Source organism: Plantibacter sp. Leaf314, from assembly GCF_001423185.1.
GTDB lineage: Bacteria > Actinomycetota > Actinomycetes > Actinomycetales > Microbacteriaceae > Plantibacter.
Window position 1 is genome coordinate 285,328 of the sequence record NZ_LMOB01000001.1, and the last position, 57,671, is coordinate 342,998.

The following is a 57,671-nucleotide window of genomic DNA, read 5'->3' on the forward strand; positions in this document are numbered from 1 at the left end:
TCTCGACGTAGCGGTCGTCGTCCGTCGCGGGACCACCGTCGATGCCGTACTTCGGGCCACGGTCGAAGAAGATCTCGGAGCAGGGTCCTGCGGGACCGGGCTGGCCGGTCGACCAGTAATTGGTGTCCTTGTCGAGACGCTGGATCCGGTGCTCCGGCAGGCCCGCGACCCGCTTCCACAGGTCGATCGCCTCGTCGTCGTCCTTGTAGACGGTGACCCAGAGGTCCTTCTCGTCGAAGGCGAGGCCGCCGCTCGACTCACTGCCGGTCAGGAGCTCCCAGGCGTAGGTGATCGCCCCCTCCTTGAAGTAGTCGCCGAAGGAGAAGTTGCCGTTCATCTGGAAGAAGGTGCCGTGACGAGGGGTCTTGCCGACCTCTTCGATGTCGTTGGTCCTGATGCACTTCTGGACACTCGTCGCACGATCGAACGGCGCTGGGACGACCCCGGTGAGGTACGGCACGAACGGCACCATGCCCGCGACCGTGAAGAGCAACGACGGGTCGTCGCTGACGAGCGAGGCGGAGGGGACGACGGTGTGCCCCCGATCGCCGAAGAAGGTGAGCCAGCGGGAGCGGATGTCAGCGGTGTCCATGGTGTCCGTACGTCAGGGGGTGTGCGTGTCGATGTTCGTGCAGCAGCGGCGGTGCCCGGGTGGGCGGACCGTCACGGCTTGGTGAGGCCTTCGGCAGCGTCCTCGACGCGGGAGACGACGGTCTCCGCCGAGTCGCGCAACTGCGCCTCGCGCTCCTTGTAGGCGTCGCCGACGGTGTCGGTGAACTCCCTGATGCGGGAGTCGAGCTCGGAGAAGAACCGCTTGCCGGACTGTGTCTTGTTGATCTCGTGGGCGACGACGAAGCCGGCGCCGATACCGACGATCAGCCAGAACACGTTCTTCATGGGGACTCCTCATCTGCGGTGCGATCACCCGGGTGTGCTCGGGCGTGCCAAGCAACCATCGTAGTCGAGCCCTGGAACCGGATGGCGTCGGTGAACGACGAAGAGGCACCGGCCGGAGCCGATGCCTCTTCGTGGTTCGCCCGGGACCGGGCCGCAGTCCTAGCGGGCTGCGTAGTACTCGACGACGAGCTGGACCTCGCAGGTCACGGGGATCTCGGCGCGCTTGGGGCGACGCTCGAGCCGTGCCTGGAGCTTGTCGAGCTCGACCGAGAGGTACGAGGGCACCTTCGGAAGGACGTCGACGTGGCCGCCGGCTGCAGCGACCTGGAAGGGCTCGGTGCCCTCGGAGCGCGGCTTGACGTGGATGAGCTGACCCGGCTTCACACGGAACGACGGGCGGTCGACGAGCTGGCCGTCGACCATGATGTGACGGTGCACGACCATCTGGCGGGCCTGAGCCGTGGTGCGGGCGAAGCCGGCGCGGAGGACGAGCGCGTCGAGACGCGTCTCGAGGATCTCGACGAGGTTCTCACCGGTCAGGCCCTGGGTGCGACGCGCTTCCTGGAAGGCGATCTTGAGCTGGGCCTCGCGAATGCCGTACTGGGCGCGCAGACGCTGCTTCTCGCGCAGACGGACCGCGTAGTCGCTGTCGGCCTTGCGCTTGGTGCGGCCGTGCTCACCGGGAGCGTAGGGACGCTTCTCGAGGTACTTGGCAGCCTTCGGGGTGAGGGCGATGCCGAGGGCCCGCGAGAGGCGGGTCTTGCTGCGGGTACGTGACTTGGTAGACACGGTTTCCTTTCAATGAAGTCTCAAACGATGAATGACCGACGCGAGAACGCGCCGGTGATCCGGAATCACACCGGACAAAGTCAGAGGGGTCCGCCGGGGCTGTTCGGCTACAGAACACGCCCGTCGAACACGGTGATCGAGCAGCCGCGCAGTCACACCGGTTCTAGGCGGATCAATACTAGCACGAGGTGACCTCGGCAGCCGGACGCCGACGCGGGTGGTTCACTCGCCTCGGACGATCTTGCGGAGCTTGTCCAACCGCGCCGAGATGTCGCGCTCGTGACCGTGGTCGGTGGGCTCGTAGTAGCGCACCTCGGTGAGCTCGTCGGGGAGGTACTGCTGGGCGACGACACCGATCGGGTGGTCGTGCGGGTAGCGGTAGCCCTTGCCGTGTCCGAGACGCTTGGCGCCCGCGTAGTGGGCGTCGCGCATGGGCTTGGGTACGCGCCCGAACGCTCCGGCGCGGACGTCGGCGATAGCCCGGTCGATCGCGACGTAGGCCGCGTTCGACTTCGCCGCCGTGGCCAGGTACACCACGGCTTCGGCGAGCGGGATCCTGCCCTCCGGCATGCCGATGAACTGGACGGCGTCGGCCGCCGCGACCGCGATCGGCAGCGCCTGCGGGTCGGCGATGCCGATGTCCTCGGCCGCCGAGATGATGATCCGGCGCGCGATGAAGCGCGGGTCCTCCCCGGCCTCGATCATGCGTGCCAGGTAGTGCAGCGCGGCATCGACGTCGGAACCCCTGATGCTCTTGATGAACGCGCTGATGACGTCGTAGTGCTCGTCGCCGTTCCGGTCGTATCGCAGCAGGGCGCGGTCGACCGCCTGGGACACGAGTTCGTCGGTGATGACGGGACCGCGCGGTGCCGCGTCACCTGCATCACCCGCGTCCGACGTTCCCTCGTCCTCGTCATCCTCGTCGCCGACGTCCAGGCGGCCGACGTCGTCGAGATCGAGCTCGTCCGGGTCGACTGCCGCACCGAGGTCGGAGTCGGCCGCGATGGCCGCCGCTTCCAACGCGGTGAGCGCTCGGCGGGCGTCGCCGGAGGAGAGTTGGATGATCGCGGCCCGCGCCTCGGGGGTGACCGTGAAGCGACCGGCGAGGCCACGTGGATCGGTGACGGCGCGGTCGATGAGGATGCCCAGGTCGTCGTCGCTGAGCTGCTCGAGCGTGAGCAGGAGCGACCGGGAGAGCAACGGGGAGATGACGGAGAACGACGGGTTCTCGGTCGTGGCGGCCACGAGGATGACCCAGCCGTTCTCCACCCCAGGCAGCAGGGCGTCCTGTTGCGCCTTGGTGAAGCGGTGGATCTCGTCGAGGAACAGGACGGTCGAGCTGCCGTAGAGGTCGCGGCTCGACATCGCCTCCTCCATGACCTGACGGACGTCCTTCACCCCTGCTGTGACCGCCGAGAGCTCGACGAAGCGTCGGCCCGAGCTGTGGGCGATCGCCTGCGCCAGGGTCGTCTTACCGGTGCCCGGCGGGCCCCAGAGGATGACCGACACGGCCGCCTGCGTCCCCTCCCGGTCGCTCGCGAGTCGGACGAGCGGTGAACCCGGGCGCAACAGGTGCTGTTGACCGGCGACCTCCTCGAGGCTGCGAGGGCGCATGCGCACGGCGAGTGGGACCGGTGCGCCGGCGATGCCGGGTCCTCGACTGAACATTCCTCCAGGCTAGCCGCAGCCTCGGACACGGTTCCACGCAGCGTCGTTTGGTCCGCGTGGAGCCGTCCCCGTAAGGTTCTCCTGGGCAGCCCGCCGCAGGCGGGACGCCCAGACGACAGCGCGATGCCGCCGCTCACCGCGACGGCACCTGGAGGGAACGACGTGGCAACGAGCAAGGGTCCGGACAAAGAGGCACGCGCAGCACGCGCACGGCTGCGTGCCTACAACGCCCGTCGTACCGTGCATGAGCACCGCTCGAAGCGGCGGGTGCGGGACAACGTCATCGCGGCCGCGGCGCTCGTCCTCGTCCTGGCCGGCGCCACCGCCGCACAGGTCTTCTTCTTCGCCGGCGGCCCGGGGGCCCCGGTGGCGACGCCGACCGCCACCGCCGAGGCAGGAGCGTGCGGCGTGACCGGCGCGACCGACGGCGCGAACACGGGAACGGTGCCCGCGACCACGGTCGCCGAGGATCGGGACTGGACCGGCGAGATGACGATCAACGACGTCGTCATGAACCTTACCCTCGACGGCGCGTGCGCACCGCAGGGCGTGTCGTCCTTCATCTCCCTCGCGCAGTCCGGCTTCTACGACGGCGTGACGTGCCACCGTCTCACGACGAGCGGGATCTACGTCCTCCAGTGCGGCGACCCGGACGGCACCGGCACCGGGGGCCCCGGGTACAGCTACGGCCCGGTCGAGAACGCCCCGACGGACGACGTCTACCCGGCCGGCACCATCGCGATGGCCCGTCAGGGCGGGAACGGCTACAGCAACGGCTCGCAGTTCTTCCTCGTCTACCAGGACTCGACCATCCCGTCGGACGCCGCGGGCGGGTACACCGTCCTCGGGCAGATCACGAGCGGCCTGGACCAGCTCGTCTCCGGCGTCGTGTCCGGTGGCGTCGCTGACGGCAGCGGCGACGGCAAGCCCGCGGTGCCGGCCACGATCACCTCGGTGACGGTGCAGTAGCCGGTGCAGTAACCTGCACCAGACGGAACCGACCGGCGCAAGCGGTCTCCCCGAGCTCGGCTCGGGGTAATAGGCTTGTGGATCGATCACGATCGCCATCAACGGCGGTCAACACACAGCAAGGGTGATGCGCGTGACCAGTCCAGAGATCGAACCGTGGGGCCGTGTCGACGACGACGGTACCGTCTACGTCCGTGAGGCGGACGGCGAGCGAGTGGTCGGCCAGTATCCCGACGGTTCCAAGGAGGAGGCGCTCGCCTACTTCGAACGGAAGTTCACCGATCTCGCCGGGCAGGTGACGCTGCTCGAACAGCGCGCCAAGCGCGGTGCCCCGGCAGCCGACGTCGCCAAGGCGGTCAAGTCGATCACCAAGCAGGTGGAATCGGCCAACGCGGTCGGGAACCTGCAGGCGCTCCTGACCCGCCTCGCGGCACTCGACGGCACGGTGACCGAGCTGACCGAGGCCCAGAGCCAGGAGAGCAAGGCGGCCCTCGACGAGGCGGTCCGAGCCCGCCTCACCATCGTCGAGGAGGCCGAACAGCTCGCGCAGCAGGATCCCGCGCGCGTGCAGTGGAAGCAGACCTCCAGCCGACTCGACGAACTGTTCGCCGAGTGGCAGCGCCAGCAGCACGACGGACCACGGCTCCCCAAGAACGACGCGAACGACCTGTGGAAGCGGTTCAGGACCGCCCGCGCGGCGATCGAGCAGCACCGACGTGCGTTCTACACCGAGCTCGACTCGGTGCACAAGGAGGCCCGCTCGATCAAGCAGAAGCTGGTCGAGCGCGCCGAGGAACTCATCGCGAAGGGCGCCGACGGCATCCCGGCCTACCGCAGCCTGCTCGACGAGTGGAAGCAGTCCCCCCGTGCCGGGAAGCGTCAGGACGACGCGCTCTGGGCCAAGTTCAAGGCCGCCGGCGATGCGATCTACGGTGCCAAGGCCGAGATCGACGCACGCGACAACGAGGAGTTCCAGGGCAACCTCGATCTGAAGCTCGCGCTGCTCACCGAGGCCGAACCGATCCTGTCGAACACGAACCGCGATTCTGCCCGCAAGGCGCTCACCGACATCCAGCGTCGTTGGGACGAGATCGGCAAGGTCCCCCGCGAGCAGGTGCGGGTCGTCGAAGATCGACTCCGCAAGGTCGAGTCGCATGTGAAGCAGCTCGAGGACGAGCACTGGAAGCGGAACAACCCGGAGACGAAGGCCCGCACCGAAGGGCTCGCGAGCCAGCTCGCCGATGCCATCGCCAAGCTCGAGGACGAGGTGGAGGCTGCTCGTGCCTCCGGCGACGCCGACCGGCTCACGGCGGCCATCGAAGCCCTCGACGCACGGAAGGCGTGGCTCGGCGCGATCCGCTGAGCGAATCCACTCCACGCCCCGCCCTCCGGTCGCGTTCTCCACAGATCCATCGGACGATCCTCCTGCAGCAGCCCCGCTGCAGGAGGATCGTCGTATGTCCACGGCACCTCCCACGCGCTCCCCCGGCCGAACCCAGACCAGCTCGACGAGCGGGGTGCATTCCGGGCGCCTGGCGGTCTATCTGCAGCCGCCCGAGCTCTCGGTCGCCGAGTTCGCCGCCGCCCGCCTGGACGGCGAGGTCTTCGCCTTCGAAGACGGCTACTGCAGTGTCGACGAACCCGACACGGTCCGCTTGCGCGCCGCGGTCCTGACACGGTTGTCGGGTCTGGACGGCGCGACCATCGCCGAGACGAGTGCCGCCTGGCTCCACGGCGCAGCCCTGGTCGCACCCCGCATCCACACGGGGTTCGTGACGCCGGACCGTCGGAGTCGGCGAGTGGCACGGGTGCAGCTCCGTCAGGTGTCCTTGCGGCCAGGCGACAGTGAGCCGTGCGGCCCGCTGCGGGTCACGACGCCCACCCGCACGGTTGCCGACCTGGCGCGGCGGACCGGTGCGGACGCCGAGCCGGCGTTGGCCACGATCCGCAACTACTTCCTACTCGGCCTGACCAGCCCCGAGGAGGTCGTCGCCTGGGTCCGCTCGGTCCCGCGGGTCCTCGGTGGCTCGCGGATCCTCCGGGTCGTGTCGGGCGCCACCGAGGTCATGCTCCCCGGTCTCGAACCGACCGCCGGGGAACTCGCCTCGTGGTCGCTCCCGCTCAGCCGCCGTTGACGCGGTAGACGTCGTAGACGGTGTCGATGCGCCGGACGGCGTTGAGGACGCGATCGAGGTGGGTGGTGTCGCCCATCTCGAACACGAAACGACTGATCGCCAGACGATCGCTCGAGGTGTTGACCGTCGCGGAGAGGATGTTGACGTGGTACTCGGACAGCACCCGGGTCACATCCGAGAGCAGGCCGGCGCGGTCCAAGGCCTCGACCTGGATCTGCACGAGGAACACGCTCTTCGACGACGGCGCCCACTCGACGTCGATCATGCGCTCCGGCTCCTGCAGGAGGCTCTGCACGTTGTGGCAATCGCCCCGATGGACGGAGACGCCGGACCCTCGGGTGACGAACCCGACGATCTCATCCCCCGGCACCGGCGTACAGCACTTGGCGAGTTTGACGAGGATGTCGGGGGCACCCAGCACCAGGACACCGGAGTCGCTGTTCTGCAGCCGCTCGCGTCGGCTCCCACGGACCGGCACGGTGTATTCCGCGTGCTCGCTGTCTGCATCCTTCTGCAGCAGCGCGACGACCTTCTCGAGCACCGACTGCGTCGAGACGTGGCCCTCGCCGACGGCGGCGTAGAGCGCGGTGACGTCCTCGTAGCGCAACTGCGCCGCGACCTCCGCGAAGGAGTCCTGGTTCATCAGCTTCTGCAGGGGCAGGTTCTGCTTCCGCATGGCACGCGCGATGGCGTCGCGGCCCTGTTCGATCGCCTCGTCCCGGCGTTCCTTGGTGAACCACTGACGGATCTTGTTGCGCGCCCTGGGGCTCTTGACGAAGTTCAGCCAGTCCTGGCTCGGACCGGAGTCGGGGTTCTTCGAGGTGAACACCTCGACGACGTCACCGGTGTTCAACGAGCTCTCGAGCGGCACGAGTCGACCGTTCACCCGGGCACCCATCGTGCGGTGGCCGACCTCCGTGTGGACCGCGTACGCGAAGTCGACCGGCGTGGCGCCGGCGGGGAGCCCGACGACTCGACCCTTCGGGGTGAAGACGTAGACCTCTTTCGCGCCGATCTCGAAGCGCAGCGAGTCGAGGAACTCCCCCGGGTCGGCGGTCTCGGCCTGCCAGTCCGAGATGTGCGCGAGCCAGGCCATCGAGTTGTCGGGTTCAGCGGAGGTCGCGGTCTTCCCGCTGTTCATCCGCTCCTTGTACTTCCAATGCGCTGCGACACCGAACTCGGCACGCTGGTGCATCTCGTTCGTCCGGATCTGGATCTCCACCGGCTTGCCGCCGGGACCGACGACGGTCGTGTGCAGCGACTGGTACAGGTTGAACTTCGGCGTCGCGATGTAGTCCTTGAACCGACCGGGGACGGGCGTCCACCGCGCGTGGATCGAGCCGAGGACCGCGTAACAGTCGCGCAGCGAGTTGACGAGCACCCTGATGCCGACGAGGTCGTAGATGTCGTCGAACTCGCGGCCGCGGACCACCATCTTCTGGTAGATCGAGTAGTACTGCTTGGGACGGCCGGCCACCTTGCCACGGATCTTCTGCGCCTTGAGGTCTTCGTTCACGGCGTCGATGACGTGCTGCACGTACTCCTCGCGCTGCGGCGTCCGCTGCTTCACGAGGGACTCGATCTCGGCGTACAGCTTGGGGTACAGCACGGCGAACGAGAGGTCCTCGAGCTCCCACTTGATCGCCTGGATACCGAGCCGGTGGGCGAGCGGCGCATAGATCTCGAGCGTCTCGGTGGCCTTCTTCGCCGCCTTCTCCGCGGGGACGAAACCCCAGGTGCGGGCATTGTGCAGACGGTCCGCGAGCTTGATGATCAGGACCCGGATGTCCTTCGACATCGCGACGATCATCTTCCGGACCGTCTCAGCCTGCGCGCTGTCGCCGTACTTGACCTTGTCGAGCTTCGTCACTCCGTCGACGAGCATCGCGACCTCGTCGCCGAAGTCCGCGTGCAACTGGTCGAGCGAGTACTCGGTGTCTTCGACCGTGTCGTGCAGCAGTGCGGCGACGATGGTCTTCGGGCCGATACCGAGGTCTGCGAGGATCTGCGACACGGCGACCGGGTGGGTGATGTAGGGCTCACCGCTCTGGCGTTTCTGACCCGAGTGGGCCCGCTCCGCCACCGTGTACGCGCGCTCGATGAGCGCGAGGTCCGCCTTCGGGTGGTGCTGGCGCACCGTCCGCATGAGCGTGTCGACTGCTCCTGCAGGCTGCGCCTTCGAGAAGATCCGAGGGACGAGACGGCGCAGGGAGGCCGTCGAGGATGTCGTGGTGTCCGCCATCTCAGGCCTCCCTGCGTCCGTGCACGCGGTTGTTCGTCGCTGTCAGGTCAACGCGCCAGCGGCGCGTCGGCTTCCGTCTGTTCGCCGTCGGCGGCTTCCGATCCCTGGGCCCGCTCGCGCGCCTGCAGCACGCGCTTGTCGTGCTTGGCGATGCGGGGCTCGTTGTGTCGGAAGTTCGCGTAGAGCGGCGCCGCGACGAAGATCGTCGAGTACGTGCCGACGAGGATGCCGACGAGCAGGGCGAGGGAGATGTCGCGGAGGGTGTCCGCTCCGAGCACGAACGCACCGAAGAAGAGGATCGCGGCGACCGGGAGAGCAGCGACGACGCCCGTGTTGATCGAGCGGACGAGGGTCTGGTTCACCGCGAGGTTCACGGACTCCCCGAACGTCCGCGCGGCACCATCGGCGTCGAGCGTCGTGTTCTCGCGGATCTTGTCGAACACCACCACGGTGTCGTAGAGCGAGAAGCCGAGGATGGTGAGGAAGCCGATCATGGCCGCCGGGGTGATCTCCCACCCGGTCGCCGCGTACACGCCCGCCGTGATCACGAGGTCGTGCATGAGGGACAGCAGGGCGGCGGCCGACATCTTCCAGGTGCGGAAGTACAGCGCCATGAGGATCGCTGCGAGCACCAGGAACACGATCAGGCCGACGATCGCCTGCTTGGAGACGTCCTGACCCCAGGACGGCCCGATGAACGAGCTGGTGATGTCGGACTGCTCGACCCCGTAGGCGTCGGCCAGTGCTGCCGCCACCTGCTGGGTCACCTTGTCGTTCTCGAGCTGGTCGGTCTGGACGCGGACGGCGTCTCCACCCACGACGGTCACGTGGGTCGTCGCGCCGGAGACGACGGAGGAGACCGCGTCTTCGGCGAGGGTCTGGTCCGTGCTCTCGACGTCGGCGATCTGGAACTGCGAACCACCGCGGAACTCGATGCCGAAGTTGAAGCCGCCCTTGACGACGGGGATCAGGATGGAGGCGACGACCGCGATGATGGCGATCGTGTACCAGATCTTGCGCTTACCGACGAAGTCGTAGGAGCGCTTGCCCGTGTAGAGCTCGTTTCCGAACCGTGCGAACGCACCCATCAGGAGTCCTTCCCATCGGTCGGCAGATCGTCTGATCTGGTCTCTGCACCGCCGCCCACGAGGGCGGCCTGCTTCCGCTCCGCGATCGTCTGCCGCTTCGCCGCCTCACGGCTGCTGGAGGAGGCCTTGACGCCGGGGACGCCCGTCGGCTTGCGGAACTCGGCACGGCCGCGGTAGATCGCCCCGAGCGCGGACGGGTCGAGGCCCGTGAACGGCTTGCCGCTGTTGAACAGCTTCGTCTGCCCGAGGAGCTGCATCATCGGGTGCGTGAAGAGCAGCACGACGATGACGTCGATGATGGTCGTCACGCCGAGGGTCAACGCGAACCCACGGACGTTGCCGATGGCGAGGACGTAGAGCACGACGGCCGATAGGAGGTTGACGCCCTTCGCCGCATAGATGGTGCGCTTCGCACGCTTCCATCCGGCCTCGACGGCGGACTCCAGCCCGCGTCCGTCGCGAAGCTCGTCCTTGATGCGCTCGAAGTAGACGATGAACGAGTCGGCCGTGAACCCGATGGCCACGATCAACCCCGCTATGCCGGCGAGCGACAGTCGGAAGCCCTGTCGCCAGGACATCAGCAGGATCACGATGTACGTCAGGACCGCGGCGGCGACGAGCGAGGCGATCGTGACGGTACCCAGCAACCGGTATTGGAACAGGGTGTAGATCACGACGAGGATGAGTCCGATGAGCCCGGCGATCAATCCGCTCTCGAGCTGCGTGGACCCGAGGGTCGCCGAGATGGTGTCCTGGCTCTGGACCACGAAGCTGATGGGCAACGCGCCGAACTTGAGCTGGTCGGCGAGGGTCTTCGCGGACTCCTCGGTGAACGACCCGCTGATCTCCGGCTTGCCGTCGGAGATGACCGCGAGGGACTGCGGTGCGGAGATGACGTTGCCGTCGAGCACGATCGCGAACTGGTTCTGTGGGCTCTGCAGCGCGGTGAGTCGACCGGTGACGTCGGCGAAGAGCTTCGTGCCCTGCTCGTTGAAGACGGGGTAGACGGCCCACTCGCCGGTGCTGGCACCGTTCTGCGTGGTCTTGATGCCGGCGCTCGCGTCCGAGAGGTCCTGACCGGACACCTCGACGGGACCGAGGACGTACTTGAACGTGCCGTCGACGTCGCAGGTGACGAGCGGTTCCGCTGCCGGCGCTGCCGTGGCGTCGAGCGAATCGGCCTCGGCGGCGCAGTCATACGCCTGGAACTGTGCGTACAGCGCCGGCGTGACCTGGGAGAGGTCGCTCGCGTCGGTGGGCGCGGCCGTCGGGGTGCTCTGGAGACCGGGGTCGGGTGTGGGGTACGGCGTCGACGCGCCGTCCTCACCGATGAAGGTGTTCGACGGCTGACCGGGGGTCAGCTGCTGCGACGTCAGGACCGGACGGAACTCGAGCTTCGCCGAGGACTGGATGCGCTGCAGCGTCGCCTCGTCGGGCGTGCCGGGGATGGCGACGACGACGTTCTGGCCCTGCGTGGTGATCTCGGCTTCGGAGACACCGGACGCGTCCACACGCTGCCGGATGATGGCCACCGCCTGGTTGAGCTGCTCGTTCGAGACCGTCTGGCCGGACTCGAGCTTCGGCGCCAGGATGATCTGCGTGCCACCCTCGAGGTCCAGGGCCAGCTTGGGCGCCCAGGAACTGTTCCCCCAGAGGACTCCGGCCGCGTTGATCGCGAACAAACCGATGAGGATTACGCCAAGCCACGTGAGCGAACGCCACGCCTTCTTGACCGGAGTCGACTTTGCCAAACTCGGAACTCAGCTTTCTCTGCGAGCAGACGCACGACGGCGCCTGCCCGGGAAGGGATTGGGACTAGTCGTCGCTCTTCTGGGGCTTCGAGGAGTCCTCGACGCGCTGACCGTACTCGGCCTTGGTCTCGATGCCTGCGGCGTCGTCCGGGATCGACTCGACGACGGGAGCGTCCTCGACGGTCTCGGAGACGGCCGGGGGCACGACGGCACCGGCGTAGCGCGGGTCGATCGTGACGATGACCCCGGGAGCGATCTCGACGTCGGCCTTCCGGGCGTCGCGGTCCATGGAGATGAGCGTGCCGTACACGCCGAAGCCGGTGAGCACCTCTGCACCCGGGAGGAGCTTCTGCTCCGTCTCCGCGGCCTGCTTCTTCCGCTTGTTGTTGCTCACCATCATGAACACGATCATGACGCCGGCGAGGCCGAACAGGACGAGGGTCATTGCATCCACGATGGGAACCTTCCAGAGGAGATTGAGGGCGGGAGACGTTGGGAACGCACCGCCAAAGGGAAATTATAGGCCATCGAGGGTGGCGCCGGGCTGGGAAGGTGTTCTGCCAAAGTGGCGCCAGGCCGACGGCGTCGCCACACGGCCCCGCGGTGTCCGCGTGATGAGGCCGATCCGGACGAGGAACGGCTCCACGACGGACTCGATCGTCTCGGGTTCCTCACCCACGGAGACCGCCAGGGTGCTGAGGCCGACCGGGCCCCCGGCGAAACGATCCAACATGCCCTCCATCACCGAGCGGTCGAGACGGTCGAGGCCGAGGGCGTCGACGTCGTAGAGCTCGAGGGCTGCCCGGACCGTGTCGAGGTCGGCACGGCCGCCATGCACGAGCGCGTAGTCGCGGACCCGACGCAACAGCCGGTTCGCTATCCGAGGGGTTCCCCGACACCGACCGGCGATCTCTTCGACCGCGCGGGCATCGATGTCGAGACCGAGCATGTCCGCCGTCCGGTGGAGCACCTGCTGGAGTTCCGGCTCGTCGTAGAACTCGAGGTGCGCGGTGAACCCGAAGCGGTCACGCAGCGGGTTCGGCAGGAGTCCGGACCTCGTGGTGGCGCCGACGAGCGTGAACGGAGCGAGCTCCAGCGGGATGCTCGTCGCACCGGCACCCTTGCCGACCATGATGTCGATGCGGAAGTCCTCCATCGCGAGGTAGAGCATCTCCTCCGCCGGCCGGGCCATGCGGTGGATCTCGTCGATGAACAGGACCTCGCCCGGCGTCAGGGAGGACAGGACGGCGGCAAGGTCTCCGGCGTGCTGGATCGCCGGGCCGCTCGTCAGTCGGAGCGGCTTGCCCGTCTCGTGCGCGACGATCATGGCGAGCGTCGTCTTGCCGAGACCGGGCGGACCCGCGAGGAGGATGTGGTCCGGCGTGCGGTTCTGCATCCCGGCGGCGGTGATGAGCAGCTGCAGTTGCCCGCGGGCCTTGGACTGCCCGACGAACTCGGAGAGCGATCGCGGACGCAGTGCGCCTTCGAACGCCAGTTCCGCGTCGGACTCGGATGCCGGGTTGGTGAGGTCTTCGGGGGTGTCCGTCACGAGGTGCGGCCTCCGGCATGCGCCGGACCGAGTCTCCCGAGGGCCAGACGGATGAGGGACGGGACCGCGGAGAGATCGGCGGCGCTCGCCTCGGCAGAGGCCTCGACGACCGCCTGGGTCGCGGTCTTCTCAGGCCACCCCAGGCCGATGAGGGCCGTCACGACCTGATCGGCGACCGCGGCGGCGTTGACCGTGGTGGCCGGAGCCTCCGGGGCCGTGCGGGTGACGCGCAGCTTGCCGGCGAGCGAGAGGGTGATGAGTTTGGCGGTCTTCGGGCCGATGCCGGAGACCTTCCGGAACGGCGCGTCGTCATCGGCGGCGATGGCGGTCGCGATCTGCTCCGGAGTGAGGGCCTCGAGCACACCGAGCGCCGACTTCGGGCCGACGCCGGTGACGCTGACGAGGAGTTCGAAGACCGACAACTCCTCGGCGGACCGGAAGCCGAACAGGGACAGCGAGTCCTCGCGGACGATGAGGGTGGTGGAGAGCAGGGCCTCGGAGCCGACGCGCAACGACAGCGCGTGCGCCGGGGTCACCTGGACCGCGAAGCCGACCCCGCCGACCTCGACCACCACGAGGTTGCCGACCGCGCTCAGAACGGTGCCACGGAGGGAGGAGATCATGCTTCCAGCCTAGGGCTCTGGGCGGCGCGGGCTCGGACCGCCGCCTCGCGTGGACCCCCGCCCCGCTCCGCAGCAGCCCAGGCGAGCTGCGCCGGGGTGAGCGCGGCGCTCCCCCGCGGTGATGCACCGGCCGGCGTCGCGGCGGTCGATACGACCGGTCTCCAGGCGTGGCAGATGGCGAGTGCCAGGGCGTCGGCGGCGTCGGCCGGTTTGGGCAGCTCGTCGAGACCCAGGATCCGCGCGACCATCGTCTGCACCTGGAGTTTGTCGGCGCGTCCGTACCCGGTCACGGCGGCTTTGACCTCGCTCGGGGTGTGCAGTCCGACGGGAATCCCGTTCGCGGCCGCAGCGTGCAGCGCCAGGCCGCTCGCCTGGGCCGTGCCCATGACGGTCCGGACGTTGTGCTGCGCGAACACCCGTTCGACGGCCATGGCGGTCGGCGACGTGCGTTCGATCGCCTCGGCGATGCCCTGAGCGATCAGCAGCAGCCGTTGTTCGAGAGGCGCGTGCGCGTCGGTGCGGATGGCGCCGTACTCCACCATCGTGGCCTTCCGTCCCGGCATGACGTCCACGACGCCCACCCCGCATCGGGTCAGGCCGGGATCGATGCCGAGGACACGCAGAGTCATGCTCCGACCCTAAGCGAGCCTCGGGCGGGTATCGGCTCCTCGAGACGGAGTGTCGTACATCCGTTCGAACGCGGGCGCCCGGCCGGGACAGGTGCTACTCGTCGTCGGACTCCAACTCGGCCTGCACCTCGGGGGTCAGGTCGAAGTTGCTGTAGATGTTCTGGACGTCGTCGTTGTCCTCGAGCGCATCGATCAGCTTGAAGACCTTCCGGGCGGTGTCGGCGTCGATCTCGACCTTGAGGCTCGGGACGAAGGCGACATCGGCCGAGTCGTAGTCGATGCCCGCCTCCTGCAACGCCGTGCGGGTCGCGACCATGTCGCTCGGCTCGGTGACGACCTCGAAGGTCTCGGCCTCGGCGTTGACCTCCTCGGCACCGGCGTCGAGCACCGCGGCGAGGACGTCGTCCTCGGTGGTGCCCTCGGCCTGGACGACGATGAGTCCCTTGCGCTGGAAGTTGTAGGCGACGGAGCCCGGGTCGGCCATGGTGCCGCCGTTGCGGGACATCAGTGTCCGGACGTCGGCTGCGGCTCGGTTCTTGTTGTCGGTGAGGCACTCGACGAGGAGGGCGACGCCGTTCGGACCGTACCCCTCGTACATGATCGTGGTGTAATCGATGACCTCGCCGGTGAGGCCGGCGCCACGCTTGACGGCGCGGTCGATGTTGTCGTTCGGGACCGAGGTCTTCTTCGCCTTCTGGATGGCGTCCTGCAGCGTCGGGTTGCCCGCGAGGTCTGCACCGCCCATCTTGGCGGCGACCTCGATGTTCTTGATGAGCTTGGCGAAGGACTTCGCGCGACGGCCGTCGATGACCGCCTTCTTGTGCTTGGTCGTGGCCCACTTGGAGTGTCCGGACATGTGCTCCCTAACTGCGTGAAAAGAACCTGACCAGTCTAGGCCAGCGGCCCGGAACTCGCGATCACGGTGCGCGTCGCGGCGGTGCCGCACCCGAGCCTCAAACGGCCGAACGGACCGTGTCGAGGAAGTAGGCGTGGAAGCGGGTGTCCCCGGTCACCTCCGGGTGGAAGGAGGTGCCGAGCAGTCGCCCCTGCTGGACGGCGACCATCCGGCCGTCCGGTAACGAGGCGAGTGGCGTCACGCCGGGACCCGCCTCCTCCACGACCGGCGCGCGGATGAAGACCGCGTGCACCGGGGGTTCGCCGAGGACCGGGATGCGCAGCTCCGTCTCGAAGGAGTCGAGCTGCGAGCCGAAGGCGTTGCGGCGGACGGACACGTCGAGTCCGCCGAGACCGTGCTGCCCGGCGATGCCGTCGAGGATGCGATCCGCCAGCAGGATCAGGCCGGCGCAGGTGCCGTACACCGGCAGTCCCTCGGCGATCGCCTGGCGCAACGGGTCGACGAGGTCGAAGGCACGCGCGAGCTTCTCCATGACGCTCGATTCGCCACCGGGGAGGACGAGTCCGTCGACATCCGAGAGCTCGGACGGACGCCTGACCAGCCTGACGTCCGCTCCGAGGTGTTCGAGCACCGCCGCGTGCTCGCGGAAGTCCCCTTGGAGCGCGAGGACGCCCACCCGTGGTCGCGTCGTCATCGCTCGACCTGGGGCGTGGCGTCGCGCAGCGCCGGGAGGCCGCTACCAGCCACGCTCGGAGAGCCGGTGCGGGGCCGCGAGGTCGGCGACGTTGATACCGACCATCGCCTCGCCGAGTCCGCGCGAGACCTCGGCGATGACGGCGGGATCATCGAAGAACGTCGTCGCCTTGACGACCGCCGCCGCGCGCTGGGCGGGGTTGCCGGACTTGAAGATGCCCGAGCCGACGAAGACACCGTCTGCCCCGAGCTGCATCATCATCGCTGCGTCGGCAGGCGTCGCGACGCCGCCGGCGGTGAACAGCACCACGGGCAGCTTGCCGGTCTCGGCGATCTCGACGACGAGGTCGTAGGGAGCCTGCAGCTCCTTGGCGGCGACGTAGAGCTCGTCCTTCGACATCGACGACAGGCTCGCGATCTCCGAGCGGATCTTCCGGATGTGCTTCGTCGCCTCGGAGACGTCGCCCGTGCCCGCCTCCCCCTTCGAACGGATCATCGCAGCGCCCTCGGTGATCCGCCGCAGCGCCTCGCCCAGGTTGGTCGCGCCGCAGACGAACGGGACGTCGAAGTTCCACTTGTCGATGTGGTTGACGTAGTCGGCCGGACTCAGCACCTCGGACTCGTCGATGTAGTCGACGTCGAGCGCCTGCAGCACCTGCGCCTCGACGAAGTGACCGATACGGGCCTTGGCCATCACCGGGATGGACACCTCGGCGATGATGGACTCGATGAGGCCGGGGTCGCTCATCCGAGCAACGCCACCCTGCGAGCGGATGTCGGCGGGAACGCGCTCGAGGGCCATCACGGCGACGGCCCCGGCGTCCTCGGCGATGCGGGCCTGCTCGGCGGTGACGACGTCCATGATGACGCCGCCCTTGAGCATCTCGGCGAGGCCTCGCTTCACGCGGTTCGAGCCGTGCTGTCCAGTGGTCGTGCTGCTGTCGGTCATGGTGGTGAGCGTAGCCCCGAGTGGCCTGGCGATGCTCCGTCCAACGGCCGGAAATTGGACTTGGGCGTCTCGACCCGGATCGGCCCCGGCGGATCAGTCGGAGGTCGGCCAGGCCTCCGCGATGGATCGGCGCACGTCGCCGAGGAGCTGCGGGAGCGCCTTGGTCTGGGCGATGATCGGGAAGAAGTTCGCGTCCGTCGCCCAGCGCGGGACGATGTGCTGGTGGAGGTGGGCGGCGATCCCGGCGCCGGCGACCGCACCCTGGTTCATGCCCAGGTTGAAGCCGTCGTTGTTCGACACCGATCGGAGGACCCGCATCGCCGTCTGCGTCAGACTGCCGATCTCGGCGACCTCGGCAGGCGTCGCGTCGTCGTACATCGCGACGTGGCGGTACGGGCAGACGAGCAGGTGCCCGGAGTTGTACGGGAACAGGTTGAGGAGCACGAAGGCGTGTTCTCCGCGGTGCACGATGAGCGCGGACTCGTCGTCGAGGGTCGGTGCGATGCAGAACGGGCAGCCGTCGTCGGACGGTTGACCCTGCTTGATATACACCATCCGGTGGGGCGTCCACAGACGCTGGAACGCGTCCGGGACGCCCACCAGGTGGGAGGTGTCGATCGACTCGAACGACTCCGGATCCGTGCCCGAGGTCATGCGGGCAGATCCGATGCGGTGTTCACCTGCAGCTTCGCGGCGATGGCGGCTCGGATCCGACGTACCGCGTCGGCGACGGGCACACCGTTCTCCTGGGTGCCGTCGCGGAAGCGGAAGCTCACCGCGCCATTGGCCTGGTCCTCCTCGCCCACAATCAGCTGCACCGGGGTCTTGGCCTTGGTGTGGTTGCGGATCTTCTTCTGCATCCGGTCGTCGGAGGCGTCGAGTTCGGCGCGGACGCCGGACGAGCGCAACTCGGCGACGACCCCGCCGAGGAACTCCTCGTACTGCTCGGACACGGGGATGCCGACGACCTGGACGGGGGCGAGCCACACGGGGAACGCTCCGGCGTAGTGCTCGAGGAGGATCGCGAAGAAGCGCTCGATCGAGCCGAGCAGTGCCCGGTGGATCATCGCCGGGCGCTTCCGCGTGCCGTCTGCCGCCGTGTATTCGAGTTCGAAGAGCTCGGGCAGGTTGAAGTCGAGCTGCACGGTGGACAGCTGCCAGGTCCGGCCGATCGCGTCGCGGGCCTGCACGGAGATCTTCGGGCCGTAGAACGCGGCGCCGGCCGGATCGAGCACGAGCTCGAGACCGGATTCGATCGCGACCTCCCGAAGGGTCTCCGTCGCTTCGTCCCAGACCTCGTCGGTGCCGACGTACTTGTCGGGGTCCTTCGTCGAGAGCTCGAGGTAGAAGTCGTCGAGGCCGTACCCGCGGAGGGTCTCCAGGACGAACTGCAGCTGACGCCCGACCTCCTCCTTGACCTGGTCGTCGGTCACGTAGATGTGGGCGTCGTCCTGCGTGAGCCCACGGACGCGGGTCAGGCCGGAGAGCGTCCCGCTCTTCTCGTACCGGTAGACCGTGCCGAACTCGGCGAGCCGGAGCGGGAGCTCACGGTAACTGCGGCCGCGTGCACGGTAGATCAGGTTGTGCATCGGGCAGTTCATGGGCTTCAGGTAGTAGTCCTGTCCCTGGCGGGTGACGTGACCGTCGGCGTCGACCTCCTGGTCGAGGTGCATCGCCGGGAACATGCCGTCCTTGTACCAGGCGAGGTGCTGGCTGACCTCGAAGAGGTGCCCCTTGGTGATGTGCGGGGTGTTGACCAGCTCGTAGCCGGATGCGAGCAGACGCTCGCGCATGTAGTTCTCGATCTCGTTGCGGATGATGCCGCCCTTGGGGTGGAACACCGCGAGACCGGAGCCGATCTCCTCCGGGAAGCTGAAGAGGTCGAGTTCGGCACCGAGCTTGCGGTGGTCGCGCTTGGCCGCCTCCTCGATCCGGGTCTGGTAGGCGCGGAGCTCGTCCTTCGTCGCCCAGGCCGTGCCGTAGATGCGCTGCAGCTGCGGGTTCTTCTCGCTCCCCCGCCAGTAGGCGGCGGCGAGGCGGGTCAGAGCCCAGCCGTTGCCGATCATGCGGGTGTTCGGGAGGTGCGGCCCGCGGCAGAGGTCCTTCCAGACCGTCTCCCCCGTCTTCGGGTCGACGTTGTCGTAGATGGTGAGCTCGGCGCCGCCGACCTCGACGTTCTCGTCGTCGGCCGCCGATCCGCCCTTGAGGCCGATCAGCTCGAGCTTGTAGGGCTCCCCGGCGAGTTCCGTCCGCGCCTCGTCCTCGGTCACGACGCGGCGCACGAACCGCTGGCCCTGACGGATGATGCGCTCCATCGTCTTCTGCAGCACCTTGAGCGCCTCAGGCGTGAAGGGCGCGGCGACGTCGAAGTCGTAGTAGAAGCCGTCGGTGACGGGCGGTCCGATGCCGAGGTTGGCATGTGGGTCGATCTGCTGCACGGCCTGTGCGAGCACGTGTGCGGCCGAGTGGCGCAGGATGCCGAGACCGTCCGGCGAATCGAGGTGGACCGGTTCGACGGTGTCCGTCTCCGTCACGGTGGCCGCGAGGTCCTTCAGTTCGCCGTTGACGCGCATGGCGACCACGGATCGGTCGGTGAACAGTGCGAACCCGTCACTCACGGATGATCTCTCTTTCTCAGGTGAAACCTTGGCCGTGCAAGCCTATCGTCGTCCGCGACGACGGGACGCTGCGGCCATGGTTCACGCTCGGCCGCATCGCTAGAGTGAAGGCCTACGACGTGACGGGGGTGGCGCTGATGACGGCTGGGCACAGGACCGGGGCCGCTACCGCGCTCTTCGCCGCGCTCCCCGCGGTCGCACTCGTGCACATCGTCGCCCTCGCCGCCGGCCAGGAGTGGCTGTCGCTCCTCACCAAACCGTTCATCATGCTCGTCCTCGCATTGGCGCTCGTCTGGTCGATCCGACGACTGACGGCCGCTGCGGTCACCGCGCTCGTCGCGATCCTCTGCAGCTGGGCGGGCGACATCGCGCTCATGGTTCCGGGGCAACTCGCGTTCGGTGTGGGGATCCTGTTCTTCATGCTCGCGCAGGCCGGCTACGTCGTCCTCTTCGTGCGGCATCTGCGGACCAGGAAGCGTCCGCCCGCCTGGGCGCTCGTGTACCTGGTGTGGCTCGTCGCCGGCATCGCACTGCTCAGCCAGCAGGACATGGGGGCGCTGTATCCGGCGGTCGTCCTCTACGCCGTCGTGATCGGGGCCATGGCGGCGGCGTCGACGATGACGACGCCGACGATCGCCGTCGGCGGTGCGCTGTTCCTGGTCTCCGACTCGCTGATCGGGCTCGACCGCTTCGTCCCCGCCGTGACGGTCTGGGCGGCGGACGAGATCATCATGGCCACCTACGCTGCGGGCCAGGGCCTCATCGTGTGGGGTGTCGCGGAGATCCTGCGCCGCCGCGAACGGTCGGTCGTCTCCGTCTGAGCGGACACCCGACCCGTGCGTCGGGGGTTCAACGACGAAGGGCCCGAGCTGATAGCTCGGGCCCTTCGTGTTCCTGTGGGCGATACTGGGATCGAACCAGTGACCTCTTCCGTGTCAGGGAAGCGCGCTACCGCTGCGCCAATCGCCCAGGTGAGTGGTGTTGTACCGAGGTGGCGACGGGATTCGAACCCGTGTGGACGGCTTTGCAGGCCGCTGCCTAGCCTCTCGGCCACGCCACCACGTGTGACTGAACACACTGTCGAGCGGGACGTTCACACGATCCTGCTGACACTCGAGCGGATGACGAGATTCGAACTCGCGACCCTCACCTTGGCAAGGTGATGCGCTACCACTGCGCCACATCCGCATTCACACCCGTTTCCGGGTGCTTGGAAACTCTAGCCGATCTTCGAGCCCCCTGGTGACACGTCTGCCTCGGCGAGTCACCAGGATCCTTGATGTTCCGGGGAAAAACGCGGGTGAAAATCGATGTTTCCGGGCGCGTCGCGGTGGGGTGCGGGTCTCCGCCGTCGGGCGTGGTGGGAAACGACGACGGCCCCGGACGTGTTCGTCCGGGGCCGTCGTGATACTGGTGGGCGATACTGGGATCGAACCAGTGACCTCTTCCGTGTCAGGGAAGCGCGCTACCGCTGCGCCAATCGCCCGGGTGGCGTGTGTGGACACGACGCCGGGATGTTGCTGATGGAACCGATGCTACCGAGTGGAGGTGGCGACGGGATTCGAACCCGTGTGGACGGCTTTGCAGGCCGCTGCCTAGCCTCTCGGCCACGCCACCATGTGTGACCGAACACACTGCCGAATGGGGTTCCTCACGGAACGACACCACTGACACTCGAGCGGATGACGAGATTCGAACTCGCGACCCTCACCTTGGCAAGGTGATGCGCTACCACTGCGCCACATCCGCATTGCTCGCATCACTGCGTGCTCGAACGACTCTAGCCGAAACCGGGACCGATGTTCAAACCGGCGCGCACGCCGCGCTGTGCGCGTGGCCGATGTGCGTTCGACACTCGGCATCGGCTAGTATCGTGACTCGCGGCTGTTCGGCACCCCGGTGCGAACGACCTGCGGGCGATTGGCGCAGTTGGTAGCGCGCTTCCTTCACACGGAAGAGGTCATCGGTTCGAGTCCGGTATCGCCCACAGCACACTCCTGGTCCGCCAGGAGTCTTTTTGTTCCCTCCGCACCCATCGCTGCGAATCCGGGCCGTCTCGGCCCGGCCTCCGCCTCGGGTCACGCGCGGGTCCGGCTCGGGAGGAAGTGCCGCTCGACGGGCTCGCCCTCGGTGTGCTCCAAGGCTGCCGCACGGATGTCGCGGTCGCGGCCGGTGAGACGCTGCGTCTCCTGCCGCCGGAACTCCCCCCACGACGGCACCATGAAGGTCTCCAGCTGCACGTCGGCCACCTCGCCGCTCCGGTACAGGGCCCATCTCGATGCGCCGGTTCGGCGACGGGAGCTCTCGACGCGACCCATCGCGGTCTGGAACGCGGCGAGCGAGTCGGGGTGGACCGTGTAGGAGATCTGCACGAGCACCGGCCCGTCGGTCGGCTGCGGCTCGAACACCAGCGTGGGCGTGGGCCACGACATCGTGATGCTGCGGTCGACGGTGCCCGTTCCCGGCAGCAGGGGCAGCACCCGCACACTGACCGCCACGAGGAGCAGCAGGACGGCCGAAGCGGCATAGGCGACCGACGTCCCGAGTGCCTGCGCGGCGAGTCCCCAACCGATCGAGCCGACGGCCATCGCTCCCATGAAGACGAGGATGTAGATCGAGGCTCCGCGGGACCGCACCCACTGCGGCAGGGTGAGCTGCAGGGCGGCGTTCAGCACGGTGAGGGTGCCGATCCAGGCCAGCCCCGCGAGCACGAGCAGGACGAGGGTCGGTACGAATGGCAGGAACGCCGCCGCGAGCGACCCCGCGGCGAAGAGCAGCGCACTCGCCGCGATGACGAGGTTGTCGGAGAACCGGCGTCGAGCGAGCGGCAGAGCGAAGATGCCCAGGACGGCACCGAGGCCGAGCGCGCCGAGCAGGAAGCCGTACCCGCTCGAATCGAGATGGAGTCGCTTCGCGGTGAGGGGCAGCAGTGCCCAGAGTGCGCTGGCCGGGAGGGCGAAGAGCGCCGACCGCAGCAGGATCCGGCGGACGAGATGCGCGGAAGCGACGTAGCGGACGCCCGCCTGCAGCGCGGCGCCGAACCGTTCGCGGTCGTCGAGACCGGTCTGCACCGGCCGCTTCCACCATACGAGGGCGATCACGGCCCCGACGAAGCTCAGCGCGTTGATCCCGAACACGACGGGCGCGCCGAAGGCCGACAGGACGACGCCGGCAAGGGCGGGACCGACCGCGCGGGCACCGTTCACCGTCACCCCGCCGAGCGCGGACGACGCCGCGATGAGGTTGCGGGGCACGAGCTCCGGCTGGATCGCCTGCCAAGCGGGCGACGTCAGGGTGGAGGTGATGCCGAGCAGGAAGGTGAAGCCGAGGATCGTCCAGGGGGTCAGCGCGCCGATCGCCGCCACCACCGTGAGGGTGGCGGCGAGGACGGCGCTCGCCGACGATCCCCAGATCAGCAGTCGTCGTCGGTCGAGCGAGTCCGCGAGAACCCCGGCCGGGAGCGCCACCAGGATGGCCGGTGCGAGGCTCGCGGTCTGCACGAGGGCGATCACCGCCGCCCCCGCAGCGGCTTCGACCAGGTACCACTGGGCTCCCACGGTCTGCATCCAGGTCCCGATGTTGCTCCCCAACTGGGCGAACCACAGCACCCTGAAGGCGGTGATCGCCATGGGTGCCCATGCTGACGGTTGCGCCGGTGGCGTTGCGGAAGGTGCAGGCATGGTCGAACGATATGACGCGCTCATCGGTCGCGCTTCGTCGCTTTGTCGCAAAACCTGGCCGAACCGCGATCCTTCTCCACCGGCGGTCCGCGACCTCGGCCCATGCCGGATCATCGGCGAATCGTCAAGGTGTGTGACCAGGGAGAACGGCTGATTAGCGTGGATGGATGGCCATCACGGAACTCATCCTCGTCCGCCACGGCGAAAGCGCCGGCAACGTCGCAGCGCAGGACGCCGAACGCACCGGGGCCCACCGGATCGCCGTCCCGGATCGCGATGCCGACGTCCCACTGTCGCCCCTCGGGGTGGAACAGGCCGCCGCGGTCGGCACCCGCCTCGCGGGTCTGGCGCCGACGGACCACCCGGACATCGTGTTCAGCTCGCCGTTCCGACGCGCCCACGAGACCGCGGTCGTCGCCCTCCGCACGGCCGCCATGGACGCAGACGGCCTGCGACCGCTCATCGACGAACGACTCCGCGACCGTGACCTCGGGATCCTCGACACCTTCACCACGCTCGGTGTCGACGCGGAACTCCCCGATGAGGCCGCCCGGCGGCGGTTCCTCGGGAAGTTCTACTACCGCCCACCGGGAGGCGAGTCCTGGACGGACGTGGCCCTCCGGGTGCGATCCTTCGTCCGCGACCTCGACCGGTATCCGGACCGCACACGCGCACTGGTGGTCTGCCACGACGCCGTGATCTCGCTCTTCCGCTACGTCTGCGAAGGATGGGATGAACACCGGGTCCTCGAAGAGGCTTCGCTGCGCCCCACCCCGAACGCCTCCTTCACCCACCTGGTCCACGACGGTCGGGGTTGGCGGGCTCGAGCGGCGAACGCGACGGCCCATCTGCAGCACGCGCAGGTCGCGGTCACCGAGCACTCGGGGGCGACCGATGTCCACCTCTGAACCCGTCACCCTCACGCCGGACACGCTCGCCACCTGGCCACTGCCCGATCCGGGATCGTCCAAGGACGACCGTGGTTAGGTGCTCGTCGTGGGCGGAGCTCGCACCACGCCCGGAGCCGTCGCCTTGGCCGGGCTCGCCGCGCTGCGGGTCGGTGCGGGGAGGATCACCCTAGCGGTCGGCGAATCGGCGGCGTCGGCGCTCGCCGTCGCGTTCCCGGAGGCCGCCGTGATCGGGCTGCCCGAGACCACGGACGGAGCCGTCCGTGGTGACGCCGTCGCTCGCCTCGACGACGAACTGGACGTCGACTGCGTCCTGCTCGGCCCCGGCCTCGACGACGCGGATGAGGCCGTCACCCTGCTCCGGCGGATGCGGCCGTCGCTGGGCGCGGAGACGGTCGTGATCCTCGACGCCTTCGGGCTCGGGGCGCTCTCGCATCTCCCCGAGTTCTCGACGGGGCTCGAGGGCCGGCTCGTCTTCACCCCGAACGTCGCGGAGGCGGCGATCCTGCTCGACGTCGACGAGGCGGACCCCGAGACCGCGCCAGGCGAGCTGGCACGACGCCACGGTGCCGCCGTCACCTGCCAGGGACGGATCTCGGACGGGCGCCAGGACTTCATCGCGCCGGGCGGTGGACCGATCCTCGGCACGGCGGGGAGCGGAGACGTCCTCGCCGGAGCGATCGCCGGACTCACGGCGAGAGGACTCTCCCCGCTGGCGGCGAGCTGTTGGGGCACCGTGCTCCACGCCTCGTCCGGTGATCGGCTCGCCGAACGCATGGGGACGTCGGGTGCGCTCGCCCGCGAGTTCGCCGACGAGTTCCCGATGGTGCTCCAGTCGCTCGAGCGCTCGGGCGACGAGACGCCCTAGGAGACCACCGGCCAGCGCCAGGAGGTGATCTCGGGCGCATCCTCACCGAACTCGCGCGTGTGCTCCTGTGCACGATGCCGGGCGTCCTGCATCTCCTGGCGGAGTTCCGCGTACCGTTCGCCGAGCCCGGGAGTCCGGTCGATGGCGTCGCAGACGAGCGAATAACGGTCGATCCGGTTGAGCATGACCATGTCGAACGGCGTGGTCGTGGTCCCGTTCTCCAGGTAGCCGCGGACGTGCAACTGCTCGTGTCCGTGGCGTTTGTAGGTCAGTCGATGGATGAGCCACGGGTACCCGTGGTACGCGAAGACGACGGGCCGGTCCGCGGTGAACACGCTGTCGTACTCGGCGTCCGAGATGCCGTGGGGATGCTGGTCCTCACTCATGAGCCGCATGAGGTCGACGACGTTCACGACGCGGACGGCGAGACCGGGGATGCGCTCCCGAAGGATGCTGACGGCGGCCAGGGTCTCGAGGGTGGGGACGTCCCCCGCGCAGGCCATCACGAGGTCCGGCTGCTCCCCCGGACGCTCCGAGCCGGCGAAGGGGAGGACGCCGAGCCCGCGGGCGCAGTGATCACGCGCGTCGTCGACACCCACCCAGACCGGCTCGACGTCCTTCCCGGCGACGATCACGTTGATCTCGTCAGTGCTCCGCAGGCAGTGCTCCGCGACGACGAGCAGGGTGTTCGCGTCGAACGGGAGGTAGACCCGGATGACACCGGGCTTCTTGTTGACGACGTGGTCGATGAACCCAGGATCCTGGTGGGAGAACCCGTTGTGGTCCTGACGCCAGACGTGGCTCGTGAGCAGGTAGTTCAAGCTCGCCACCGGGCGACGCCATTCGAGCGCGCGAGCGCCGTTCAACCACTTCGCGTGCTGGTTGAACATGGAGTCGACGATGTGGATGAAGGCCTCATAACAGGTGAAGAGACCGTGCCTGCCCGTCAGCAGGTAGCCCTCCAGCCAGCCCTCGCACTGGTGTTCGCTCAGCATCTCCATCACCCGTCCGACGCGGGCCAGATGTTCGTCACCCGGGACGGTCTCTGCGTTCCACTGGCGCTCGGTGACGCCGAACACGGCCTGGAGCCGGTTGCTGGCGAGCTCGTCGGGAGCGAAGATCCGGAAGGTGGAAGGGTTCCGTCGGATGACCTCGGCGAGCCAGTGGCCGAGGACACCCGTCGCGCCGGCATCGACACCTCCGGGCGCTGTGGAGACGACCGCGGCGTCGTCGATCGGCGGCAGGTCGAGGTCCGTGCGCAGCAGGCCGCCGTTGGCATGCGGTGTCGCGCTCATCCTGGCGTCCCCACGCGGGGCCAGGGCGCGCACCTCGGGGATCACCGCCCCGTGCTCGTCGAACAGCTCCTCGGGTCGGTAGCTCCGCATCCAGGCCTCGAGGATCGCCGTGTGCTCCTCGGTGTCGCGGGCGTTCGCGAGCGGGACCTGGTGCGCGTGGAAGGTCCCCTCGACCCGTGTCCCGTCGATCTCCTCGGGACAGGTCCACCCCTTCGGTGTGCGCAGGACGATCATCGGCCAGACGGGCCGCTCGGTCTCCCCCGCCGCGGCTCGCGCCTTGATCGCCGCGATGCGGTCGAGCACGAGGTCGAGGACCTCGGCCAGTCGCCGATGCACGTGCACGGGATCCTCGCCGTCGAACCCGCCCTCGACGAAGAACGGCTCGTGGCCGTACCCGCGGAGCAGGCTGTCGAGCTCGGCATGCGGGATGCGGGCCAGGAGTGTCGGGTTCGCGATCTTGTACCCGTTCAGGTGGAGGATCGGGAGGACCACGCCGTCCTGGAGCGGATCGATGAACTTGTTGGAATGCCAGCTCGTGGCGAGCGGACCGGTCTCCGCCTCCCCATCACCGACGACCGCGGCGACGAGGAGGTCGGGGTTGTCGAAGGCGGCGCCGTAAGCGTGGCTGAGGACGTACCCCAGCTCGCCACCTTCATGGATGCTCCCCGGGGTCTCGGGCGCCGCATGACTCGGCACCCCGCCCGGGAAGCTGAACTGCCGGAAGAATTGGGTGAGGCCCGCCTCGGACTCGGCGACGTCGGGGTAGATCTCGCTGTAGGTGCCCTCCAGATAGGCGCTCGCGAGGATCGCCGGACCACCGTGACCGGGTCCGGCGATGAACATCGTCGACTGCCCGCGTTCCGCGATGACCCGGTTGAGGTGCGCGTAGGCGAGGTTCAGACCGGGGGCGGTCCCCCAGTGACCGAGCAGCCGGCGCTTGATGTGGCCCGCCTCGAGCGGGCGCCGGAGCAATGGGTTGTCGAGCAGGTAGATCTGCCCGACGGACAGGTAGTTCGCGGCTCGCCACCAGGCGTCGACCTGCTCGAGGGTCGCGTCCGACACCGGTGCTGCCCCCTCCCGCGACGGCCAGGAGTCGGTCGGCGATGCGTGCGGTTCATCAGGCGTCATCGTCCAACCGTTCCAGAATCCCGGATCGGACGACAGGGGTGGCGCTCGCGCCGAAGGGCGTGCAGGGAGTCGTCTCGAAGGCACCGGTGCGATCCGGCGCTTCGTCGTCGGCATGTTGGTGCAGCGGGGGTGCCGCGTCAAGGGTCCAGGGCAGTCTGATCATCGGCCCTATCGTCGGATGACGGCGTGTTCATACGCCGGCATGTCCGTGCGCATCGCGCCCGCAGTCGAACAGGGGATTCCGCCATGCAGTCGATCGTGACGCCACATCCCGGCGCCCGAGTCGCCGAACCCTCGACCCGCCCGATCCGGGTCGTGTCGGTACCGGCGGCGCACCCCTACGTCCGCCGGATCTCCGCGTCGACCGAGATCGAGGTGCTGAGCGATCCCCCGGTCACCGGCGCGCCGGCCGGCGTCTGGTGGCCACCGGTCGCCCTCGACCCCGCCTGGATCCGAGCGAACGCCGCCGAGGCAGACCTCCTCCACATCCACTTCGGGACGGAATCCTTCCCACCCGGGTACCTCACCGCGTGCCTCGCGGCTGCACACGAGGCGGGATGGCCGGTCGTGTACACCGTGCACGACCTCGAGCACCCGCAGCTCGAGGAGCAGGCAGCCTACGACGACCAGCTCGACGAGCTCGTCCGCGGCGCCGACGCCCTGGTGACCCTCACGCAGGGAGCCGCTGACCGGATCCGTGAGCGCTGGGGTCGCGACGCGACCGTCATCCGGCACCCGTCGCTGCTCTCGGACGAGGTCCGTGTCCCAGCCGTCCTGGCCTCCGCTGAGATCCGCGTCGGCGTCCACCTGAAGGACCTCCGTCCCAACGTCGACGCGGTCGGCACCGTCACGACGCTGCTCGAGGCCGTCGGCCGACTCCGCGCAAAGGGCGCCGCCGTGGTCGCCGAGGTGCGCCTGCACCACTCCGTCCGCGATCCGGACGCCCGGGACACGGTCCGGCGGCTCGCAGCGGCGTCGGACGCCGCCCTCCTCATCGAGCACGAGCGTCTGGACGACGACGGACTCGCCATCGCCCTCAGTCGGCTCGACGTCTGCGTCCTCCCCTACCGCCACGGCACACACTCCGGCTGGCTCGAGCTCTGCTGGGACCTCGCCGTCCCCGTCGCGGTCCCCGACGGCGTCGGGCAGTACGCCGAGCAGCACGCTGACGACACCGTCGTCGCCTACCGCCCGGGAGACGCGGTCGCCCTCGAGCGCGCCCTCGACGACCTCGTCCAGGCGGCAGGCGCGACCCGTCCGGGTTCCCCCGACCGCCTCGCCGCCGTGGCCGAGCGTCGCTCCCGCCGCGCCACCACGGACGCCGACGGGGTAGCCGCCCACGTCGCGGTGTACCGCCGAGTCCTCGCCGAGCGGGCCTCATGACGGCCGGTCGCCGACTGCGCGTCGTCGTCGTTGCCCCGCTGCGGTTCCCGATCCGGCGCCCGCACGCCGGTGGACTCGAATCCGCCGTCTGGTCGGAGGTGGCCGCGCTGCGGGCCAGGGGCCACGAGGTCACGTTCATCGGTGTCCGCGGATCCGACTTCGTCGAACGTGGCAGCGTCTTCGAGCTGCCCGAACTGCGGTGGCCGCGGTGGGCCTCGCCGGACGACGAGCGCTACCCGCCGAGCCACGCGACACGCTCGATCCCGGCGCTCCGGCGCGCGCTCGAGGCGGTCTCCGCCCGACCGGGACGGTACGACGTCGTCTCGAACCATTGCCTGGACGCGCTGCCGGTGGAGTTGGCACCCCGGCTGGGCGTCCCGATGATCACCACGCTCCACACGCCGGTCGACGCCTCGGTGGCCACTGCGGCCAACCGTTCCGGTGCTGCGGGAAGCCGATTCCTGTCGGTGAGCGAGTACACCCGTCGGACCTGGGCGGACGCGGGTGTCGAGTCCGAGGTGTTGCTCAACGGCATCGATCCGACGGCATGGCCGGCAGGACGTGGTGGGGAGGACCTCGTCTGGTTCGGGCGGATCGTCGCGGAGAAGGCGCCGCACCTCGCGGTCGACGTCGCGCGGCGGCTGGGACGACGGCTCGTCATCGCCGGTCGGGTCGGCGACCCGGCCTACGCCGAGCGCGTCCTGGCACCTCTGCTCGGTCGCGACGTCCGCCACGTCGGGCCCCTCGAACCGACCCGGCTCGCCGCACTCGTCGGCCGCAGCGCCGCAGCCGTGTCGACGCCGGCTTGGGCGGAGCCGTTCGGGCTCGTGGCGCCGGAAGCACTCATGACGGGGACGCCGGTCGTCAGCTTCGCCGTCGGTGGCGTCCCGGAGATCGCCCAGGCGAGCGTCGGCATGCAGGTCGTCGCCGCCGGTGATCTGGCCGCGATGGCGGACCGGGTCGACGGGCTGATCCGCCAGTCGGAACTGGATCGCGGGTTCCGGGGCACGATTCGCGCCTCGGCCCTCGCTCGGTTCTCCCTCGAGGCCCGGGTGGCCCGACTCGAAGGCCACTTCGAGGCACTCCTGTCCGGCTCGCCCATGCTCGACACCGGCCGCGTCGACGAGTTGACGTCGTGAGGCCGCGGATCGGGTGGTACGTGCACCACCACGGTCGGGGTCATGTCACGCGGCTGCTCGCCATCGTCCCCCACCTCGACGCCGACGTCGTCTGTTTCAGCTCGCTACCGCACCCGGACGGTCTTCCGCCGCACTGCACGTGGGTGAGGCTCGACCGCGACGACGAGGTCCCGGAGGGTGGACCACTGCCGGACGAGTCCGACCCGACCGCCGACGGGCTGCTCCACTGGGCGCCACTCGGCCACGTCGGGCACCGAGCCCGCCTCGTGACCATCGCCGAGACGCTCGCGCGGCGACGCATCGACACGATGGTGGTCGACGTGTCGGCCGAGGTCGTGTTGCTCGCCCGACTCCTCGGCGTCGCGACCGTGGTGATGGCGCAGCCGGGCCGACGCGACGACACACCACACACCCTGGCGTTCCGCGCTGCGTCGCGGATCATCGCGCCGTGGCCGGCCGGAATGCTGGACCTGGACCACCTCCGAGCCGTCCAGGACAAGGTGGTCCATACCGGCGGGATCAGCCGGTTCGAGGGTCGCGACCGTCCGCGACCCGACGGCGGTCGGAGCGGGGTGCTGCTCCTCGGTGGGGCCGGCGGCACCGCGGTGTCCGTCGAGGCGATCGAAGCCGCGGCTCAAGCAAGCGGGCGTCGTTGGGCGTCCCTCGGTGCCGGTGCCGGATCCGTCTGGGCCGACGACCCGTGGGATGCGCTCTGCCGCGCCGAGGTGGTCGTGTCCTGGGCCGGTCAGAACGCCGTCGCCGACCTCGCCGCCGTCGGAGCCAAGGCCGTGGTCCTCCCGCAGGAACGGCCGTTCGAAGAACAGGTGACGACGGCTCTGGCCCTCCAGCGGGCCGGCCTGGCGATCGTCCCGGACGGCTGGCCGGATCCCGCCGAGTGGCCGGGCCTCCTCGACCGCGCAGCGACGCTCGAACCCGATTGGGACCGATGGCAGGTGGTCGGAGCGGCTCGCCGGGCGGCAGGGGTCATCGAGGCCGTCGCCGCCGATGCACCGCCCGGAGGAGACCGATGAGGATCGCCGTGGTCACGATGTGCTCGAGCCCGAGGCTGCAGCACCTCGAACGTCAGCTCGAGGCCGTCGGAGCATCGATCGGCACGACGCCGGACGTCGTGGAACGCATCGTGGTCTGGATCGGCCACGATGAACCACCGGCCCTCGACGCCGAGCGGGTGATCCATGTCCCGCCCGGACCAGACGGGTTGCGACTGGCCGCCGGTCGGAACGCCGGTGCGGCGCTCGCGGTCCAGCACGGGGCCGAGCTCCTGGTGTTCCTCGACGCGGACTGCGTCCCCGGACCGGCACTGCTCCCCCGCTACCGTGAGGCGTCCGACCGGCACGTCGATGCCGTGCTCTGCGGGCCGGTGACCTACCTCCAGCCGGGGACGGACGTCTCCGATGTGCGAGTACTGGCCGCCGCGACTGCGCCCCATCCGGCCCGGCCGAATCCCCCGGCGGACGACGAGCGTGTCGCGACGGCGGACGAGTACCCGCTGTTCTGGTCGCTGTCCTTCGCGACCAGCGCCACGACCTGGTCCGCGACCACCGGGTTCGACGAGGGGTACGAAGGGTACGGCGGCGAGGACACCGACTTCGCGTTCGCCCTCCGTGAGGCCGGTACACCGCTGGTGTGGGTCGGCGGCGCGCACGCCTATCACCAATACCACGAGACCCAACGCCCGCCGTGGCAGCACCTCGACGACATCCTCCGGAACGGAGCCCGCTTCGCCGCGCGATGGGGCTCGTGGCCCATGACGGGGTGGCTGGAGGCGTTCGCCGAGGCCGGAGCCGTGCGGAACGTCGACGCTGATTGGGTCCGTGTTCAGCCGACCGGGCCCAGCAGCTCGTCGACGGCGTCCACCAGATCCCTGGCGACGGGGTCGGGCGCGTAAGGGTCGACGCCCACCCGTGTGGCTGGTCAGCCCCGCGTGCTCCGTCGTCGTCGCGACGAGCGAGCGGTGCTGACGCGGCCCGACGACCCGGTCGGGGCAGCCGTCACCGCGGCATGCAACCGTGTGGTGTGATGCGCCCATCGGACGATCGGCAGCTCCTGCGGCCAGTGCACCCGCAACGTCGCCCACCCACGGCGGAGGCGGATCGCCAACGATCCGGCATCGCTGAACGGGCGCATCGACATCCCCATCCCGAGCTCGCGGTCGTAGCGGACGCGTCGGTCGAGGCCCAGATGGGCAGACACGTCCAGGTCGTCGTGCAGCTCGGCGTCGTGTCGGTGCACCGCGTGCGCGATCTCGTCCCAGGTCGTCCGACGGATCGCGCAGTTGGATCCGAAGATGGGCGTTTGCGCGAGGGCCGCGCCGACGAAAAGCCGGTATGCGCCGAGGTAGACGGCCGCGAGCGGCGCCCGGAGCGGGCGAGGACCGTCGATGAAGGTCGCCGGTCCCGTGAGCGCGTCGAGCTCGGGCTCCGCCTGGAAGGCCTCGGCGATGCGGGTCAGCCAGTCGGGCGGTGGCACGCAGTCCGCGTCGAGTCTCGCCACGACGGTCGCCGTCGCCCGGTCGAACCCGGCGGCGTTGGCGGCCGGGATGCCGGGCACCGGCTCGTCGATGAGGACGGCTCCGTACCGCTCCGCGATCGCGGCGACCTCGTCCCGGTCCCGGCTGCCGTTGTCGACGACGATGATCGACGCCGGTCGGGTGTCCTGTGCCCGCAGCGAGCGCAGGCAGCGGCGCAGGAGCGCGGCGTCGTCCTTGACCGGTACGACCACGTCGACGGTCACGGTCTCGACGTCGGTGCTCTCGATCGTCATGCGTCTCCTCCGTCGGCGAGGAGCCGGGCCTCGGCGAACACCCGAGGGTGCGCGAGGATCCGGAAGTGGCCGCCGGTGTCCAGCTGCACGTTCTTGGCGCCGTCGAGTCGGCTTCCTCCGGGGATGTGCGGGTCGAAGCGGCCGTACACGGACACGATCCTCGGGTTCACGGCTGCCTCGCGGGCCAAGGCGAGGATCGTCGGGTCGTTCGGGACGAAGATCCGAAGACTCGGGAGGAGCATGAGCCGCGCGTACCGCGATCCGGCGAACGGTGCGGCGACGGCCACCATCCCGGTGATCCGGTCTCCGCTTCCGCCGAGCGACATGACGTACTTGCCCACGAGGCCGCCCTTGCTGTGTGCGAGGAGCACCGCGTCCTGGAGGTCGGTCGCCACCAGGTAGTCGGCGACCAGCCGGGCCGCGACCGGGACCGTCCGGTCGTTGCGCCCGAGCGGGTCGATCACGTGCACCGGGTGACCGTCGTCGTGGAGGCGGCGGATGAGCGGTTCGAGGAAGCGCCAGGTCTCGTAGACGCCCGGGAGGACGACGACGGGTGATCGGTCGCCGGAGAGGAACCCGTGCGGGTCCGTCCGACTGGCGAACGCCCGCACCTGCCAGACGACGGCGTAGGCGTAGTCGCGGATCCACCAGCCGAGCGTCCGCAGTGCGGACCGGATCACCGTCGCACCGCCGTCCGCCTCAATCGTCTCCCCGCCGAAGGCCGGGGCGTGCACCTGTTCCCATCCCATCACCGTATCGGGGGCGCCCGGCACGGCCGCGGACCTTGACAGGAGGCCCTGCTCCACCCCGCCGGCCGTCGAGCGGGGCGCGACGCTGATAATCTTGCTCCTGCAGTGGCCTCGGGGTGTTCGTGTGCCCGGACGATCGAGGAGTGCAGTGGGAGAGATCGACGGCGAGTTCGACCGTGTCCGGAACGCTCTGGAACGGCCGGCCATCCGGTTGCTGAGTCGTCCAACGGCGCCGGCCGTCGTCGCGATCTTCCGCACCACCTTCGGGCGGGACGTCCAGTTCGTCGCGGCCGATCGCTTCCACCTGCAGGTGGAGGAGTATCTCGCGGAGCTCGGAGCCCGTGGCGCCCGGATCCCGGCGGGCGGCGACGAGCGCGGTGGCGGGCGGACCCTCTGCCGGGAGTGGGTGCACGATCAGTGGCTCGTCCGGACCAGCACCGACGACGGCGAGGAGCAGTATTCGCTCACGTCCCACGCGCTGGAGGCGGTGTCGCTCGTCGACGGACTGGCGCACGACCGGGCGTTGATCAGCGAATCGCGGCTGACGATGATCCTCGACTCCGTCCGTCGCTGGGCGCTGCAGGCCGACCCCGATCGGGAGGAGCACCTGCGGCGCATCGACGCGCAACTCGCCGAACTCCAGGCGGAGCGGGAGCGTGTCGCGGCCGGCGGGACGGTCGTCGCAGCGAGTGACGACCGCATGCACGACGGCTACGCGAACATCGCCGACCTCATCCGCCAGCTGCCGAGCGACTTCCGCCGGGTCGAGGAGTCCGTGATCGCGATGCACCGGCGCATCGTCGAGGACTTCCGGAACGACACGCGGCCGATCGGTGAGATCCTCGACGACTACCTCCGGCGCACCGACGAACTAATGACGGCCACCGCCGAGGGCCGTGCGTTCGAGGGCGCGTTCGAGCTGCTGCGGAACGACGAGCTGCTGCAGGACCTCAAACGCGACCTCTCGACGATCCTCGACCACCCCTTCTCCTCCCGCCTCGGCCCGGCGGAGCTCCGGGGCTTCCGCGGCGCCGTCGGCATCATCCGTCAGGGCATCGACGACGTCCTCGCGCAGCGGCGTCGGCTCACCGCGACGCTCCGCGACCACATCGTCCATCACGACGTCGTCCAGGACCGCGAGCTCGACACGACGCTGCGCGCGCTCAACCAGCGACTCGGCATCTGGATGCGGACCGCTGGTCCCCGCGCGACGGTGGACGTGCCGTTGCTCCCCGAGGCGATCGACGTCGAACACCTGCGTGAGCGCTTCTACGACCCCGACGTCGAGGCCGCTCCCCCGCCGATCACCACGGCGCCGGAACGGACGGACGTCGCGTCCATGTCACTCGACATCTTGCGTTCGCAGGGCGGCCCCCTGCTGGACGAGCTCCGAGCCGGGTTGCTCGCGGCGGCGACGTCCGGAGCCTCGGACGCCCACACGGCGTTCACCGGGCTCGACCCCGAGCTGCGGCGCCCCGTCGAACTGTTCGGTCTGGTCCACCTGATGACGCAGCTCGGCGCGTACGACGAGGCGGGTCCCCGACGCCGCTATGAGACGGTCCGCCCCGACGGGACGACGGCGGCCTTCGACCTTCCGGCTTTCCCCCTCGGCGAGACCGGCATCACCGGCTTGACCCGGGCCACGACGACCTCGACCACGGCGGCCCGCGATCGCGCGTCGCGCGGAACGGAATGACATGAGCATCGAACCGGAACCCACCCACCGCGAATCGACCGAGGCGCCGACCGACGGCGCCCTCAGCGCTGCCCCGGTCGCGACGCCGGACCGTCCCTCGGACGCCGAGTCGTTCGCGCTCTTCGAGGGCGACGAGGGTCGACTCGACGCCGCTCAGCGCCGCGCGCTGGTCGCCCTGCTGAAGCACCGGTACGTCAGCCCGGCACTGCAACCGGCCGAATGGCGGACCATCCTCGAGTCGGAGGCCCTGCTCGGCTCTCGGCTGAACGAGCTGTTCCTGGAACTCCAGGTCGATCGATCCGCCGAGGTCGCCTTCAAACGCCAGGCCGGCTCCGAGAGCGGGCGGCGGCCGTTCCCGACGCTGCTCCACGACACGAGCTACAGCCGTGAGGAGACGATCCTGCTCGTCTACCTGCGCACCCGGTTGCGCACCGAATTGGCGAACGGCGCCCGCGCCGCCATCGTCGAGCACGACGAACTCCTCGGCTTCGTCGCGAGCTTCCGACCCGAGCACGCCACCGACCGGGCCCGCGACGACGGCCGGGTGGAGCGCGCGATCGAGAAGCTGCTGACCGCCCGGGTGTTGCTCCGCACCAAGGACGCCCGTCGTCATCGCATCGCCTCCGTCGTCGAGACGCTCCTTCCGCTCGAACGCCTTCAGGAGCTGCTCGAGTGGTTGGAGACGCAGACGCCCACGGCCGATGCACTGCAACCCGAGCAGGAGCCGGACACGCCGTCCGGTCCGGGGGCAGCAGCCACCGATGGAGACGACGACGCCGAACCCGACGACACCGAGCCGGACGACGTGGCATCGGACACCGCATCACGACCAGGAGAGGACGGACGATGAGCCGCCCCACCGACACCGACACCCTGCTCGACCTCGTCGAGCAGTGGCGCATCGAGCGCATGCAGCTCATCAACTGGGGTGGGTTCGACGGGTACCGCTCGGTCGACTTCGCCTCGCGGGCGACGCTCATCTCCGGCGCGTCCGGCACCGGCAAGAGCTCACTCATGGACGCCTACCTCGCGGTCATGATGCCCTCGGACGTCCCGTTCAACGGGGCGTCGAACGATGCGGCCGTGGGACGAGCGCGCAACCCGGATCAGCGGAACCTGCTGACCTACCTGCGCGGCAAGGTCGACTCGGCCAGAGACCCCCAGACCGGCGCCATGCGCGACATCAACCTCCGCGGATCGGAGCAACTCACCTGGGGCGCCGTGGCGGTCACCTTCGTCAACGACGACGACCGCCGGTTCACCGTCGTCCGCGCGTACCTCGTCCCTCGACGCGCGCTCCGCACCGGCGACCTGTCGATGACGATGGCGACCGTCGACGGACCCTTCGACCTCACCGAGCTCGAGGCCTTCGTCCCCAAGCGGTTCGACGCCGGTGAGCTCCAGGGTCGGATCCCCGGGTTCGTCGTCCGCGACACGTACGCGGAGCTGTCATACACGCTGCACACCCGTCTCGGCATCGGAGCCGGCGGTGACGGCGGCCGCGCGATGCGGTTGTTGGCGCGCATCCAGGCCGGGCAGCACCTGCCGACGGTCGACGGACTGTACAAGTCGATGGTGCTGGAGCGACCGAGCACCTATGAGGCGGCCGATCGCGCGCTCTCCCACTTCGAGGCGCTCGACGAGGCATACCTCGCCATGGAGACCGAGAGCCGCAAGGCGCGGGTCCTGGAACGGCTCGGCGAACTCCGACGGGACTACGAGGACGGACACCGGGCCGCAGCCGAACTCGAGCGGCTCGGCTTCGCTGAAGACGGCGAAACGCCCTTCGCCGTGTGGCGCAGTCGCGCGCACGAGGCATTGCTCGACGAGGCCGTCTCTCGGAACCGCCGTGAGAAACTCGCCGCCGGTGCGACCCTCGAGGCGGCTCGAGCCCGGGCGACCGCCGCCGGGGTCCGGGTGCGGGAACTCGAACGCCAGGTGTCCGAGCAGGGCGGCAGTGCGCTGCGCCGGGCGGAGGAACGTCGCGAGGCGGCGGAAGCGGCCCACGCCGAGGCCGTCCGGACACGAGCCCTGTTCGACGAGCGGACCGAACCCCTCGACGAACCACTCCACGATGAGGCCTCGTTCGTGGCGGCGCTCAGCCGCAGCGAGGAGTTCCTCGACGACGACGACGCGGCACTCGAGGCCATCGAGGCCGAACGCGCCGAGCTCCACCGCGAGGCGTTCCCGCTCGAGGAGCGGAACACCGAACTCCGGCTCGAGCTGCAGTCCCTCCGTGGTCGCGACGGCGCGGTCCCCGATCGGCTCCACCGGGCGAGACTCGCGCTGGCCGAAGCCGCCGGGCTCGATCCGGAGCAGCTGCCGTTCGTCGCGGAGCTCATCGACGTGGCGCCGACGCACGCCGCCTGGCGTCCGGCGATCGAGGTCACCCTGCACGGACTCGCCAGGACGGTACTGGTTGACGAGGAGCACCTCGACGCGTTCGGGCGGGCGATCGACGCGGTGCGGATCCCGGTCCGCCTGCAGTTCGAGGGGGTGCCGCTCGGCGCGACCACGGCTCCGGCGCCGGGTGATCCCGCCTTCGTCTCGGGCCGCATCACGTACAAGGCCTCCCCGTTCAGTGCCTGGGTCGAGCAGCGGGTGACGTCGGACCGCATCGATGCCCGATGCGTCGACTCGCCGTCCCAGCTCTCGGGAGGTGGCCGACGCGTCACGGCCAACGGCCAGCTGCGCGACGGACGTCGTGGCTCACACGGGGATCCCGGTGGGGCCCCCATCCTCGGCTTCACGAACGAGGCACGGATCGCGTCCATCGAGTCCGAGATGGCCGAGCTCCGCGGGCGACTCGAACTCATCGCCGGTCGCCAGGCCGCGGTCCAGCGGCGCCTGGCGGGCAGGGAGGCCGAGCGTGCGGCCCACCGCTACCGCCTCGACAGCGAGTGGTCGCGGATCGATGTCGACGGAGCCGCAGCGCGTCGGGATGCCGCCGCGGCGGACCTCGAACGCCTGCTGGACGCCAGCGACGTCCTGCAGGAGCTGCAGGGTTCGGTGACGGCCGCCCAGCGCGAACTCGACGCCGCGAACGCCGAGCGGTTCCCCGCCGAGGACCGCGTCCGACGCCTGGATGAGGAACACGGTTCGCTCGTCGACCAGCAGGACGCGGCGACGACTGTGATCGACCGCTTCGAGCGTTCCGGCGTCGACGAGGTCTCCACCGACGACGTCGAACGCATCGAGGCCGCCCTCGCCGCCGTGGGAGGCGTCCCGTCCCTGGGCGGCTTCGCGGACGCGATGAAACGGCTCCGCACCCGTCTCGGTGACGAGCTGAGCGCCGCCGTCCGCCTGGCGGAACAGGCCGCCATCGCCCAGGTCCACGTGTTCGAGCACTACCAGTCGATCTGGCACGACCCCAACCTCGGCACGACGCTCGAGTCCTACGGGGACTACCGCGCGATCCTCGACGGCATCCTCGGCACCGGCCTGCCCGAGCGCCGCCAGGAGTGGCGCCGCCGGTTGTCCCAGTGGAGCGGCGAGGACCTGGTCCCCCTCAGCAGCGCGTTCGACAGCGCGGTCGAGGAGATCGAGGACCGGCTCGTCCCGGTCAACGACATCCTGCGCGACCTCCCGTTCGGGCCCGCCCACGACCGGCTGAAGATCGTCCTCCGCCGGGTGCACCGCGAGGAGGTCGCCGCCTTCCGACGGGAGCTCCGAGCGCTCTCGGGCGAGGTGACCGCCGAACTCGACGACGACGCCCTGGAGGGCCGGTTCCAGCGCTTGCGCCGCTTCATGGAGTCGATGCGGGACACCGCTGCCACGTCGACTTCGGCGTCCACCCGCGACCAGGTGCTCGACGTCCGTCGACACGTCGAGATCACCGCCGTGCGGTACGACACCTCCGGTCGCGATGTGAGCGTCTACTCCTCGCTCGGCGACAAGAGTGGTGGCGAGACCCAGGAGCTCGTCGCGTTCATCGTCGGAGCCGCCCTCCGCTACCAGCTCGGTGACGAGGACCGGCCTCGGCCGAGGTTCGCGCCCGTCCTGCTCGACGAAGGCTTCATCAAGGCGGACTCGGAGTTCGCCGGCCGGGCCGTGGTGGCCTGGCTCCGCCTCGGGTTCCAGCTCGTGATCGGTGCCCCGCTCGACAAGGTGACGGCGCTCGAGCCGTACATGGACCGACTCCTGTCCATCCGGAAGGACCCGGAGACACGACACGCCTGGGTGGCGGAGATCGAGCGTGCCGAGCCCGTCGAGCCGCTCGAACGGATCGGGTGACCCGCGGGTAGGGCGGCGACCGTCTGCACTCGACTTGACTCCGGGTGGAATCGAACATATGTTCGAATCATGCCGGATCCGAGTGGTGCATCGCGTGTCGCGGCCCCGCCGATCCGCATCGGCGAGGCCGAATGGATCATCATGCGCGAAGAACCGGACCGGCCTGCCGCGCTGGTGAAGTACTTCGCCCCCAGCGGAGCGCCCGCGTACTTCCGGTGCGTCTCATGGGCACCGCGTTCAGCGGATCGCCGACTGATCGGCCGCTTCGCGACGCTCGCCGAGGCAGAACGATCCGTGCCGGTCGGCAGACGGACGGCTCCGTCGCCGAAGGCGGCCACGGCGGAGGATCCGTGGGAACACGGTCAGGTGCCGTGGGACGCCGCGCCTCGGCGGAGCGACCGCTACGCCTGAGGCGTCCGGCTCGCGGTCGTCAGCGCCATCCGTATCGCACACGCAAGGCCGCGGCGACCCGGGTGAAGCGGTCGCGAGGGACCTGCGCCGCCTCTCGCCGCATCCCGTCGGGGTGGACGTGGAACACCCGGTCGAGGTTCGCCCAGCTCGGGCGGCCGGCACTGTCCCAAGCACCTGAGCCGAGCGGGACGAAGTCGCCCTCCTGCGAGTGGTCCTTGCTCGTCAACTGCACCGCGAGCACCCGGCCGCCGGTGGACCGGGCCACGATGAGGACCGGGCGGTCCTTGCCGCGCCCGTCGCGCTCCTCGTACGGGACCCAGGTCCAGACGATCTCCCCCGGGTCGGGATCTCCGTCGACGACCGGTGCGTACTCGAGCGACACGCCGCGGACAGCCCGCGGATCCACTTCGACCGTCGCGGTCGGACCGGTCCGTCCCGGCGTGGCGGTCGTGGTCGGGGTGGAGGCGTGCGTCGTGGTCGGGGCGGACGAGCGGCGAGCCGTGCGAGCGGCGCTCGAGGCGGCGCTCGTCGACGGGCCGAGGAGGGCACCCGCCACCCGGCGGAGGATCGAGACGAAGGTTGGCACGCCGTCACCCTACCGTCCGCCACCTGACCGTCGGTCCTCGCCCACGGCATGCAACGCGGAGTGGGCGCCGTCCGGCTGGACGACGCCCACTCCGTGGTGCACTGCAGTACGCGTCAGTCGACGAGGGCGTACCCCTCCTCGCCGTGCACGGAGGTGTCGACGCCGGCGATCTCGTCCTCGTTCTTGACGCGGAAGCCGATCGTCTTCTCGATCGCGAAGCCGATGATGAAGGCCACGACGAAGGAGTAGACGAGGACGGCGAAGGCGGCGATGGCCTGGACCGCGAGCTGCTCGACACCGCCGCCGACGAAGAGGCCGGTCCCGGTGGCGAAGAGACCGAGGTAGAGCGTCCCGATGAGGCCGCCGACGAGGTGGATGCCGACGACGTCGAGCGAGTCGTCGAAGCCGAGCTTGAACTTCAGCTCGACGGCGATGGCGCAGACGGCGCCGGCCACGATGCCGAGCAGCAGCGCCCAACCCGGAGTCAGGTTCGCGCACGCCGGGGTGATGGCGACGAGGCCCGCGACGGCGCCGGACGCGGCGCCCACCGAGGTCGCCTTGCCGTCCTTGACCTTCTCGACGACGATCCAACCGATGATGGCGGCCGCGGTCGCCCCGACGGTGTTGACGACGATGAGTCCGACGTTCGCGAGCTCGTTCAGCCACTCCGCACCGGCGTTGAAGCCGAACCAGCCGAACCACAGGATGGCCGCACCGAGGAGGGTGAGCGGCACGTTGTGCGGCTTCGTGATGCCCTTCTGGAAGCCGATGCGCTTGCCGAGGACCAGCGCGAGGGCGAGGGCGGCGGCTCCGGCGTTGATGTGTACCGCGGTTCCGCCCGCGTAGTCGATGACGCCGATGCCGGCGTCCTCGCCGAACAGCGTCGCGCCGAGGTTCATGATCCAGCCGCCGCCCCAGACCCAGGCGGCGATCGGGAAGTAGGCGATGGTCGCGAAGAGACCGGCGAAGATCATCCAGGAGCCGAACTTCGCACGGTCGGCGATGGCGCCGGAGATCAGCGCGATCGTGATGATGGCGAAGGTGGCACCGTAGGTCGCTCCCACCAGGTCGGTGTTCGCCGTCTCGCCGCTCGCGAGTGCGGTCATCCCGAAGTCGGAGAACGGGTTGCCCGCGAACTCGAGCGGGCTGCCGACGGCCGACATGTTGAAGCCGTAGAGGATCCACAGCACGCTGATGAGGCCCAGTGCGCCGAAACTCATCATCATCATGCTGACGACGCTCTTCGCCTTCACGAGGCCGCCGTAGAAGAATGCGACGCCGGGGGTCATGAACAGCACCAGAGCGGTTGCCGTGACTCCCCAGGCGATACTGCCTGTATCCATTGGATCTTCCTCACACATCGTGGTCTTGCAACGGGTGACCGAGATGGTGAGGACCGGCTGAGCCAGGTCTCGCCGTCCGACTCGGTACAGCGACCAGTCTGGGGAATGGAGGTTTCGGCGCGACGGTCAGCGTGTTTCCGATGTGTTACGCGAGTGCCGCCCAGGTAAACAGCGTGTTTCGTGACCCGGTGGGACCGGTCAGTCCATCGAGGTGAGGGCGATCATGCGCGACATCGCCCGCAGGTACTTCTTGCGGTAGCCACCGTTCAGCATGTCGCCGCCGAAGACCTCGTCCAGGGCGGTCCCGGTCGTGACCATGGGGATCTGGGCGTCGTACACGCGGTCGATGAAAGCGACGAGGCGCAGCGCCTGGCCCTGGTCGGTGAGGACGTGCACCTCGCGGAGTGCGATGACGTCGACCCCCTCGAGCAGTCCGATGAACCGGGAGGGGTGCACGGCCGCGAGATGGGTGATGAGCTCGTCGAAGCTGTCGACGGTGACGTGGCGGCCGGCGGCTGCGGCGTCGGCGACGCGTTCGTCGAACCGCTCGTCGGAACTCACGACGGCGTGTCCCTCGATGCTGCGGCGACGGTAGTCGGTCCCGTCGATGCGCAGGGTCTCGAAGTTGGCGCTGATGGCCTGGATCTCGCGGAGGAAGTCGGCTGCGGCGAAGCGGCCTTCGCCGAGGGCGTTCGGCGGCGTGTTGGAGGTCGCCGCGATCCGGGTGCCGGTCGACACGAGTTCGCCGAGCAGTCGGGTCATCACCATGGTGTCGCCCGGGTCGTCGAGCTCGAACTCGTCGATGCAGATGAGCGTGGCACCGCTGAGCTCGGCGACCGTCGCCGCGTACCCGAGCGCGCCGACGAGCGCGGTGTACTCGATAAAGGTGCCGAAGTACTTCTTCCGCCCGGGGGCGTCGTGCCAGAGCGCGGCGAGCAGGTGGGTCTTGCCGACGCCGAAGCCGCCGTCGAGGTAGACGCCGGGTTTGGCCTTCGGTTCCTTGGACTTCCGTCGGCCGAAGAAGCCGCCTCCGCCGCCGGCCTGCGGGGCGAAGAAGCCACGCAACTGCTCGACGGCGGCCGCCTGGCCCGGGAAGTCGGGATCCGGACGGTACGAGTCGAAGCTCGCCTCATGGAACTGTCGCGGCGGCGTCAGGCTGGCGACGATCTCGGCTCCGCTGACCGCCGGATTGCGGTCCGTGAGGCTGCGGTTCCCGGTCGGGACGGAGGACATGGTCACGGCAAACCTCTGGCTCTGAGTCTGGTGCAGGGTTACGGCGTCTGACGGATCGGTGCGGGGCGACGGCCCGGACGGCGTACTGTCGAAGGGACAGGCTTCCAGCCTAGATGCACGACACCCGAGCCCCATCGCAGCCAGCTGCACGACCGGAGGTACCCATGACCGTCGACGCCGATTCGACCTCGACCAAGTTCGCCGCCTACGCCCACCCCGAGCGCCTCGTCACGGCGGATTGGCTGGAAGCGCACCTGGGCGAACCGGGGCTCGTCGTCGTCGAGTCCGACGAGGACGTGTTGCTGTACGAGGCCGGTCACATCCCGGGTGCGGTGAAGATCGACTGGCACACGGACCTCAACGACCCCGTCGAGCGCGACTACATCGACGGGGCCGCCTTCGCGGACCTGCTCGGCTCCCGAGGGATCTCCCGCGACGACACGATCGTCGTCTACGGCGACAAGAACAACTGGTGGGCCGCGTACGCGCTCTGGGTGTTCAGCCTCTTCGGACACGAGGACGTCCGCCTGCTCGACGGCGGGCGCGACAAGTGGATCGCGGACGGCCGGGCGATCACCCGCGACGTCGCCGACCGCGAGGCGACCACGTACCCCGTCGTGGAGCGCGACGACTCGAAGCTCCGCGCCTACAAGGACGACGTGCTCGCGCACCTCGGGAAGCCGCTCATCGACGTGCGCTCCCCCGAGGAGTACAGCGGCGAGCGGACGACCGCTCCCGCCTACCCCGAGGAGGGTGCGCTGCGCGCCGGGCACATCCCCAGCGCCCAGAGTGTCCCGTGGGGCAAGGCCGTGGCCGAGGACGGCACGTTCCGGCCGGCCGAGGAACTCGACGCGATCTACCGGGACGGAGCCGGTCTGGCCGAGGGCGACGAGGTGATCGCCTACTGCCGCATCGGCGAGCGGTCGAGCCACACCTGGTTCGTGCTGCAGCACCTCCTGGGCTTCGACGACGTCCGCAACTACGACGGCTCGTGGACGGAGTGGGGCAGCGCCGTCCGGGTGCCGATCACGCAGGGCTCCGAGCCCGGCGAGGTGCCGACGCGCTGAGTGCTCGTCCACTGACCGCGCGTTCCCTGACCGCCCTCCGAGACCCGTCCGCGGCTCGGAGGGCGGTTCCGCGTCCGGTGGCTGCGATACTGGAGGAACCATGACCGATGCCCTCCTCGCCCCGAACCTCGCCGAGATCCGCGACGAATTCCTCGCCGTCGAGGAACGATCCCGGCTCCAACTGCTGCTCGAGTTCAGCGACGAGTTGCCGCCGCTGCCCGAGCGCTACCGCGACCACCCGGACCTCATGGAACGCGTGCTCGAGTGTCAGGCGCCCGTGTTCTTCTTCATCGAGGTCGACGAGGACGGGATCGTGCACCTGTTCGCCACGGCACCGGAGGAGGCACCGACGACACGCGGGTTCGCGAGCATCCTGGTCCAGGGGCTCGAGGGCTTGACGGTCGACGAGGTGCTCGCCGTCCCGGACGACTTCCCGCAGATGATCGGGCTGTCGCGCGCGGTCTCCCCGCTTCGACTGCGAGGGATGTCGGCCCTCCTCGGTCGCGCCAAGCGTCGCCTCCGCGAGTTCGCCTGAGCCACCGCCGCCGTCGCTCGTCCGTTGAGGCGGCGGGCGGTCGCCGGAACTCGCGCGAACGCCCGTTCAGTGGCCGGGTGGGAGCGGCACGATCTCGTCGAGCCAGTCCGAGACCGCCGCGGTCCAGCGCTCCGGGTCGTAGTTCCAGAGCTTCGTGTGTCTGGCGACGGTGAAGGGGACGAAGGTCACGATGTCCGGGCGGGCGAGCGCGAGGGCCCTCGACGGTCCGGCGGGGACGTATCCGTCGTCGTCGCTGTGCATCAGGAGGATGGGTAGCGCGAGGTCGGCGGCGTTGGCGACGTAGTCGAGCCTGGCGAGGTCGATGCTCGTCGCCTGCCCGGTGAGGAGTCTCCCCCACCGACGGCTGATGGCGAGCAGCGCGACGCGCCCCACCACGCTCGGGATACGGTTCTCCCGTGCCTGGTGCTGCAGGACGTCCACCCAGTCGATGACCGGCGAGTCGAGCGCGACGGCACGGATCAACTCGGGGTGCGTCGTCCGGCGTGAGGCCTGCAGCACGATGGCGCCGCCCATGGACCACCCCATGAGGACCACGTCCGCGGCACCCTGCTCGCGCACCCAGCCGATCGCCGCGTCGACGTCCCGCCACTCCTCGTCGCCGAGGGCGTACCGGAAGTCGAGTGCCGGCGGTGCGTCCCCGTCGTTCCGGTAGGAGACGAGCAGGCAGGAGTACCCGGCGTTCCGGAAGCTGGGCACGGCCCGCAGGGCTTCGGACCGGGTCGTGCCCCGACCGTGTACGAGGACGGCCCAGCGCGTCGACGGGCCCTCCTCCGGATGGATCGCCCACGCCGGGGCGGGACCGAGCGGTGTCGGCACGAGCACGTCCTCCGCGGCGAGTCCGAGCTCATCGGGCCGCCGGAAGAACCAGCCGCTGAACTCGGCCTCCTGACCGACCCGGAGCGCGTCCACGTCTCCGCCGAGCAGCGTGCGGACGACGGTGTGCGGGCGCATCTCGACGATGTCCCCCAGTTGCACGTAGGCGGCCCGCCGGGTGACCCAGCTGCCGTACCGGCCGGGGACCACGGTGTCCGGGGTCGCGACCAGTTCGAGCGTCCCCGCCGCTCGATCGAGCGCGAGGATGCGCGCCTCGCTCGGTCGGTCGCGGGCCGGCACCACGACCTTCCGTGCGATGGTCGCCACGATCGCGAGTCCCAGGGCGCCGACAGCGGCCGTCGCCCCACCCGCGATGAGGACCGCATCGGTGGCCGGTGAACGTCGTCGACGGACCTCGCTGATCGTCGATCCAAGACCGCCCGCCAACGACCCGGGTCCGCGTCTCCGCCCGGCGTGCCTCTGCCCATTCATCGGGATGTAACTCTAGTCTTCAGTCGTGGTAGAGAGTCCGACGACGGCAAAGGTTCCCGAAGAGTTCGCCCGAGCGGTGGACGCTGTTCGCGCGGCTGCCGTCCGACCCGATCTGCGGGTCACGGAGATCCCCGCGCCGAGCAACCTCGCGCCCTTCGCGATCGCCCTCGCTGCGGATGTGTCGCCGAGTCGACACGACGCGGACTCGGACCTCGGCACGGGACGCTTCGTGCTCCTCTACGACCCCGAGGGCTCGGAGGCCTGGGGTGGCCGGTTCCGCGTGGTCTGCTTCGCGCAGGCGCCGCTGGAGACCGAGATCGGCCTCGACCCGTTCCTCGCCGACGTCGCATGGTCCTGGCTCGTCGACGCGCTGGACACCCGAGGTGCCGCCTATCAGGCCGCCTCCGGAACGGCGACGAAGATCATCTCGAGCGGCTTCGGTGAACTGGCTCGCCAGGGCGACGGCGCACAGATCGAGCTCCGGGCCTCGTGGACGCCGCTCGAGAGCGACGTCGCGGCGCACGTGGAAGGATGGGGAGAGCTGCTGTGCATGCTCGCCGGCTTGCCTCCGACCACCGAAGGGGTGTCCCTGTTGTCCGTCAAACGAGCTCACCGTGAGTGACGCGGCCCCCGAACCAGCACCGCTGCTCGACCCACCCGCACCCACCGGACCACGGATCGTCACCGACACCCGCGAGGCCTACCTCGCCTCGCTCGAGGTCCTGGCAGCCGGGAACGGCCCGTTCGCACTCGACGCCGAGCGTGCGTCCGGGTACCGCTACTCCCAGCGCGCCTATCTCATCCAGGTCTACCGCCGCGGCGCCGGTGTGTTCCTCTACGACCCGCCGGCGATCGGCTCCATGGCCGAACTCGGCGAGCTGATCCAGGGCGAGCGGTCGATCCTCCACGCCGCGAGCCAAGACCTCGCCTGCCTCCGCGAGGTGGGTGTCGATCCGAGTGAACTCTTCGACACCGAACTCGGTGCGCGGCTGCTCGGCCTGCCGCGGGTCGGGCTCGGAGCCGTGGTCGAGGAGCTGCTGGGTATCCACCTGGCCAAGGAGCACTCCGCGGCCGACTGGTCGACCCGTCCTCTGCCGGCCGCCTGGCTCGAATACGCGGCGCTCGACGTCGAACTCCTCGTGGACGCGGCGGAGGAACTGGCCGCCCGCATCGAGGAGGCCGGCAAGAGCGACATCGCCCGGCAGGAGTTCGAGGCGACCCTCGCGCGCGAGGCCAAAGCGCCCCGAGCCGAACCGTGGCGTCGGCTCTCCGGACTCCATGCCGTCCGCGGGCAGCGGAACCTCGCGGTCGCCCGAGAGCTGTGGCTCGCCCGCGACGCCCTCGCGCAGCGCCGCGACACCGCGCCGGGTCGCCTCATCCCCGATGCGTCGATCACCGCGGCAGCCAAGGCGAACCCGGCGTCGAAACGCGACCTCGCGGCACTCTCCGACTTCCGCGGCCGTGCGAGCCGCACGGAGCTCGACCTCTGGTGGAGTGCGATCCACACGGGCCAGACCACCGAGGACCTGCCGGGAGCCCGCCCGAGCTCCGACACGCTCCCTCCCCCGCGCAGCTGGACCGACAAGAACCCCGAGGCGCACGCCAGGTACACCGCGGCACGGACGCGCATCCTCGCGACGGCGGAGTTCCTGACGATGCCCGTCGAGAACCTGCTCACCCCAGAGACGCTGCGCCGCCTGGCGTGGTCGCCGCCCGAGCCGCTCACCGTCGAGGCGGTCGCGGCAGCCCTCTCCGAGCACGATGCGCGGCCCTGGCAGATCGACGCGACCGCTCGCGCGATCACCGACGCCTTTGTGGAGTCGGCCCAATCCCTCGAGGAGCCTGACCCGGACGCTTCGTAGGAAGCGTTGCACCAGGACGCCGGCACGCGTCCGCCGCCTAGGATCGGGGCGTACCCGAGAATGAGGAGGCAACGTGGCCGAACAAGCCGACGTCGTATTCGTTGATGGAGTCCGGACACCGTTCGGACGAGCCGGCGAGAAGGGCATGTACTGGAACACCAGGGCCGACGATCTGATCGTCAAGGCGATCATCGGATTGCTCGAACGTCACCCTGGTCTGCCACTCGACCGGATCGACGAGGTGGCCATCGCCGCCACGACCCAGCAGGGTGACCAGGGACTCACGCTCGGCCGGACCGCTGCGCTGCTCGCGGGCCTGCCGAAGTCCGTCCCCGGCTTCGCGATCGACCGCATGTGCGCTGGGGCGATGACCTCGGTCACCACCCTGGGCAGCGGCATCGCGTTCGGTGCCTACGACCTGGTCCTCGCCGGCGGTGTCGAGCACATGGGTCGCCACCCGATGGGGCTCGACGCCGACCCGAACCCCCGCTTCCTCGCCGAGCGCCTCGTGAGCGAGGACGCACTGAACATGGGTAAGACGGCGGAACGCATCCACGACCGGTTCCCGCACCTGACGAAGGAACGCTCCGACCGCTTCGGCATGCGGAGCCAGCAGAAGGTCGCGGCGGCCTATGAAGCGGGACGCCTCCAGCCTGACCTCATCCCGGTCGCCCTCCGGAGCGACAGCGGTTGGGGACTCGCCACGAGCGACGAGGGGCTGCGGCCAGAGACCACCATGGAGGGTCTCGCTGGACTGAAGACGCCGTTCCGGCCCCACGGCCGCGTGACGGCCGGCAACGCCTCGCCGTTGACCGACGGGGCGACCGTGAGCATGCTCGCGAGCGCCGACACGGCCAAGGAGCTGGGACTCACGTCGAAGATGCGGCTCGTCAGCTTCGCCTTCGCCGGTGTCGAACCGGAGATCATGGGCATCGGCCCCGTCCCGTCCACCGAGAAGGCCCTGCGCAAGGCGGGGCTCTCCATCGACGACATCGGTCTGTTCGAACTGAACGAGGCGTTCGCCGTCCAGGTGCTCTCCTTCCTCGACCACTTCGGTATCGACGACGAAGACCCGCGCGTGAACCCGTGGGGTGGCGCGATCGCCGTCGGGCACCCGCTCGCGGCATCCGGCGTCCGGCTCATGATCCAGCTCGCCGCGCAGTTCGCCGAGCACCCCGAGGTCCGCTACGGACTCACCGCCATGTGCGTCGGCCTCGGCCAGGGTGGCACCGTGATTTGGGAGAACCCGCACTTCACCGGCAAGAAGGGACGCAAGTAGATGACCGACTACACGACCATCGACTTCTCGGAACTCGTCGCGATCAGCGGCGACGACGAGGTCGTCACCCGCTCGTACGTCAAGGACGTCACGATGGCGAGCGGGCGCACGATCGCGCTCATCACCCTCGACAACGGACGCGACCACACCCGGCCGAACACCCTCGGCCCGGTGACCCTGCTCGAACTCGACGGGGTCATCGAGACGCAGCGGACCCGTGCCGCATCCGGTGAGATCGACGGACTCGCCATCACGGGCAAGCCGTTCATCCTGGCGGCGGGCGCCGACCTGAGCAAGGTCGGCGACATCCCGTCCCGTGCGGTGGCCACGAAGCTCGCGCAGCTCGGCCACCATGTCTTCGGCAAGCTCGAGGACCTCGGCGTACCGACCTTCGTCTTCATCAACGGGCTCGCGCTCGGTGGCGGACTCGAGATCGGCCTCAACGCGAACTATCGCACCGTCGACGCCTCGGCGCCCGCGATCGCGCTCCCCGAGGTGTTCCTCGGACTCATCCCGGGCTGGGGCGGTGCCTACCTGCTCCCGAACCTGATCGGCATCGAGAACGCACTCAACGTCGTCATCTCGAACCCGCTCAAGAACAACCGGATGCTCAAGGCGCAGGACGCGCTCGCCTACGGCATCGCCGACGTCATGTTCCCCGCCGCCACCTTCCTCGAGGACTCGTTGCGCTGGGCCGACGGGGTGCTCGGTGGCACGGTGACCGTGCAGCGCAAGAACGTGCCGGGCAAGGTCGAGCGGACGATCAAGTGGCCGCTCGCCATCAGCACCGCCCGCAAGATGCTCGAGAGCAAGATCGGCACCGTCGCGAAGTCGCCCTACGCGGCCCTCGACCTGCTCGAGGCCGCCCGCAGCGGCACGAAGGCACAGGGGTTCGAGCGAGAGGACCGGGCGCTGTCCGAGCTCATCGTCGGCGACCAGTTCCAGGCGAGCATGTATGCGTTCGACCTCGTGCAGAAGCGCGCCAAGCGGCCCGCGGGTGCGCCGGACAAGCAGCTCGCTCGGCGGGTCACGAAGGTCGGCATCATCGGTGCCGGGCTCATGGCCAGTCAGTTCGCGTTGCTGTTCCTCCGGCGGCTGCAGGTCCCGGTCGTCATCACCGACCTCGATCAGGGGCACGTGGACGCCGGCGTCACCCGGATCCACGGCGAGATCGACACCCTCCGCGAGAAGGGTCGCATCTCCCCCGACGAGTCGAACCGCCTGAAGGCGCTCCTGTCCGGCACCACGGACAAGGCCGACTTCGCGGACTGCGACTGGGTCATCGAGGCCGTCTTCGAAGAGGTCGGGGTGAAGCAGAGCGTCTTCGCCGAGGTCGAGCAGTACGTCTCGGAGCAGACCGTCCTCGCGACGAACACCTCGTCACTCTCCGTCGAGGAGATCGGCGCCAAGCTCGCCCACCCGGAGCGGCTCGTCGGCTTCCACTTCTTCAACCCGGTGGCCGTCATGCCGCTGCTGGAGGTCGTGAAGACGCCGCAGACCGACGATGAGACGCTCGCGACGGCCTTCGCCACCGCGGCGAAGCTCAAGAAGAGTGCGATCCTCACGGCAGACGCACCCGGCTTCATCGTGAACCGGCTCCTCGCGAAGGTGATGGGCGAAGCGGCGCACGCGCTCGACGCCGGCACCCCGGTGCTGACCGTCGAACGCGCCTTCGCACCCATCGGCCTCCCCATGACGCCGTTCCAGCTCATCGACCTGGTCGGCTGGAAGGTCGCGGCACACGTGCAGGACACCATGGTCGGCAAGTTCCCGGATCGCTTCTTCGCCTCCGAGAACCTGCACCGACTGGCCGCGCTGGACTCGGTCGTCGAGAAGGACAAGGGCGGCAAGGTGACGGGCTTCACGAAGCAGGCGCAGAAGGCGCTCGTCACGGGCGACGCGCCGCTCTCGGAAGCCGAGATCCTGCGCCGGGTCGAGGACGGTCTCGCGTCGGAGATCAAGCTCATGTTGGACGAGGGTGTGGTCGCCGCGGCGCAGGACATCGACCTCGGTCTCATCCTGGGGGCCGGCTGGCCGTTCCAGGACGGTGGGGCGACGCCGTACCTCGACCGTGTGGGCGCCAGTGAGCGTGCTTTCGGCGACACGTTCCACCACCCGCCCATCCGCGGGGTGCAGGCGTAGTCTGCGCGGTCTCACGAGGGGGGTGTCCTCCACCATCGGTGGACGGCACCCCGCTCTCGTGGTTGAGCCTCGAGCGACGCCGGCCCTCAGCGACTGACGGAGCTCAGCGGTTGACGGTGCTCATGTCCGGATACCGGTCACCGGCAGGGAGACGGAGTGCGTCGAGTCGAGCGAGCGCGTCGGCCGACAGGGAGAGCTCGTCGGCGCCGAGGTTCTCCTCGAGGTACGGGATCCGCTTCGTGCCGGGGATCGGCGCGATGTCGTCACCCTGGGCCAGCAACCAGGCGAGCGCCACCTGGGCCGGTGTCGCATCGAGCGACGCGGCGATCCGGTCGACCTCTTCCACGATCGCGATGTTCGCAGCGAGGTTGTCCCCCGTGAAGCGCGGGTTGGCGCGACGGAAGTCGGTTTCGTCGAGCACGTCGAGCGATCGGATCGTGCCGGTGAGGAACCCACGACCGAGCGGCGAGTACGGGACGAAGCCGATGCCCAACGCACGGACGGTCGGCAGGATCTCCGCCTCGGGGTCGCGACTCCAGAGCGAGTACTCCGTCTGCAGAGCCGTGATCGGGTGCACGGCGTGTGCACGCCGGATCGTGTCCGGAGCCGCCTCCGACAGACCGATGTACCGGATCTTGCCCTCGGTGACGAGCTCCGAGAGTGCACCCACCGTCTCCTCGATGGGCACGCCCGGATCCACGCGGTGGAGGTAGTAGAGGTCCACGACGTCGGTGCCGAGCCGGCGCAGCGATCCCTCGATCGACAGGCGCACGTTCGCGGCGCTGCCATCGGCGCCGAACTGTCCGTCACCGGAATTGCGGATCATGCCGAACTTGGTCGCGAGGGTCACCTCGTCCCGGCGTGAGCCGAGTGCAGCTCCGAGCAGTTCCTCGTTGAGGTAGGGGCCGTACATCTCCGCGGTGTCGAAGAAGGTCACGCCGAGGTCCAAGGCACGGTGGATCGTCGCGGTCGAAGCCGCGTCGTCGAGGGCGGCACCGGTGTAGAACGCGGACATCCCCATGCAGCCGAGGCCGATCCGGGCGATGTCTGGTCCCGCTGTGCCGAGTGTGATGTGCTTCATCGTGTTGCCACCTGTTCTGTGTAGAGTTCGATCTTGCGATCGATGACCTCCAGCGACTGCTGCATCTCCTCGAGGCGGGCCAGGAACGAGATCCGATGCCGCAGCAGCAGCTCGAGCCTCGCCTCGGCGGTGTCGTCACCGCGCTGAGCCAACTCCGTGTACTCGCGGAGCGTCGCGATCGGCATGCCCGTCGATCGGAGCCTCGTCAGGAACACGACCCAGGACACGTCGCCCTCGCTGTAGCGGCGGTGCGTCGATGAGCTGCGGCCGATCGGACGTGGCATGAGCCCTGCGCGCTCGTAGTACCGGAGCGTGTGGACGCTCAGTCCGGTTCGTTCAGCGACGTCGGAGATGGCGTAGCCCTCGTGGAGAGTGGTCATGTCCACACGATACGACTTCGAGTGCACTCGAAGTCAAGCGCGCCACAGCCCGCGGTCAGGCGCCGTGCGGCCTCGTCGTGCTCCGCTCCGAAGACGTGTCCTGCTCGACGCGGTCGTCAGGCAGTGGGCGGGCGACGGGGATCCGACTGCCGAGGACCTGTGCCACGACGTCGCGGGCGATCTGCTGCGCCGTGAGGCCCGCATCCTCGAGGATCTGCTCGCGGGACGCGTGGTCGATGAACTCGTCCGGCACGCCCAGTTCGTCGACGGCCGTGTCGACACCGGCCTCGCGGAGGGTCTGCCTGATGCGGGTGCCGATGCCTCCGACGCGGATACCGTCCTCGATGGTGATCACGAGCCGATGTGCCGCGGCGAGCTCGACGAGCGATTCGGCGACGGGGACCACCCAGCGAGGGTCGACGACGGTCGCACCGATGCCCTGCTGGGCGAGCCGGTCCGCCACGTCGATCGCGATGGGCGCCATCGGGCCGACGGCGACGATGAGGACGTCCGGCTGCTCGGTCGTCCGGAGGACGTCGACACCGTCGTGGAGACGCTCGACGGCCGGGAGCTCGGCGGGGGCGCTGCCCTTCGGGAACCGGATGACGGTCGGGGCGTCGTCGATCGAGACGGCCTCACGCAGTTCCTCGCGCAGCCGCTCACCATCACGCGGTGCCGCGATCCGGATACCCGGGACGACCTGCAGGATCGCGAGGTCCCAGATGCCGTGGTGGCTCGGTCCGTCGGGGCCGGTCACGCCGGCGCGGTCGAGGACGATCGTGACCCCCGCGCGGTGCAGCGCGACGTCCATGAGCAGTTGGTCGAAGGCGCGGTTCACGAACGTCGCGTACACGGCCACCACCGGGTGCAGTCCACCGAAGGCGAGCCCGGCCGCTGAAGTGAAGGCGTGCTGCTCGGCGATGCCGACGTCGTGCACCCGCTCGGGGAAGCGTTCGGCGAAGGCGTGGAGCCCGACCGGTCGCAGCATGGCGGCCGTGATGGCCACGACGCGGTCGTCGGCCTCGGCCACCGCGAGCATCTCCTCGCTGAACACGGCCGTCCAGGACGGTCGGGACGCTGCCCCGACCGGTTCCCCGGTCTCGGGATCGATCACGCCGACGGCATGGAACTGATCCGCGTCGTCGTCCCGTGCCGGCTGGAACCCGCGACCCTTCTCGGTGATCGCGTGGACGATCACCGGTGCGCCGTAGTGCTTCGCCTGGGTCAGTGCCTCCTCCATCGCGTGGATGTCGTGTCCGTCGACCGGCCCGATGTACTTGATGTCGAGGTTGGAGTAGAGCGCCTCGTTGTTCGTGAGCCGGGACAGGAACCCGTGGGCGCCTCCGCGGACACCCCGGTAGATGGCGCGACCGGGTGCACCGAGCAGGTTGAACGCACGCTGGCTGCGCTCACGCAGGTCGCGGTACGTCCGCCGGGTGCGGACGCCGCTCAGGAAGCGTGCCATGCCACCGATCGTCGGCGCGTAGGAGCGCCCGTTGTCGTTCACGATGATGACCAGCCGACGCGTGTTGTCGTCGCTGATGTTGTTGAGCGCCTCCCACGTCATCCCACCGGTGAGGGCTCCATCGCCGACGACGGCGACGACGTGTCGTTCGTCCTGCCCGGTCATCTGGAAGGCGCGGGAGATGCCGTCAGCCCAGCTGAGGGAACTCGACGCGTGGGAACTCTCGACGATGTCGTGCTCGGACTCGGAACGCTGCGGGTAGCCGGCGAGGCCACCACGGGTCCGGAGACCGGAGAACTCCTGGCGGCCGGTCAGGAGTTTGTGCACGTACGACTGGTGACCGGTGTCGAACACCATCGGGTCCGTCGGGGAGTCGAACACCCGGTGCATCGCGATCGTGAGTTCGACGACACCGAGGTTCGGCCCGAGGTGCCCGCCGGTCTTGGAGACGTTGGCGATGAGGAAGGCACGGATGTCTCCGGCGAGTTCGACGAGTTCCGCCTCCGTGAGGCGGTCGAGGTCCCGTGGGCCGTTCACCTGATCGAGCACTGTCACGCTGTCGTCCCTCCACCGTGGGCCTCCCGATCGCTCGGAGCCCTTCTTTCGAGTGTACGCGTCGTGGACGGGGTGGGCGGCGAACGCCGCAGGCCGGCCCCGACGGTTGCTGTCGGGACCGGCCTGGTGGTAGAACCTCGGCGTCAGACGAGGCTGCGGAGCACGTACTGCAGGATGCCGCCGTTGCGGTAGTAGTCTGCCTCGCCCGGGGTGTCGATGCGGACGACCGCGTCGAACTCGACGGTCTCCTTGCCGGGAGCCGAGTGCTCGCTCGGAGCAGCCGTCACGCGGACCGTCTTCGGCGTGGTGCCGTTGTTGAGCTCCTCGAGGCCGGCGATCGAGACGACCTCCGTGCCGTCGAGACCGAGGGACGACCAGCTCTCACCGGCCGGGAACTGCAGGGGCACGACACCCATGCCGATGAGGTTCGAGCGGTGGATGCGCTCGAAGCTCTCGGTGATGACCGCCTTGACGCCGAGGAGGCTCGTGCCCTTCGCCGCCCAGTCGCGGGAGGAACCGGAGCCGTACTCCTTGCCACCGAAGATGACGAGGGGCGTGCCCTCGGCCTGGTAGTTCTGCGACGCGTCGTAGATGAAGGACTGCGGTGCATCGGCCTGCGTGAAGTCGCGGGTGTACCCACCCTCCACGCCGTCGAGCAGCTGGTTCTTCAGGCGGATGTTCGCGAACGTGCCGCGGATCATGACCTCGTGGTTGCCGCGGCGCGAGCCGTAGGAGTTGTAGTCCTTGCGTCCGACGCCGTGCTCGTCGAGGTACCGACCTGCGGGCGAGTCGGCCTTGATGTTGCCGGCCGGGCTGATGTGGTCGGTCGTGACCGAGTCGCCGAGCTTCGCGAGGACGCGGGCGCCGACGATGTCGGAGACGGGGGTCGTCTCCATGGTCATGCCGTCGAAGTACGGGGGCTTCCGGACGTACGTCGACTGCTCGTCCCACTCGAAGGTCGAGCCCTCGGGGGTCTGGAGCGAACGCCAGCGCTCATCACCGTCGAAGACACCGCTGTACTCGTGGTCGAACATCTCCTTGTTGATGGAGGAGTCGATCGTGTCCTGGACCTCGGCCGCGTCGGGCCAGATGTCCTTCAGGAAGATGTCGTTGCCGTCGGCGTCGACACCCAGGGCGTCGACCTCGAAGTCGAAGTTCATCGATCCGGCGAGGGCGTAGGCGATGACGAGCGGCGGGCTCGCCAGGTAGTTCATCTTCACGTCGGGGTTGATGCGCCCCTCGAAGTTGCGGTTACCCGAGAGCACCGCGGTGACGGCGAGGTCGTTGTCCTGGACGGCGGTCGAGATCTCGTCGAGCAGTGGACCGGAGTTGCCGATGCAGGTCGTGCAGCCGTAGCCGACGGTGTAGAAGCCGAGGTCCTCGAGGTACTCGGTGAGGCCTGCCTTCGCGTAGTAGTCGGTGACGACCTTGGAGCCCGGGGCGAGCGTGGTCTTGACCCACGGCTTCGCCTTCAGGCCCTTCTTGCTGGCGTTGCGGGCCAGGAGGCCGGCGGCCAGCATGACCGACGGGTTCGAGGTGTTCGTGCACGAGGTGATCGCCGCGATGGCGACGGCCCCGTGGTCGAGGGTGAAGTCGACCCCGTTCTCCTCGAGCCTGACCGACGTCGGCTTGGACAGCGACTTCGGCGCGTGGCTGCGGTGGGTGTGGTGGTGCTGGTTGTCCTCGTCCTGCGGCGTCGTGCCGGCGGGGTCGGACGCGGGGAACGAGTCGGCGCCGACGAGGTCGACGATGTCGTGCTCGACGGAGGCGTAGTCCACCAGGTCGCGCTCGAACTGCGACTTCGCGTCGCTCAGCTCGATGCGGTCCTGCGGGCGCTTCGGGCCGGCGATCGAGGGGACGACCGTCGCGAGATCGAGCTCGAGGTACTCGCTGAAGGCGGGCTCGACGTCGGCATCGTGCCAGAGCTTCTGGGTCTTGGCGTAGGCCTCGACCAGGGCGATCTGCTCCTCGCTGCGACCGGTGAGGCGCAGGTAGTCGAGCGTGACGTCGTCGATCGGGAACATGGCGGCGGTCGAACCGAACTCGGGGCTCATGTTGCCGATGGTGGCGCGGTTGGCCAGCGGGACCTCGGCGACGCCGGCACCGTAGAACTCGACGAACTTGCCGACGACGCCGTGCTTCCGGAGCATCTGCGTGATCGTCAGCACGACGTCGGTCGCCGTGACACCGGTCGGGATCGAGCCGTTGAGCTTGAAGCCGACGACCTTCGGGATGAGCATGGAGACCGGCTGACCGAGCATCGCGGCCTCGGCCTCGATGCCGCCGACGCCCCAGCCGAGCACGCCGAGGCCGTTGACCATGGTGGTGTGGGAGTCGGTTCCGACACAGGTGTCGGGGTAAGCGCGCAGGACGCCGCCGACCTCGCGGGTCATGGTGACGCGCGCCAGGTACTCGATGTTCACCTGATGCACGATGCCGGTTCCCGGCGGGACGACCTTGAAGTCGTCGAACGCGGTCTGGCCCCAACGGAGGAACTGGTACCGCTCGCCGTTGCGCTCGTACTCGAGCTCGACGTTGCGCTCGAGCGCGTTCTCGCTGCCGAAGAGGTCGGCGATGACGGAGTGGTCGATGACCATCTCGGCCGGAGCGAGGGGGTTGATCTTGTCCGCAGAGCCACCGAGGGCCTCGACGGCCTCTCGCATGGTGGCGAGGTCGACGATGCACGGGACGCCGGTGAAGTCCTGCATCACGACGCGGGCCGGCGTGAACTGGATCTCGGTGTCGGGCTCGGCGGTCGGGACCCATTCGCCGATGGCGCGGATGTGCGCGTCGGTGATGTTGGCGCCGTCCTCGGTCCGCAGCAGGTTCTCGAGGAGCACCTTCAAGCTGAACGGCAGCTTCTCGTGGCCCTCCACCGTGTCGATGCGATAGATCTCGTAGTCGGTCGTCCCGACAGTCAGGGTGTCTTTCGCCCCGAAGCTGTTCACGGTGGACATAACGTCTTCTCCTTCATTGGCGGCGGCGAGTACTCACGTGCGTTGCGACCAATCTTGCTTCGGCCGGGGTCTCCGGGGCTAGCAAGGCTTGCCTAACTACAGGGTCGGAGTCGTCGTGTCATCTCGGCAC

Annotated in this window: 48 protein-coding genes and 7 tRNA genes (1 of these 55 running past the window's edge); 21 read left to right on the forward strand and 34 right to left on the reverse strand. The window is 69.2% G+C overall.

Going from position 1 to position 57,671, the window contains the following annotated elements; all coding sequences use genetic code 11:
* The 4 genes from alaS to ASF68_RS01355 form a co-directional block, all read right to left on the reverse strand.
* A protein-coding gene (alaS, locus tag ASF68_RS01340) for an alanine--tRNA ligase (protein ID WP_056005802.1) crosses the window boundary here: on the reverse strand, positions 1-592 show its beginning. Its footprint begins 2,063 nt before the window's first position; the window shows 592 of its 2,655 coding nt (coding positions 1-592); it begins with the start codon at positions 590-592; the stop codon falls past the left edge of the window.
* A 71-nt stretch (positions 593-663) separates the two neighbouring features.
* On the reverse strand, positions 664-897 hold the full coding sequence (locus tag ASF68_RS01345; RefSeq protein ID WP_056005804.1) for a hypothetical protein: 234 nt from the start codon (positions 895-897) through the stop codon (positions 664-666).
* Positions 898-1,056: 159 nt separating this feature from the next.
* Entirely contained in the window at positions 1,057-1,686 is a 630-nt protein-coding gene (rpsD, locus tag ASF68_RS01350) for a 30S ribosomal protein S4 (RefSeq protein WP_056005806.1), read from the reverse strand.
* 222 nt (positions 1,687-1,908) lie between these two features.
* Entirely contained in the window at positions 1,909-3,354 is a 1,446-nt protein-coding gene (locus tag ASF68_RS01355; RefSeq protein ID WP_082498429.1) for a replication-associated recombination protein A, read from the reverse strand.
* A gap of 162 nt (positions 3,355-3,516) precedes the next feature.
* Between ASF68_RS01355 and ASF68_RS01360 the strand changes: the two genes are divergently transcribed.
* The 3 genes from ASF68_RS01360 (at position 3,517) to ASF68_RS01370 (ending at position 6,458) form a co-directional block, all read left to right on the forward strand.
* Positions 3,517-4,323, forward strand: coding sequence for a peptidylprolyl isomerase (locus ASF68_RS01360; RefSeq protein WP_235526733.1), 807 nt, complete (start codon positions 3,517-3,519; stop codon positions 4,321-4,323).
* A gap of 133 nt (positions 4,324-4,456) precedes the next feature.
* Positions 4,457-5,686, forward strand: a complete 1,230-nt coding sequence (locus ASF68_RS01365; RefSeq protein ID WP_369796402.1) for a DUF349 domain-containing protein — start codon at positions 4,457-4,459, stop codon at positions 5,684-5,686.
* 94 nt (positions 5,687-5,780) lie between these two features.
* Positions 5,781-6,458 (forward strand): hypothetical protein, encoded by a 678-nt coding sequence (locus ASF68_RS01370; protein WP_157580138.1) that lies wholly within the window; start codon positions 5,781-5,783, stop codon positions 6,456-6,458.
* Here the strand turns inward: ASF68_RS01370 and ASF68_RS01375 are convergent.
* From ASF68_RS01375 to thrS, 12 genes are all read right to left on the reverse strand, one after another.
* A complete protein-coding gene (locus ASF68_RS01375) occupies positions 6,445-8,700 on the reverse strand; it encodes a bifunctional (p)ppGpp synthetase/guanosine-3',5'-bis(diphosphate) 3'-pyrophosphohydrolase (protein ID WP_056005819.1) in 2,256 nt (751 codons plus the stop codon). The two genes, ASF68_RS01370 and ASF68_RS01375, sit on opposite strands and share 14 nt — an antisense overlap.
* 47 nt (positions 8,701-8,747) lie before the next feature.
* Positions 8,748-9,788, reverse strand: a complete 1,041-nt coding sequence (gene secF / locus ASF68_RS01380) for a protein translocase subunit SecF (protein WP_056005822.1) — start codon at positions 9,786-9,788, stop codon at positions 8,748-8,750.
* Positions 9,788-11,539 (reverse strand): protein translocase subunit SecD, encoded by a 1,752-nt coding sequence (secD, locus tag ASF68_RS01385; protein WP_056005825.1) that lies wholly within the window; start codon positions 11,537-11,539, stop codon positions 9,788-9,790. Before secD ends, secF begins: the two co-directional genes overlap by 1 nt.
* A gap of 64 nt (positions 11,540-11,603) precedes the next feature.
* Entirely contained in the window at positions 11,604-11,984 is a 381-nt protein-coding gene (yajC, locus tag ASF68_RS01390; protein WP_056005827.1) for a preprotein translocase subunit YajC, read from the reverse strand.
* A gap of 72 nt (positions 11,985-12,056) precedes the next feature.
* Entirely contained in the window at positions 12,057-13,088 is a 1,032-nt protein-coding gene (gene ruvB / locus ASF68_RS01395) for a Holliday junction branch migration DNA helicase RuvB (RefSeq protein ID WP_056005830.1), read from the reverse strand.
* Positions 13,085-13,711 carry a Holliday junction branch migration protein RuvA gene (ruvA, locus tag ASF68_RS01400; protein ID WP_056005833.1) on the reverse strand — a complete coding sequence of 209 codons (627 nt, stop codon included), beginning with the start codon at positions 13,709-13,711 and terminating at the stop codon, positions 13,085-13,087. The genes ruvB and ruvA overlap by 4 nt, the downstream gene beginning before the upstream one ends.
* Positions 13,708-14,340 (reverse strand): crossover junction endodeoxyribonuclease RuvC, encoded by a 633-nt coding sequence (gene ruvC, locus ASF68_RS01405; RefSeq protein WP_056005837.1) that lies wholly within the window; start codon positions 14,338-14,340, stop codon positions 13,708-13,710. Before ruvC ends, ruvA begins: the two co-directional genes overlap by 4 nt.
* A gap of 94 nt (positions 14,341-14,434) precedes the next feature.
* Positions 14,435-15,196 (reverse strand): YebC/PmpR family DNA-binding transcriptional regulator, encoded by a 762-nt coding sequence (locus ASF68_RS01410; protein WP_056005840.1) that lies wholly within the window; start codon positions 15,194-15,196, stop codon positions 14,435-14,437.
* 97 nt (positions 15,197-15,293) lie between these two features.
* Complete coding sequence (gene pdxT / locus ASF68_RS01415; protein WP_056005843.1) at positions 15,294-15,890, reverse strand: pyridoxal 5'-phosphate synthase glutaminase subunit PdxT; 597 nt, start codon at positions 15,888-15,890, stop codon at positions 15,294-15,296.
* Positions 15,891-15,932: 42 nt separating this feature from the next.
* A complete protein-coding gene (gene pdxS, locus ASF68_RS01420; RefSeq protein WP_056005846.1) occupies positions 15,933-16,838 on the reverse strand; it encodes a pyridoxal 5'-phosphate synthase lyase subunit PdxS in 906 nt (301 codons plus the stop codon).
* Between the two features lie 93 nt (positions 16,839-16,931).
* Positions 16,932-17,492, reverse strand: a complete 561-nt coding sequence (locus tag ASF68_RS01425; protein ID WP_056005849.1) for an HIT domain-containing protein — start codon at positions 17,490-17,492, stop codon at positions 16,932-16,934.
* Positions 17,489-19,456, reverse strand: coding sequence for a threonine--tRNA ligase (gene thrS / locus ASF68_RS01430; RefSeq protein WP_082498430.1), 1,968 nt, complete (start codon positions 19,454-19,456; stop codon positions 17,489-17,491). The genes ASF68_RS01425 and thrS overlap by 4 nt, the downstream gene beginning before the upstream one ends.
* 137 nt (positions 19,457-19,593) lie before the next feature.
* On the opposite strand from thrS, the gene ASF68_RS01435 reads away from it, so the two are divergent.
* Positions 19,594-20,277, forward strand: coding sequence for a lysoplasmalogenase (locus ASF68_RS01435; protein WP_162239328.1), 684 nt, complete (start codon positions 19,594-19,596; stop codon positions 20,275-20,277).
* Between the two features lie 76 nt (positions 20,278-20,353).
* On the opposite strand, the gene ASF68_RS01440 is transcribed toward ASF68_RS01435, so the two are convergent.
* From ASF68_RS01440 to ASF68_RS01465, 6 genes are all read right to left on the reverse strand, one after another.
* Positions 20,354-20,425, reverse strand: a tRNA-Val gene (locus tag ASF68_RS01440).
* A gap of 20 nt (positions 20,426-20,445) precedes the next feature.
* Positions 20,446-20,516: transfer RNA gene (locus ASF68_RS01445), tRNA-Cys, on the reverse strand.
* Positions 20,517-20,572: 56 nt separating this feature from the next.
* Positions 20,573-20,644 (reverse strand) — tRNA-Gly (locus tag ASF68_RS01450).
* A 223-nt stretch (positions 20,645-20,867) separates the two neighbouring features.
* Positions 20,868-20,942 (reverse strand) — tRNA-Val (locus ASF68_RS01455).
* Between the two features lie 57 nt (positions 20,943-20,999).
* A tRNA-Cys gene (locus tag ASF68_RS01460) sits at positions 21,000-21,073 on the reverse strand.
* A 60-nt stretch (positions 21,074-21,133) separates the two neighbouring features.
* Positions 21,134-21,205 (reverse strand) — tRNA-Gly (locus ASF68_RS01465).
* 165 nt (positions 21,206-21,370) lie between these two features.
* Here ASF68_RS01465 and ASF68_RS01470 point away from each other — a divergent pair.
* A tRNA-Val gene (locus ASF68_RS01470) sits at positions 21,371-21,443 on the forward strand.
* Between the two features lie 91 nt (positions 21,444-21,534).
* On the opposite strand, the gene ASF68_RS01475 is transcribed toward ASF68_RS01470, so the two are convergent.
* A complete protein-coding gene (locus tag ASF68_RS01475) occupies positions 21,535-23,160 on the reverse strand; it encodes an MFS transporter (RefSeq protein WP_369796403.1) in 1,626 nt (541 codons plus the stop codon).
* A 143-nt stretch (positions 23,161-23,303) separates the two neighbouring features.
* Here ASF68_RS01475 and ASF68_RS01480 point away from each other — a divergent pair, with 143 nt between their 5' ends.
* On the forward strand, positions 23,304-24,044 hold the full coding sequence (locus tag ASF68_RS01480) for a histidine phosphatase family protein (protein ID WP_056005858.1): 741 nt from the start codon (positions 23,304-23,306) through the stop codon (positions 24,042-24,044).
* Positions 24,045-24,132: 88 nt separating this feature from the next.
* The gene (locus tag ASF68_RS01485) at positions 24,133-24,912 is read left to right on the forward strand and encodes an NAD(P)H-hydrate dehydratase (protein WP_369796404.1); all 780 of its coding nucleotides are present in this window, start codon (positions 24,133-24,135) and stop codon (positions 24,910-24,912) included.
* Here ASF68_RS01485 and ASF68_RS01490 read toward each other — a convergent pair.
* The gene (locus ASF68_RS01490; protein WP_082498432.1) at positions 24,909-27,335 is read right to left on the reverse strand and encodes a phosphoketolase; all 2,427 of its coding nucleotides are present in this window, start codon (positions 27,333-27,335) and stop codon (positions 24,909-24,911) included. The two genes, ASF68_RS01485 and ASF68_RS01490, sit on opposite strands and share 4 nt — an antisense overlap.
* A gap of 246 nt (positions 27,336-27,581) precedes the next feature.
* Here ASF68_RS01490 and ASF68_RS01495 point away from each other — a divergent pair, with 246 nt between their 5' ends.
* From ASF68_RS01495 to ASF68_RS01510, 4 genes are read left to right on the forward strand one after another with little or no spacing between them, the layout of a single operon-like run.
* Positions 27,582-28,718, forward strand: a complete 1,137-nt coding sequence (locus ASF68_RS01495; RefSeq protein ID WP_056005861.1) for a glycosyltransferase — start codon at positions 27,582-27,584, stop codon at positions 28,716-28,718.
* The gene (locus ASF68_RS01500) at positions 28,715-29,857 is read left to right on the forward strand and encodes a glycosyltransferase (RefSeq protein WP_056005864.1); all 1,143 of its coding nucleotides are present in this window, start codon (positions 28,715-28,717) and stop codon (positions 29,855-29,857) included. Before ASF68_RS01495 ends, ASF68_RS01500 begins: the two co-directional genes overlap by 4 nt.
* Positions 29,854-30,888: a glycosyltransferase gene (locus ASF68_RS01505; RefSeq protein ID WP_056005867.1), complete on the forward strand. Its 1,035-nt coding sequence runs from the start codon at positions 29,854-29,856 to the stop codon at positions 30,886-30,888. Before ASF68_RS01500 ends, ASF68_RS01505 begins: the two co-directional genes overlap by 4 nt.
* Positions 30,885-31,766 (forward strand): glycosyltransferase family 2 protein, encoded by an 882-nt coding sequence (locus tag ASF68_RS01510; RefSeq protein ID WP_200936381.1) that lies wholly within the window; start codon positions 30,885-30,887, stop codon positions 31,764-31,766. The genes ASF68_RS01505 and ASF68_RS01510 overlap by 4 nt, the downstream gene beginning before the upstream one ends.
* 26 nt (positions 31,767-31,792) lie before the next feature.
* Here ASF68_RS01510 and ASF68_RS01515 read toward each other — a convergent pair whose 3' ends face one another.
* Entirely contained in the window at positions 31,793-32,641 is an 849-nt protein-coding gene (locus ASF68_RS01515; RefSeq protein ID WP_056005870.1) for a glycosyltransferase family 2 protein, read from the reverse strand.
* On the reverse strand, positions 32,638-33,390 hold the full coding sequence (locus ASF68_RS01520; RefSeq protein WP_235526735.1) for a triacylglycerol lipase: 753 nt from the start codon (positions 33,388-33,390) through the stop codon (positions 32,638-32,640). Before ASF68_RS01520 ends, ASF68_RS01515 begins: the two co-directional genes overlap by 4 nt.
* Before the next feature lie 148 nt (positions 33,391-33,538).
* Here ASF68_RS01520 and ASF68_RS01525 point away from each other — a divergent pair, with 148 nt between their 5' ends.
* The 4 genes from ASF68_RS01525 to ASF68_RS01540 all read left to right on the forward strand — a co-directional run bounded on the left by ASF68_RS01525 (position 33,539) and on the right by ASF68_RS01540 (position 39,730).
* Complete coding sequence (locus ASF68_RS01525; RefSeq protein ID WP_056005873.1) at positions 33,539-35,086, forward strand: DUF3375 domain-containing protein; 1,548 nt, start codon at positions 33,539-33,541, stop codon at positions 35,084-35,086.
* 1 nt (position 35,087) lies between these two features.
* Positions 35,088-35,936, forward strand: a complete 849-nt coding sequence (locus ASF68_RS01530; protein ID WP_056005876.1) for a DUF4194 domain-containing protein — start codon at positions 35,088-35,090, stop codon at positions 35,934-35,936.
* Complete coding sequence (locus ASF68_RS01535) at positions 35,933-39,319, forward strand: ATP-binding protein (RefSeq protein ID WP_056005879.1); 3,387 nt, start codon at positions 35,933-35,935, stop codon at positions 39,317-39,319. The genes ASF68_RS01530 and ASF68_RS01535 overlap by 4 nt, the downstream gene beginning before the upstream one ends.
* A gap of 69 nt (positions 39,320-39,388) precedes the next feature.
* A complete protein-coding gene (locus ASF68_RS01540) occupies positions 39,389-39,730 on the forward strand; it encodes a hypothetical protein (RefSeq protein WP_056005882.1) in 342 nt (113 codons plus the stop codon).
* A 19-nt stretch (positions 39,731-39,749) separates the two neighbouring features.
* Here the strand turns inward: ASF68_RS01540 and ASF68_RS01545 are convergent, their stop codons facing one another.
* The 3 genes from ASF68_RS01545 to zapE form a co-directional block, all read right to left on the reverse strand.
* A complete protein-coding gene (locus tag ASF68_RS01545) occupies positions 39,750-40,316 on the reverse strand; it encodes a type II toxin-antitoxin system PemK/MazF family toxin (protein ID WP_056005885.1) in 567 nt (188 codons plus the stop codon).
* Positions 40,317-40,429: 113 nt separating this feature from the next.
* Complete coding sequence (locus ASF68_RS01550) at positions 40,430-41,659, reverse strand: ammonium transporter (protein WP_056005889.1); 1,230 nt, start codon at positions 41,657-41,659, stop codon at positions 40,430-40,432.
* Positions 41,660-41,857: 198 nt separating this feature from the next.
* Positions 41,858-42,892, reverse strand: coding sequence for a cell division protein ZapE (zapE, locus tag ASF68_RS01555; RefSeq protein ID WP_056005892.1), 1,035 nt, complete (start codon positions 42,890-42,892; stop codon positions 41,858-41,860).
* 164 nt (positions 42,893-43,056) lie between these two features.
* On the opposite strand from zapE, the gene ASF68_RS01560 reads away from it, so the two are divergent.
* Positions 43,057-43,959 carry a sulfurtransferase gene (locus ASF68_RS01560; RefSeq protein WP_056005895.1) on the forward strand — a complete coding sequence of 301 codons (903 nt, stop codon included), beginning with the start codon at positions 43,057-43,059 and terminating at the stop codon, positions 43,957-43,959.
* Positions 43,960-44,059: 100 nt separating this feature from the next.
* Entirely contained in the window at positions 44,060-44,494 is a 435-nt protein-coding gene (locus ASF68_RS01565) for a SufE family protein (RefSeq protein WP_056005898.1), read from the forward strand.
* Positions 44,495-44,560: 66 nt separating this feature from the next.
* Here ASF68_RS01565 and ASF68_RS01570 read toward each other — a convergent pair whose 3' ends face one another.
* Complete coding sequence (locus ASF68_RS01570; protein ID WP_082498434.1) at positions 44,561-45,820, reverse strand: S9 family peptidase; 1,260 nt, start codon at positions 45,818-45,820, stop codon at positions 44,561-44,563.
* Between the two features lie 25 nt (positions 45,821-45,845).
* Here ASF68_RS01570 and ASF68_RS01575 point away from each other — a divergent pair, with 25 nt between their 5' ends.
* From ASF68_RS01575 to ASF68_RS01590, 4 genes are all read left to right on the forward strand, one after another.
* Entirely contained in the window at positions 45,846-46,442 is a 597-nt protein-coding gene (locus ASF68_RS01575) for a DUF3000 domain-containing protein (RefSeq protein ID WP_056005904.1), read from the forward strand.
* A gap of 55 nt (positions 46,443-46,497) precedes the next feature.
* Positions 46,498-47,682 (forward strand): HRDC domain-containing protein, encoded by a 1,185-nt coding sequence (locus ASF68_RS01580; RefSeq protein ID WP_157580377.1) that lies wholly within the window; start codon positions 46,498-46,500, stop codon positions 47,680-47,682.
* Between the two features lie 73 nt (positions 47,683-47,755).
* Complete coding sequence (locus ASF68_RS01585) at positions 47,756-48,961, forward strand: thiolase family protein (RefSeq protein ID WP_056005907.1); 1,206 nt, start codon at positions 47,756-47,758, stop codon at positions 48,959-48,961.
* The gene (locus ASF68_RS01590) at positions 48,962-51,103 is read left to right on the forward strand and encodes a 3-hydroxyacyl-CoA dehydrogenase NAD-binding domain-containing protein (RefSeq protein WP_056005910.1); all 2,142 of its coding nucleotides are present in this window, start codon (positions 48,962-48,964) and stop codon (positions 51,101-51,103) included. It abuts the gene before it with no gap.
* A 103-nt stretch (positions 51,104-51,206) separates the two neighbouring features.
* Here ASF68_RS01590 and ASF68_RS01595 read toward each other — a convergent pair whose 3' ends face one another.
* From ASF68_RS01595 to acnA, 4 genes are all read right to left on the reverse strand, one after another.
* Positions 51,207-52,184, reverse strand: a complete 978-nt coding sequence (locus tag ASF68_RS01595) for an aldo/keto reductase (RefSeq protein WP_056005913.1) — start codon at positions 52,182-52,184, stop codon at positions 51,207-51,209.
* Positions 52,181-52,564 (reverse strand): MerR family transcriptional regulator, encoded by a 384-nt coding sequence (locus tag ASF68_RS01600; RefSeq protein WP_056011194.1) that lies wholly within the window; start codon positions 52,562-52,564, stop codon positions 52,181-52,183. The genes ASF68_RS01595 and ASF68_RS01600 overlap by 4 nt, the downstream gene beginning before the upstream one ends.
* A 55-nt stretch (positions 52,565-52,619) precedes the next feature.
* Entirely contained in the window at positions 52,620-54,584 is a 1,965-nt protein-coding gene (gene dxs / locus ASF68_RS01605; protein ID WP_056005915.1) for a 1-deoxy-D-xylulose-5-phosphate synthase, read from the reverse strand.
* 143 nt (positions 54,585-54,727) lie between these two features.
* Positions 54,728-57,541, reverse strand: a complete 2,814-nt coding sequence (acnA, locus tag ASF68_RS01610; protein ID WP_056005919.1) for an aconitate hydratase AcnA — start codon at positions 57,539-57,541, stop codon at positions 54,728-54,730.
* Positions 57,542-57,671 lie beyond the last annotated feature (130 nt).

What these genes read in the sequence shown, in the direction of transcription:
- ASF68_RS01345 (WP_056005804.1), bottom strand. Translation starts at nt 897, where the DNA reads ATGAAGAACGTGTTCTGGCTGATCGTCGGTATCGGCGCCGGCTTCGTC.
- ASF68_RS01355 (WP_082498429.1), bottom strand. Translation starts at nt 3,354, where the DNA reads ATGTTCAGTCGAGGACCCGGCATCGCCGGCGCACCGGTCCCACTCGCC.
- ASF68_RS01370 (WP_157580138.1), top strand. Translation starts at nt 5,781, where the DNA reads ATGTCCACGGCACCTCCCACGCGCTCCCCCGGCCGAACCCAGACCAGC.
- ASF68_RS01375 (WP_056005819.1), bottom strand. Translation starts at nt 8,700, where the DNA reads ATGGCGGACACCACGACATCCTCGACGGCCTCCCTGCGCCGTCTCGTC.
- secF (WP_056005822.1), bottom strand. Translation starts at nt 9,788, where the DNA reads ATGGGTGCGTTCGCACGGTTCGGAAACGAGCTCTACACGGGCAAGCGC.
- yajC (WP_056005827.1), bottom strand. Translation starts at nt 11,984, where the DNA reads ATGACCCTCGTCCTGTTCGGCCTCGCCGGCGTCATGATCGTGTTCATG.
- ruvA (WP_056005833.1), bottom strand. Translation starts at nt 13,711, where the DNA reads ATGATCTCCTCCCTCCGTGGCACCGTTCTGAGCGCGGTCGGCAACCTC.
- ruvC (WP_056005837.1), bottom strand. Translation starts at nt 14,340, where the DNA reads ATGACTCTGCGTGTCCTCGGCATCGATCCCGGCCTGACCCGATGCGGG.
- ASF68_RS01410 (WP_056005840.1), bottom strand. Translation starts at nt 15,196, where the DNA reads ATGTCCGGACACTCCAAGTGGGCCACGACCAAGCACAAGAAGGCGGTC.
- pdxT (WP_056005843.1), bottom strand. Translation starts at nt 15,890, where the DNA reads ATGACGACGCGACCACGGGTGGGCGTCCTCGCGCTCCAAGGGGACTTC.
- pdxS (WP_056005846.1), bottom strand. Translation starts at nt 16,838, where the DNA reads ATGACCGACAGCAGCACGACCACTGGACAGCACGGCTCGAACCGCGTG.
- ASF68_RS01425 (WP_056005849.1), bottom strand. Translation starts at nt 17,492, where the DNA reads ATGACCTCGGGCACGGATCCGGAGTCGTTCGAGTCGATCGACACCTCC.
- ASF68_RS01435 (WP_162239328.1), top strand. Translation starts at nt 19,594, where the DNA reads ATGACGGCTGGGCACAGGACCGGGGCCGCTACCGCGCTCTTCGCCGCG.
- ASF68_RS01475 (WP_369796403.1), bottom strand. Translation starts at nt 23,160, where the DNA reads ATGAGCGCGTCATATCGTTCGACCATGCCTGCACCTTCCGCAACGCCA.
- ASF68_RS01480 (WP_056005858.1), top strand. Translation starts at nt 23,304, where the DNA reads ATGGCCATCACGGAACTCATCCTCGTCCGCCACGGCGAAAGCGCCGGC.
- ASF68_RS01490 (WP_082498432.1), bottom strand. Translation starts at nt 27,335, where the DNA reads ATGACGCCTGATGAACCGCACGCATCGCCGACCGACTCCTGGCCGTCG.
- ASF68_RS01495 (WP_056005861.1), top strand. Translation starts at nt 27,582, where the DNA reads ATGCAGTCGATCGTGACGCCACATCCCGGCGCCCGAGTCGCCGAACCC.
- ASF68_RS01500 (WP_056005864.1), top strand. Translation starts at nt 28,715, where the DNA reads ATGACGGCCGGTCGCCGACTGCGCGTCGTCGTCGTTGCCCCGCTGCGG.
- ASF68_RS01510 (WP_200936381.1), top strand. Translation starts at nt 30,885, where the DNA reads ATGAGGATCGCCGTGGTCACGATGTGCTCGAGCCCGAGGCTGCAGCAC.
- ASF68_RS01515 (WP_056005870.1), bottom strand. Translation starts at nt 32,641, where the DNA reads ATGACGATCGAGAGCACCGACGTCGAGACCGTGACCGTCGACGTGGTC.
- ASF68_RS01520 (WP_235526735.1), bottom strand. Translation starts at nt 33,390, where the DNA reads ATGGGATGGGAACAGGTGCACGCCCCGGCCTTCGGCGGGGAGACGATT.
- ASF68_RS01530 (WP_056005876.1), top strand. Translation starts at nt 35,088, where the DNA reads ATGAGCATCGAACCGGAACCCACCCACCGCGAATCGACCGAGGCGCCG.
- ASF68_RS01535 (WP_056005879.1), top strand. Translation starts at nt 35,933, where the DNA reads ATGAGCCGCCCCACCGACACCGACACCCTGCTCGACCTCGTCGAGCAG.
- ASF68_RS01540 (WP_056005882.1), top strand. Translation starts at nt 39,389, where the DNA reads ATGCCGGATCCGAGTGGTGCATCGCGTGTCGCGGCCCCGCCGATCCGC.
- ASF68_RS01550 (WP_056005889.1), bottom strand. Translation starts at nt 41,659, where the DNA reads ATGGATACAGGCAGTATCGCCTGGGGAGTCACGGCAACCGCTCTGGTG.
- zapE (WP_056005892.1), bottom strand. Translation starts at nt 42,892, where the DNA reads ATGTCCTCCGTCCCGACCGGGAACCGCAGCCTCACGGACCGCAATCCG.
- ASF68_RS01560 (WP_056005895.1), top strand. Translation starts at nt 43,057, where the DNA reads ATGACCGTCGACGCCGATTCGACCTCGACCAAGTTCGCCGCCTACGCC.
- ASF68_RS01565 (WP_056005898.1), top strand. Translation starts at nt 44,060, where the DNA reads ATGACCGATGCCCTCCTCGCCCCGAACCTCGCCGAGATCCGCGACGAA.
- ASF68_RS01570 (WP_082498434.1), bottom strand. Translation starts at nt 45,820, where the DNA reads ATGAATGGGCAGAGGCACGCCGGGCGGAGACGCGGACCCGGGTCGTTG.
- ASF68_RS01590 (WP_056005910.1), top strand. Translation starts at nt 48,962, where the DNA reads ATGACCGACTACACGACCATCGACTTCTCGGAACTCGTCGCGATCAGC.
- ASF68_RS01595 (WP_056005913.1), bottom strand. Translation starts at nt 52,184, where the DNA reads ATGAAGCACATCACACTCGGCACAGCGGGACCAGACATCGCCCGGATC.
- ASF68_RS01600 (WP_056011194.1), bottom strand. Translation starts at nt 52,564, where the DNA reads ATGACCACTCTCCACGAGGGCTACGCCATCTCCGACGTCGCTGAACGA.
- acnA (WP_056005919.1), bottom strand. Translation starts at nt 57,541, where the DNA reads ATGTCCACCGTGAACAGCTTCGGGGCGAAAGACACCCTGACTGTCGGG.